This is a genomic window from Rhizobium sp. WSM4643, assembly GCF_025152745.1.
Lineage (GTDB): Bacteria > Pseudomonadota > Alphaproteobacteria > Rhizobiales > Rhizobiaceae > Rhizobium > Rhizobium leguminosarum_I.
This window is the reverse complement of sequence record NZ_CP104043.1, coordinates 344096-401766: the sequence shown is the minus strand read 5'-3', so window position 1 is coordinate 401766 and position 57671 is coordinate 344096. Positions and strand designations below refer to the sequence as shown.

Here is a 57671-nt window from a genome sequence, read left to right as displayed (position 1 = left end):
GATCCCTTTCTCTATGGCGTCGGCGCAACGCTCTCCCGCCATGTGGCGGCGGAAGAGATGCGCACCATCTCGGCGCCCTCGGCCTTCAGCCTTGCCGCATCCCGCCTTGGCTGGCCGCTGCAGGAGGTCGCAACGATCTCGCTGCATGGGCGGCCGATCGATCTGATCCGGCCGCAGCTGCACCGCGGACGGCGCATCATCGCGCTGACCTCGGACGAGAAGGGGCCTAGCGCTCTGGCTGCCCTGCTGACTGCTGCTGGCTTCGGTCAGTCGCGACTTACAGTGCTCGAGGCGCTTGGCGGCGCTCGGGAACGGCAAAGAAGTGTGGCGGCGGCGGATTTCGACCTCCTGGACATCGATCCCCTGAATGTCTGCGCACTTGATATCGCAGCAGGGGAGGGGGCACGCATTCTGCCTTTTGCCGCCGGGCTCGAGGATGAGTTGTTCGAGCATGATGGGCAGATCACCAAACGTGAAATCCGGGCGGTGACGCTTTCCGCACTCGCGCCGCGTCACGGCGAACTGCTCTGGGATATCGGCGCGGGATCGGGATCGATCGGAATCGAATGGATGCTTGCCGATCCCAGCCTCAAGGCAATCGCCGTCGAACAATCGCCGGAGCGGGCCGCACGTGTCGCCCGCAACGCAACCGCCTTCGGCGTGCCGCATCTTGCTGTCGTCGAAGGTGCGGCACCCCTCGCGCTGAAAGACCTGCCGGAGCCGGATGTGATCTTCCTCGGCGGCGGCGGTAGCGAACCGGGTGTTGTCGATACCGCGATTGCCGCGTTGAAGCGGGGAGGGCGGCTCGTTGCCAACGCCGTGACGCTGGAAATGGAAGCGGTGCTGCTCGCCGAACATGCAAAACGCGGCGGCTTCCTCACGCGGATCGAAATATCGCGCGCACAGCCTGTCGGCGGCATGAGCGGCTGGCGGCCGGCGATGCCGGTGACGCAGTGGCGCTGGACGAAAGGATAACGAGATGACGGTGCATTTCATCGGCGCGGGACCAGGTGCTGCAGATCTGATCACGGTGCGTGGCCGCGATCTCATCGCCCGATGCCCGGTCTGCCTTTATGCCGGCTCGATCGTCTCGCCCGAACTGCTGCAATATTGCCCGCCGGACGCACGCATCGTCGATACGGCGCCGATGTCGCTCGATGAGATCGAGGCGGAATATCTTCGCGCTGCCGCGGCCGGCCAGGATGTCGCCCGGCTGCATTCCGGCGATCTCTCGGTCTGGAGTGCGGTCGCCGAGCAGGTGCGCCGGCTGCAAAAACACGGCATCGACTATACGATGACGCCAGGCGTTCCGGCCTTTGCCGCCGCAGCGTCGGCGCTCGGCCGAGAGCTGACGATCCCGGCCGTGGCGCAGAGCCTGGTGCTGACCCGCGTTTCCGGCCGCGCGTCACCGATGCCGAACGACGAGACACTGGCGAAGTTCGGCGCGACGGGCGCCACGCTGGCGATCCATCTGGCCATCCACGCGCTGAAGCAAGTGGTCGAAGAGTTGACACCGCATTACGGCGCCGACTGCTCTGTCGCGATCGTCGTCAAGGCCTCTTGGCCGGACGAGCGGATCCTGCGCGGCACGCTTGCCGATATCGAGGCAAAGGTTGCCGCCGAACCGATCGAACGCACGGCGATCATCTTCGTCGGCCCCTCGCTCGCGGCCGAGGATTTCCGCGAAAGCTCACTCTATGATCCGGCCTATCAACGCCGGTTCAGAGGCAGGGAATAACGTTAGGCGATTGGCCGCGCCAGCGCGGCCAATCGTGACAAATCGTCCCCGCCCGGTCCCGACGCCGATGGCGCTATCAGGCGACGTTTCGCGCAGGTCTTAAACCCGCGCGCTGAGGTAATCCATGCTGGCACGAAGCGCACCGGCCGGGTCCTTGTCCGCATGAACTTCCGCTGCAAAGGGTTCAAAGGAGAACGGACCCTGATAGCCCGCCTGCAGCAGCGCCCTGATCTGCCCGGCATTGTCGAGCCGGTCGTCGCCGCCCACGAGCACGCGATGGGAATCGCGCATGTCGGCAACGGAAACGGAAGAATCGCTGACCCCGGAAATGTGGACGAGGCCGGCCAGCTCAGGGAAAATCGCCGCTTCGCCGGCAAGGTGATGGTGGAAGGTGTCGTGGACAAGCCTGAAGCTCGATTCCGCGCCGAGCTCCCTGATTGCCTCGGCCGCCTCGGTCTTCGAGCGCAGTGAGCAGATCTCGAAGCCGAGCGGCTCGACGAGACCGATGATGCCAGCTTCCTCCAGCATCGGCTTCAGCGCGGCCAGAGACTGGCGCAGGTTGGCCTGCCGCTCGCTATCAGCGCAGCCGGTGCCGTCGTTCTTCGGAACGAGGACGAGCGCCTTGGCGCCCGACGCGCCGGCATAATCGATCAGTTCCCGCGCTTCGGCGGCTCTCGTCGCGTTCCATCCATTGAAGCGCTGCAGGGCATTGATCGAGATGATCGTCAGGCCGTGCTCGGCGGCCGCCTCCTTGATCACCTCGGGATTGGTGCCGTCGAGGATGGCGTTGCCGGAAAGATCATTGCGGATCTCGACGGCATCGATGCCGAGCGATCGGGCCAGCGCGAAGAAATCGCCGATGGCCAGCGACGGCGCGGCCATATGGTTGAGCGCAAAACGGATCGACGTCATGATCGGTATCTCCTCCTGATCTCCGCGTCAGGGCGGAGCAGTCCTCGTGAATGGGTCGGCGAATCTCTATCGGAATTCGCGTCGCAATCCATCCGTCATCGCCGGCGTCCGCTTTCATTGCTGAGAGATTTTCGAACGAAATGATGGAATTCCATCATTGCTTAGATGTTCTCCGAAATATGAATTTCGAAAGGCAGGAAGAGTTGCCCGGGAACAGCCGTTTCACCGTTTTCGATGGCGCCTACCATCAGCACCATCAACTCCTTACAGAGAGCGGGCAGGGGGGTGCCGATCGCCATGGCGACGATATCGTCCGCAAGGCCGGCTTTGCTGTCGGGCGTCAGTTCGTTGACCACCAGGACGATCTTGCCGCCGACACCTTCTTCGCGGAATGCCGAAATTGCTCCCTCCATGCCGCCGCCGCAGACATAGAGGCCGACGAGATCGGGATGTTTTTGCAGCAGTGTCAACGTCGCTTCGTGGGTGATCTCGGCGGTCTCGAGATTGATCAGCGTGTCGACGACGTCGAAATCAGGCGCATTCTCGCGAAAATAGGAGCGGAAGCCGATTTCTCTGAGTTCATGGCCATGAAAGCGGTGACTGCCGACGAAACAGGCGACCTTGCCGGGCTTGTGCGCCGTACGCGCAATCGTCCAGGCGGCGGTGCGCCCGACCTTGCGGTTGTTGATGCCGACATAGGCGTCGCGCACGCCCGTGGCGAGGTCGGAGAGCAGCGAGAACACCGGAATGCCGCGCTCCTTCAACTCCTCGACCGCCGTCGTCACCGCCGGATAATCCGGGCCAACGAGAGCAACGGCCTGGTTGCGAGCACCGAGCGCCTTGATCTTTTCGACGATTGCTGCCGGAGTCGCGGCTGACGGAAAGTCGATTTGCGTCTGGATGCGCGCAGACGTCAACGCGCGCGCTGCGGTTTCGATCTCACGCACGAAGCTCTGATAGAAGGGCTGCATCGGCTTCTGCAGCAGGAATGCGAGCCTGTATTGCGGCAGATCTTCGAAGACGCGCTGCTTGATCAGGCCGACGGCGTGATAGCCGATCGACTGCGCTGCATCATAGACCCGTCGCGCCGTTTCCTCGCGCACGCGGTGGCGAGCGTTGAGAACGCGGTCGACGGTGGCGACACTGACGCCGGAGGCGCGGGCGAGATCGGAGATGGTGGGACGGCGCATCGGCGTTCCTGAGGGATTCAATCATGAATGCAAGCCATTCGTGATGGCTTTTGATAGATTATATCAAGCCTGCATTGAGCGCTTTCCAAAGTCAACCTATTCTCCCAGGCAAGGGCATAACGGGAGGCGGATCATGGCGACCCAGACGAAGAAACGTGACTACGACCTTCTCGGCGAAAGCGGCCGCACCGCCATCGAGACGGGGCTGGCGGCAGCCGAATGGTATCACACCGACATTCCGCGCAAGGAGATGAAGGCGCTGATGCAGCGCTCCGATGCGCCGGCGATCCGCGACACGATCATCTGGCTCGGCGCCATGGCAATCTTTGCCGGGCTCGGCATCTATTTCTGGGGCTCGTGGGTGGCCGTGCCCTTCTTCCTCGCCTATGGCGTGCTCTACGGCTCGGCCACCGACAGCCGCTGGCACGAATGCGGTCACGGCACCGCCTTCAAGACGCGCTGGATGAACGATGTCGTCTATCAGATCGCCTGCTTCATGATCATGCGCAACCCGGTGACATGGCGCTGGAGCCATGCGCGCCATCATACCGATACGGTGATCGTTGGCCGTGATCCCGAGATCGCCGTGATGCGGCCGCCGGATCTCTTCCGGGTGGTGCTTAATTTCTTCGGCATCCTCGATGCCTGGCACGCGATCGTCGATATGCTGCGCAATGCCTTCGGCGGCGTCAGCGCGGCGGAAAAGACCTTCATTCCCGAGATGGAGCAGCCGAAGGCGATCCGCATTGCCCGCATCTGGTTGGCGATCTATCTGGTGACGATCGCAACCGCAATCGCCATGGGCTCGATCCTGCCGCTGGTGCTCATCGGCCTGCCGCGCCTCTATGGCGCCTGGCACCATGTGCTAACCGGACTGCTGCAGCATGGCGGCCTTGCCGACAATGTCATCGATCATCGGTTGAACAGCCGTACGGTCTACATGAACCCGATCAGCCGCTTCATCTACTGGAACATGAACTACCACGTCGAACATCACATGTTTCCGATGGTGCCCTACCACGCGCTGCCCAAGCTGCACGCGATGATCAAACACGACCTGCCGGCGCCGAACCCGTCGATCTGGTCCGGCTATCGCGAGATGGTCCCGGCCTTCCTGCGCCAGCTGCGCAACGAGGATTATTTCCTGAAGCGCGACCTGCCGGCCACCGCGCGGCCCTATCGCGAGGAATTCCACAACGAGCTGGCCCCGGCCGCGCAATAAAGACAATCAAGGGAGGACAAGATGAGCGGAAACTGGATCCAGGTCTGCGACAAGGGCGAGATCGACGAAGAGGATGTCATCCGCTTCGATCACGACGGGCGCACCTTCGCGGTCTATCGCAGCCCGGACGACGAATTCTTCGCCACCGACGGGCTCTGCACGCATGAACATATCCATCTCGCCGACGGACTTGTCATGGATGAGATCATCGAATGTCCAAAGCATAACGGCCGCTTCAACTACAAGACGGGCGAAGCCAAGGGTGCACCGGTCTGCGTCAATCTCAAGATCTATCCGGTCAAGATCGAAGACGGTGCCGTCTTCATCTCGCTCTGAGGGAGGTTGGCGTGGTTCATTTCGTCATCCTGGGCGCCGGCGAATGCGGTGCGCGCGCCGCCTTCGCCTTGCGGGAAAAGGGCTTTGCCGGCGAGATAACGCTTGTTGGCGCCGAGCCGCTTCCGCCCTATGAACGGCCGCCGCTTTCGAAGGCCGGTCCCACCGATGCTAGCGATCCGAAATTCATCGCCGCGGCGGAAAAATACGCCGAAAACGGCATCCGGCTGCTCACTGGGCTGGAGGCCCGGGATTTCGATCCCGCATCCAGGATCGTCACGCTTTCGGACGGGACGGCGCGCTCCTACGACAAGCTCCTGCTTGCCACGGGTGCGGCCGCGCGTTCGCTCCCCGGTGCGCCGCATGGCAGCCGGCATATTCGCTCGCTGAGGACGCATCATGATGCGGAGGCGCTGCGCGATGCAATGAAGCCGGGCCGGCATATCGCCATCATCGGTGGCGGCTTCATCGGACTGGAGCTTGCGGCGACGGCGCGGCTGCTTGGCGCCGAGATCACCGTCATCGAGGGGCTGGAACGCGTGCTGAAGCGTGGCGTGCCGGAGGAGATCGCTCATCTGCTCACCGAACGCCATCGTGCCGAGGGCGTGGATATCCGCTGCGGCGTCTCCATCGAGGCGCTGACTGAGGAAAACGGCAAAGCCCTGATCCGATTGTCGACCGGCGAGGTGATCGAGGCCGATCTCGTGCTCGTCGGCATCGGCGCACGGCCGAATATCGAGATCGCCGAAAGAGCGGGCCTCGCAATCGACAATGGCATTGCCGTCGACACTTATCTCCAGACCTCCGCAGTTGATGTCTTTGCGGCCGGCGACTGCTGCTCCTTTCCACTGCCGATCTATGGCGGCCGGCGGGTGCGGCTGGAATCCTGGCGCAATGCCCAGGAGCAGGGCACATTGGCCGCGGCCAACATGCTCGGCCGTAACGAAGCCGTTTCATCAGTGCCGTGGTTCTGGTCGGATCAATACGACATGACGCTGCAGATATCAGGCCTTGCCGAAGGGGCAGCCATGCATCAGCGCCGCGATCTCGGCGCAGGCGCCTTCATTCTTTTCCATCTCGACGCCGACGGACGCTTGATTGCCGCAAGCGGCATCGGACCGGGCAATGCCGTGGCACGCGACATCAGGCTCGCCGAAATGCTGATCGCAGCGGGTGCCCATCCAAACCCGGCAGCACTCGCAGCCAGCGACATCAAGCTGAAATCCCTGCTGGCCGCCTGAGCTCTCCGATATTTTCAAAGGAATTGATGATGAAGAAACATAGACGCGCAACCGTCGCCGATCTGCTTGCGGAAAAAGGCAAGCGCCAGCTCACCATGCTGCGCGTCACCTCGCTGGAGGAGGCGGACGCCGCCGAAAAAGCGGGGATCGACATCGTCTCGGTACCGCCCTCGCTGCTCGGGCCAGTCTTTCGCGAAATCGCCCCCACTCTCTTTGCCATTCCGGGGCTCGAATATGGTGATCATGTCTCGGCCGAGGACTATCTGCGTGCGGCCTTCGCGGCGCTGAAGGCAGGAGGTGATGCGGTCTATTGTGCCGCAAGCCTGCAGACGATCCGGCGCATGCGCGATGAAGGAATCCCGGTCTGCGGCCATCTCGGATTGATCCCTTCAAAAGCGACCTGGACCGGCGGCTTCCGTGCCGTCGGCAAGACGGCGGCGAGTGCGGCCGAAATCTGGCGGCAGACCAAGGCCCTGGAAGAGGCCGGCGCCTTCGCCGCCGAAATCGAAGTCGTCCCGGGGGATATCGCTGCCGCCATCAGCAGCAACACCTCGATGCTGATGATCTCCATGGGGGCGGGCAGCGGCTGCGACGCCCAATATCTCTTCGCCAACGACGTGCTCGGCGCCAATCGCGACCACACTCCGCGCCACGCCAAGATCTATCGCGACTTTGCCGCCGAACACGATCGGCTGCAGCGCGAGCGCATCGCCGCCTTCACCGAATTTGCCGAGGATGTCAGGACCGGCGCCTATCCGGAAAAGCGCCATCTCGTCGGTATCGACGACGCGGAACTGGAAATCTTCCTGCAGCGGCTGAAAAGCGAGACGGGCAATAGTTGAGGGCGGCTTGCTCGACGCTTCCCCTTCTCCCCAGCGGGGAGAAGATGCCCGCCAGGGCAGATGAGGGGCGAGCGACGATAGGAGCGAGGCACTGAGCGTCAGCGAAGGGCAATCAACGCCATGCCGTGTAGAGCCCCCTTGTATCCGCCTGCCGGCACCTTCTCCCCGCTGGGGAGAAGGGGGAAGCCACCATTGGCTTCTGTGCCTGCCTGTGTCAGGAATTATCCGTTCGATTCATTCGGAACGGAGTATTCGGTCCCCTGTGACGATCGGCTTTGCGCATGCGGAATTGATTGCGGTGCTCGTCGCGGTGACGGGGGACGAACCGCGCGTCATGACCATCCGCTCCGGCAACGCGCTGCCATCTGGCCCTTTCGAGATGGGGCATCGCACCCTGCAATCGGGTCTGCGCGAATGGGTGCAGGAGCAGACGGAACATCCCGTCGGTTATCTCGAACAGCTCTATACCTTCGCCGATCGCGACCGGAACAACGACATCCCAGGCGGGCGGACGATCTCGATCAGCTATCTCGGCCTCGTCAACGAGCAGTCAGGTGCCGGCCGGCCGGGATGGCACGGCTGGTACGAATATTTCCCCTGGGAAGACCATCGGCAGGGACGGCCGGCCGTACTTGACGAGATCATGGCGCGTCTGGGGAGCTGGGCCGATGCCGATCCGGCAAGGCGCGACCATCGCCACCGCCGCGCGGATTTCACCTTCGGCCTCGACGGCGGCGGCTGGAACGAGGATCTGGCCCTGCAGCGTTACGAACTGCTTTACGAGGCGGGGCTCGTCTCGGAAGCCGGATGCGGGGCGGAGGCCAATCTCGGCCGGGCGATGTTTGCCGATCACCGCCGTATTCTCGCGACCGGCATCGCCCGGCTGCGCGCCAAGATCAAATACCGCCCTGTCGTCTTCGAGCTGATGCCGGAGAGTTTTACGCTGCTGAGGCTGCAGCGTACCATCGAGGCGCTCGCGGGGCTGACGCTGCACAAGCAGAACTTCCGCCGCCTCATCGAACAGCAGGAACTGGTCGAGGAAACCGGCGGCACCGAAAGCGAAACCGGCGGCAGGCCGGCCAAGCTTTTCCGCTTTCGCCACACCGTTCTCGAAGAACGGGCGCTGGCCGGAACGAAATTACCGCTCTCCCGCAATTGACATATACTCATCGTGAGAATATCTGTTTGCCTATGATATGCTCAAAGAGAGCATAATTAGGAGCCGGTCATGAATTATCCTGTTTCCGCATCCTCGCTCTACGAGCGCGTCAGCCGTGTCATTCCCAAAGCCGAATGGATGACGTTCGAAAATGACGTCGACGCGATCCTCGAGCTCAAGCGCCGCCGCAACGCCGTCATTCTCGCGCACAACTATCAGACACCGGAGATCTTCCACGGCGTGGCCGATATTGTCGGCGACAGCCTGGCACTTGCCCGCAAGGCGGTCGAGGTTGATGCCGATATCATCGTGCTTGCCGGCGTGCATTTCATGGCCGAGACCGCCAAGCTGCTGAACCCCGGGAAAACCGTGTTGATCCCGGATCTCGGCGCCGGCTGTTCGCTGGCGGATTCGATCACGCCCGAGGATATCGCGCTGCTGCGCCAGGCCCATCCAGGCGTGCCCATCGTCACCTATGTCAATACCTCGGCCGCAGTGAAGGCTGCCTCCGACATCTGCTGCACCTCGGGCAATGCCAAGCAGGTAGTAGAATCGCTCGGTGTGCCGAAGGTGTTGATGATCCCGGATGAATATCTCGCCCGCAACGTCGCCCGCGAGACTGACGTCGAGATCATCGCCTGGCATGGCCATTGCGAAGTGCATGAACTCTTCACCGCCGAGGACGTGCGCCAGCTGCGCGAAAACCATCCAGGCGTAACCGTGCTCGCCCATCCCGAATGCCCGCCCGAGGTGGTGGCCGAAGCTGATTTCGCCGGGTCTACCGCCGTCATGTCGGACTATGTCGGTAGGCAGAAGCCGGCGCGCGTCGTGCTGCTCACCGAATGCTCGATGAGCGACAATGTCGCCGTGCACCATCCCGATGTCGAGTTCATTCGCCCCTGCAATCTCTGCCCGCATATGAAGCGGATCACGCTCGCCAATATCCGCGCGGCCCTCGAGGAAAACCGCCACGAGGTCACCGTCGATCCGGCAATTGCGGTGGCCGCGCGCCGCGCCGTCGAGAGGATGCTGGCGATATGACCGAGATTCTCGAGCAGCTATCAGGACGCACGGTGATCGTCGGCAGCGGGCTTGCGGGGTTGATGACCGCGCTGACCCTGGCGCCTGAACCCTCGGTCATCGTCACCCGCGCGGCCCTTGGCGCGGAGACATCGAGCGCCTGGGCGCAGGGCGGCATCGCCGCCAGCATGGGCGCCGACGACAGCGCAGCGCTGCATCTTGCCGATACGCTTGCTGCCGGCGACGGGCTCTGCGATCCCACGATCGCCGCCGGTATCATCACCGAGGCCCCGGCGGCGATCGCCGCGCTGGAGCAAGCTGGCGTGCGTTTCGACCGGAATGCCGCCGGTGAATTTTCGCTCGGGCTGGAGGCGGCCCATAATCGCCGCCGTATCGTCCATGCCGAAGGCGACGGTTCGGGTGCTGCGATCATCGCCGCGCTGATCGAGGCGGTGATGAAAACGCCAGCTATAACAGTGCTCGAAGGTTTCGAGGCGCGGCGGATTCTGATGGACGGCGAAAAGGTCGCCGGCCTGCTCTGCGCGACCGCGAATGGCGCCGTCATGCTGCCGACATCGAAGGTTGTGCTTGCCACCGGCGGCATTGGCGGGCTTTACGATGCGACCACCAATCCGATGGGCAATTTCGGCCAGGGGATCGCGCTCGCGGCAAGGGCCGGTGCCGCGCTCGCCGATATGGAATTCGTCCAGTTCCATCCGACCGCGCTCGATTCACGCCGCCGGCCGCTGGCGCTGATCAGCGAAGCGGTGCGCGGGGAGGGGGCCTTGCTCGTCAACGAGCGCGGCGAACGGTTCATGGCCCGCATATCCGGTGCCGAGCTTGCGCCGCGCGACGTGGTGGCGCGGGCGATCAGCGCCGAAATCGCCCGCGGCGGCAGGGTCTTCCTAGACGCCCGCGCGGCTCTCGGCAGCCGCTTTGCCGCACGCTTTCCTGTCATCTCGAGCCTTTGCGGCGAGGCCGGCATCGATCCGGCGAAAGACGTCATTCCGGTGCGCCCGGCCGTTCACTATCACATGGGCGGCGTGGCCACGGATGCAAATGGCCGCAGCTCGGTTCCCGGCCTCTGGGTTGCGGGAGAGGCGGCCTCGACCGGCCTGCACGGCGCAAACCGGCTTGCCAGCAATTCGCTGCTGGAGGCGGCTGTCATGGGCATGCGGGCTGCACGCGACATTTCAGGCATGCCCGCAGGCGCCACCGGCACCATCTTCGCCGAGAGACTGCCAGTGGCTGCCGATGCATCGCTCGTCCGGCCGATCGTCTCGCGCCATCTCGGCGTGCTGCGCAATGCCGGCGCCATTCAGGGCGCGATCGCCGCACTGCTGCCGCTTGCCGAAGGCAACGGCCCTGCCGCCGATCCGGCCATCGTCGCGCTGCTGATCGCCGTCTTTTCCAGCCTGCGGATGGAATCGCGCGGCGCCCATGCCCGCACCGATTTTCCGCTGAAGCTCGCCAATGCCAACCGGCGCCGGATGTACCTTTCCGACGTTCTGGAGATCGCCCGCGCGACGCCACCCTATGCCCTTGCCCCGCTCTTTACTCTTGCAAGGAGTGCCTGAGATGAACCTCGTTCCCCTTTCGCGCCTGATCGTCGAGCCGCTGGTGCGGGCAGCCCTGCTCGAAGATCTCGGTCTTGCCGGCGACATCACCTCGGCCTCGGTGATCCCTAGGGATCATCGCTCGACGGTGGTGATGGCGGCCCGTCAGCCGGGCGTGATCGCCGGTCTCGATGCCGCCGAACTCGCTTTCGCTCTTGTCGACCCGGAGATCGCCATGCGCCGTCATCTTCAGGATGGCGATGCGGTCAAGCCCGGCGACGTGATCGCCACCATCGAAGGTCCCTCGCGTGGGCTGCTGAGCGGCGAGCGCACCGCGCTGAATTTCCTCGGCCATCTCTCCGGCATTGCGACCGTGACGGCTGAGATTGCCGCCGCCATCCGCGGCACGAGAGCCTCCGTCGCCTGTACGCGCAAGACGACGCCGGGCCTCAGGGCGCTGGAAAAATATGCCGTGCGGGCCGGCGGCGGCATGAACCACCGTTTCGCGCTTTATGACGCCGTGCTGATCAAGGATAATCACGTCGCCATCGCCGGCGGCGTCGCTGAAGCGATCCGCCGGGCAAGGGCCGGCGTCGGCCATATGGTGAAGATCGAGGTCGAGGTGGACACCCTCGATCAGCTGCGTGACGCGATGGAGACCGGCGTCGACGCCGTGCTGCTCGACAATATGACACCGGATCAGCTGCGCGAAGCCGTCGCCATCGTCGCCGGCCGAGCGATCACCGAGGCATCCGGCCGTGTCACGCCGATAACGGCCGCCGCAATCGCGGCTTCCGGTGTCGACCTCATTTCGGTCGGCTGGCTGACACACAGTGCGCCGGTGCTGGATATCGCGCTCGATTTCGTCGAGGCCGCGGTCGCAACGGAGAATAGCCTGAAACGGATTGCACAGGTTCTGTGATCCCTCAGGCCTGTTCACGCCGTAAATAGCCTTCCGCCGAACGAAAACCGCGCCCCAAGCAAGTGTTGGCAAAGCATCTCCTCCCCGTGTGGCGCGAGAATATGCAAATATTCGATGAAACTTCTTCTTTTTAAAGCAAAACCGCTATGCGCCGGCCTCTTATGGCTCTAACATGGTTTGGACTGGCCGGTGTGCTTGTGCGCCTTGGCTTTCAGGGGTGAGAATCGAGATGCGACGGACATCCGGCAGATGCTGACGAACAGGCTGTGCCTGCTCGGAAGACCGCGATTGCTGGCGGCGGGGAAGGAACTCCCCTTGCCGGAGAAGTCTTATTTTCTCCTCGCCATGCTCGCCGCCGAACCCAATTTCGAACTCGACCGCGAAACCGTCAGGCGGCAGCTCTGGCAATCGGAGCTGCCGGAAAAACGCGCCGGCAGCCTGCGCCAACTGCTGGCACGAATCGAGCAGAGCGTTCCCGCCGGCCTTCCACAGCTGCTTGCCGCGACCCGAACCCATATCGGCCTTGCCGATGGCTGGGAGGTCGACGTTCACATCCTCAAACAGAAAGGGCCGCTCGCACTCGAAGACGGCGGCCTGCTGAACGGCGAATTGCTCGAAGGCGTCAAATCGCCGACGCAGGGCGCCGAGGACTGGCTGACCTTTGAGCGCCAGCGCATCGACGAACTGCGCTCCGCCCATCTGACCCGGTTGGTCGAAATCGCCGAAGACAGATCGGACGAAGAGCAGATCACGCTTGCCAGGCGCCTGCTGGAACTCGATCCTGCCAGCGAGACGGCCTATCGCGCCTTGATGCGCACCTATGTCAGGATGAACGATCCGGCAGCGGCGCGTCAGGCCTATCTGAAGTGCAAGAGCCAGTTGAAGGACGACTTCGACACCGAGCCGGAAGAAAGCACCACCGCTCTTGCCCGCGAACTTAACCTGGCGCCGGCGGCACAGGCGACGTCGGGACATCCACAGTCGGCGCTTAATCTTTCCGTCAATCCGGTCGGCCAGCCGCGCATCATCATTCTGCCGCCGGAAAGTATCTTCACCGATCCGCTGATGGAGCGCGTCGGCAGGGCCCTTCTCGAAGACGTCACCATCGGCCTTAGCCAGCAGCGCGGCTTCAAGGTGATCGCGGCGCATACCAGCCTGGAGATCCTCAGCCGTTCGATCGATCCGTCGCGTGCCGTGCCCGGTCCGCTCGACCTCAGCTTCGACTATGCGGTCTACGTCACCATCCAGGGCCGCGACGAGGATGTCTTTGCGACCTGTCGGCTGACGCGGACGACGACATCGGAGGTAATCTGGGCCATCGAACTGCCGCTGGTCATGCAGAAGATCAGCGAATCCTTCGCGCATCTGACGCGGCGGATCGTCTCCTCGCTCGCCGACACGATCGAACGCCACGAACTGGCGATGCCGATCGGCGAGGCGCCGCCGTCCGCCTACCGTCTCTACCTGGAAGGCAAACGGCTGATTGCCCAGACCGATCTGCAGCATCTGCGCCAGGCGCGCAAATGGTTCAAATCCTCGCTCAATCGCTACGAACATTTCTCCGCCGCCCATGCCGGCATGTCGCGCGCGCTCGGCATGGAATGGCTGATCCGCGGCATGCGGGACAAGGAACTGCTCGACGAGGCGAACGGTGCTGCCCGGCAGGCCCAGCAGTCCGACCCGAACAGCGGCCGGGCCTACCGCGAGCTCGGCTTCGTGGCGCTTTATCGCCGCCGCTTCGACGAAAGCCTGGAATATTTCCAGCAGGCTCAGGATCTCAATCCCAACGATGCCGACATCCTCGCCGATTTCGCCGACGCGCTTTCCCATGATGGCGATTTCGATCGAGCACTGGAGCTCAGCCGCGCGGCCTTTAAACTCAATCCGCTGCCGCCGGACTATTATTACTGGAACCTCGGCGGCATCCACTTCATGCGCGAAGAATATGAAATGGCGATCGAGGCGCTGGAGCCGGTGAAGGCGAAGCAGGCAACAGCCCGTCTGCTCGCCGCCTCGCATGCCATGGCAGGCGATACGGGCAAAGCCAGGAATTACGCCAGGGTAGTGCTGGAAAACTTCCCCGATTTCCGCAGCGAGGACATCCGTCATTTCGTCCCCGATCGCGATCCCGCCTATACGGAACCGCTGATACAGGGCCTGCAACTTGCTGGTCTTCCCTGATTGCACGGCCTTTTAACGAAGCCTGTAACGCTTAAATGACGGAGGCAATGTTTCTTTCCGATGGTTAACGGCAGCAAGGCGCTGCCCAACCAATCGGAGATGGAACATGAAGACGAATGCTGAAACCACCGCAGCTCAGACACAGTCGCTGCGTTTTTCTGCTGCCGCCAGGGCAGCCCTGAAGCAGGACGAACTCAACGTTTCCGCCAATGCGCTCGAGAGCCTGACGCATGCGCTGAGGTTCCGCTAAGGAACAGATCGGTATGTCCGCTTTCACCGACCTTGAAACGCTTGCCGGTGACCTTAAACGATCATCGGCCGGTGTCAGCGATTATCATGACCGCGCCGTCACGCCGGCTCAGACCCTCGCGGCCATCAGGCCGCATCTGCGCGAATTCGGCATCACGCGCGTCGGTCTGCTGACAGCACTCGACGTCCTGAACATCCCCGTCGCCTTCGCGACGAGGCCGAACAGCCATACGCTCTCGGTGTTTCAGGGCAAGGGCATCGACAATGATGCCGCCATGACCTCGGCGGCGATGGAAGCGGTCGAGACGCGGATCGCCGAAATTGCCCCCGCCGACCTGACGCAGGCGACGATCGACAGCATGCGGGCGGAGCATGCGGCGATGATCGATCTCGAAAATGTCGCACGCTGCGCGCCCGATGAGATCGGCAGCAGTCCTATTCCCTGGTGCACGGGGCTCGACATCCTTTCCGGCAGCAGCGTCTTCGTGCCCTGGTGGCTCGTCGGACTCGACCATCGCGGCGAGAGGCCGGCGGGCTTCGAGCAGTCGAGCGATGGGCTCGCCTCCGGCAACACGCCGTCCGAAGCGGTCCTGCATGGGCTTTGTGAGCTGGTGGAGCGCGACGCCTGGGCCTTGACCCAGCTGAAATCGCCTGAGCGGCTGAAGGAGAGCCGCATCGACCCCGCCTCCTTCGGCGATGCGGTCATCGACGTCATGACCGACCGAATCACGCGCGCCGGCATGAAACTGCTGCTGCTCGACATGACGACGGATATCGGCGTTCCCGCCTTTCTGGCCGTCATCATGCCAGGCAATCTTTCCGACCGTGTCGACGCGCGCTGGTCGCATGTCTGCGGTGGCTGCGGCTGCCATCCCGACCCCGTGCGCGCCGCGCTGCGCGCCATCACCGAAGCGGCGCAGAGCCGGCTGACCGCGATTGCCGGCAGCCGCGACGATTTCTCGCCGCGCATCTATCAGCGTCTAGACCGGAGTGCGGCGATGCAGCAGGTGGTCGAACTCTGCGAGGGCGACGGCCGGATGCGCTCGTTCCAGGCCCGCCATCGCCGCCCGGCGACGATCCAGGAATCCATCGGCCATATTGCCGACCGGCTGACGGCGACCGGCATCGAGCAGATCGTCGTCGTGCCGTTTCCGCATCGAGCCCTGCCGATCTCGGTCGTCAGAGTGATCGTGCCGGGACTGGAAGTCGACATCTCGGGCCAATACATCCAACTCGGCATGCGCGCGGTCAACACCATAAGAGGAGCCGAATCATGAAGGTGCTATTCGTCGGCCCGAGTCTTGGCAGCGATCTTGCCGCGGCAAGAGCCATGTCTCCTTCCATCGATTTCCGGCCGCCGGCCGCCGCCGGCGACATCCTGAAGGCCGTTCGGGACGGCGCCACCGCGATCGGCCTCGTCGACGGCTATTTCGGCGATCTGCCTTCGGTCTGGCACAAGGAAATATTGTACGCACTCGAACATGATGTCGCCGTTGCCGGCGGGGCCAGCATGGGAGCGCTCAGGGCAGCCGAATGTGCCCCCTTCGGTATGATCGGGCTCGGCTCGATCTTCGAAGATTACGAGTCCGGACGGCTGCTCGACGATGAGGCCGTCGCACTGGTGCATGCACCGCAGGAGCTCGGCTGGCTGCCGCTTTCCGTTCCCTGGGTCGATTTCGAGCCGACGATCGATGCGCTTTACGCCAGCGGAGAGATTACGCCCGGCGAGCGCAAGAAGCTGCTGCTGGCCGGCCGGTTTCTGCATTTCTCCGAGCGCACCTATGCGAAGGTGGCCGACGAGTGCCATTTCCGCAAACCGCGCCGCGATCATATCCTCGCCGCTATCCGCGGCAGCCGCGTCGAGCGCAAGCTCAACGACGCGCGACTGGTATTGGACTGGCTGCGCCGGGATAAATTCCTCCCCGTCGACCGCGACTGGCGCTTTGCCGCGACCTCACATTGGGAGCTCTTGCACGCCGAAGTCACGCGCAATGCGGTTCCTGTAACGCTTGAATAACGGTCGCGGCGGAAAGATGCAGCACTGATGGAATCGTAGGGTTCTACGACCAAAGAGGCGGGAACGATGTTTGATCAACACAACGAGGGTACCGGCAGCGAATACGCAAGGATCTTCCGGCTGCTGTCGGCAGCCAAGGAGGAGGCTGAAAAGCTGCGGTTGCGCAATCTGATGCACCTGACGAACATGGCGCTGCTGCAAGTCGTCATCGATTGGGACGGCATAGATCCCGACAGGGAGCTTGACGTCAATCTCGAGAAACTGCTCGGCAGCAAAGCCAAGATCGCAATGAAGGATGCCAGCGAGAATCTAATCCTGATCGATCGCCATTGAGCGCGATCGATTGTTATTGATCCTCATGCCTCATGCGGTCCGTTGGGATCGCGTGAAGGACCCTATTCAGCCGCTTCAGAGTCCAACTGTTCAGTGTGGGCAATCGCCTGGACGAGCTTCAGGATCTTCTTGCGAAGCGCTTCGTTCTTGATCGAAAAGAACGCCGCATTGAGAAGCACGCCTTCGCGCGAAATAACGAATTCCTCGCTCGGAGCGGGGTTGTCGTTGGCCGTATCAGGGGTCGACATGTCGTCGAAAAATGTCCTGACGTCGACCTTCAGCGCGCCGGCGATTTCGACCAGCATGCTGGCGGAAACGCGGTTGGAACCCTTTTCGTATTTCTGGATCTGCTGGAACGTTACGCCGACGCGATCGCCCAGTTCCGTCTGAGAAACTTTCCTCAACAGACGCTGGATACGGATCGTCTTTCCGACGTGAACATCGACGGAATGCGGTGCTTCTTTCATCTCATTTTCCCTTCTGAAGGCAGCGGACAAGGGGGTATTCGCCATATCCGTGTCAACAACTTTTAGCCGAGATAAATAAGGCTAGCAATTGCTTGCATGCAGATAGCGTTAAGGCAGAATATCGCACCTTTTTTGTCCGTGAATGGTACAAAAAACATGCCGAAATGGCACGTCGACGAGATCCGTTGCTTCATTTTGTAACGTCAGAGCGACCAGAGGCGTTGTGCGTTGGCAAAAAGCAACTTGGAACGCTCAGCCTCGCTCACGCCGGAAAGCATCGCATGGGTCGCTGCGACCCAGGTAGAGAGGCCGCCACCGCGCGTGCAGACCGGCCAGTCGCTGCCCCAGACGACGCGGTCCCAGCCGAAACTGGCGATCACATGTTCGATATAGGGCCGCAGCGTTTGCGCCGCCCATGTCTTCGCATCGGCATAGGCGACGACGCCGGAGACCTTGCAGACGACGTTCGGCCGCTGGGCAATCTCTGATATGCCCGCCTTCCATGGCTGGAAGGCGTCCGAGCGGATATCCGGTACGCCGCAATGGTCGAGCACGAACTGCACGTCGGGCGCAAGATCGACGAGGGCGGTCACACGGCCCGCCTGATGCGGCAACGTGCAAAGGTCGAAGGTCAGGCCGCTGCCGCTGATGCGCCTGATATTTTCACGGAACAGGGCGCCTTCGGAGACATCATCAGGCACGACATGCAGCACGCGGCGGAACCCCTTGACGAAGGGATCGGCCTTTTGCCGCTCAAGATAGGCGGCAAAGCCTTCCTCTTCCGGCCGGCAGGAGACAATGGCGCCGGCAATCAGACTGCCTTCCTTCTTAGAGATAGTGACGACGTGGTCGGTCTCGGCCTGCATGGCGGCGGGATCGACGTCGACCTCCATGTGCAGCGCCGTGGTGATGCCGCAGCGCCGGGCTTCAGTCGCATAGCTTTCGTAAAGAAAATCATGATCGAGATCAGGCGCGCCGGAGAGCCAGGGATAGGGCAGGGCCGACCGGTCGATGATGTGCAGATGAGTGTCGATGAACACGCTCTTCTCCTCCCCAGAGTGGGTTTTGCGGCAACCTATCCCCGGTGAATGGATTGTTCAAATAGAAATTCCCAGGCCTCAGGCGGGGTTGACGACATTGACGCCGGCAAGCAGCGAAAGCTGGGCTGCGGTCTTCTGCACCAGTGTGATCGCCTGCGTAATGTCGGGAGCGGACGGCGCATTGACGAGCGCGATAAAGGGGCAGGTAAGAGCGGCGATGCAGCGGCGGTCCGGTCCAAGAACGGGAGCGGAAAGATTGTAGACGCCTGATGTCTGGGCGCTCGCCATCATCTCGTAACCGCGCTCGCGGATCTGGTCGAGACGGTCGTAGAATTCAGGCCCGAGTTCGATCTCCGCGCGGCTGCGCACATGTTCCGAAATCATCATCTCCCGCTCTTCCTCGCTGCGGAAGGCAAGCAGCACATGTCCCGAACCGGTGTCGAAGAGGCTGATATGGGCACCGACGCGGATCGAGAATCCCCAATAGTCCGGCGCCTCCTGCTGGGCGATGACGACGGCAGCACCGCGATCGAAGACGGCAAGATGGTTGGCCTGGCGCGTGCGCTGGGCGAGATCGCGCATCAACGGCGTGGCGTAGGAGGCGAGGCGGCGCACCGGCGCGTGCAGTTGGGCAAGGCCGAAGAGCTTCAGCGTCAGCGAGTAGCGGTCGCCGTCCAGCCGGGTGACGTAACCGCGACGCACCAAGCGATCGAGCATGCGATAGAATTCGTTGGGGCTGCGGTCGAGCCGTTTGGCGATTTCGGCCTGGGTGAGGCCGCTGTCGACGCTGGCGAGCAATTCCAGGATATCGAGGCCCTTGTCGAGGGCAGGAGCGCGGTAGCGGTCGGACTCGTCGGTCTCCATTCCTTCCTCCTGTGAATATCATTCTGCATATACGCAGAACCGCAGCCGGAAAAGGAAAACTTCGCACTTGACCCTTGGCCAATCGTCTGTTTGTCTATAAACAGACAACTCATCACTGAAAAGTCGATCGAAAACGAGCGGCTGAGGTATCGAAGGCGCCCGAGCGGCAGGATCATAAGCAAGCCGGGGACAGGGAGGAAGACCATGCAGCGCATGGGAATGGTCATCGGCCCTGCCGCCGGCGGAGATCGCCGAAAAAGCAGCCAATCGGCTGAATCTCCCGCTGATCTGCCTGTGCAACAGCGCCAACTCCTCCATTTAACGCAGAGAGCCGTGCACCTGCGGAAGCAGACCGGCGCGCTCCATCACGACCGAGCTTCGCCAAGACATCAGCCGCACTCCATCGTCCAGCGTAGACAATTCCAGAAAAGGCCCGTGACATGACAAATAGACTTTCCGGCAAGACCGTTCTCATCACTGCCTCCGGTCAGGGCATCGGCCGGGCGACGGCGGCAGCCTTTGCCGCGATCGGCGCCAAGGTTCACGCGACCGATATCAACACCGAGGCGTTGGCGACGCTTGCCGCCGAAACCGGGGTTTCCACCCACAAGCTGAACGTGCTCGAAGAGGATGCGGTCAAGGCCCTCGTCGCCGAGATCGGAGCCGTCGACGTACTGTTCAACTGCGCCGGCTTCGTTCATGCCGGCTCGATCCTCGAGATGAAGGATTCCGATCTCGAATTCGCCTTCGACCTCAACGTCAAGGCGATGATCCGCACCATCCGGGCCGTGCTGCCGGGCATGATCGAACGCAAGGACGGAGCGATCATCAACATGGCTTCCGTCGCCTCCAGCATCAAGGGCGTGCCGAACCGCTTCGCCTACGGCGTCACCAAGGCGGCGGTGATCGGGCTCACCAAAGCCGTCGCCGCAGATTATGTCGGCCAAGGCATCCGCTGCAACGCCATCTGCCCCGGCACGGTGGAAAGCCCGTCGCTGCAGGACCGCATGCGGGCGCAGGGCGATTACGATGCGGCCCGCGCCGCCTTCATCGCCCGCCAGCCGATGGGCCGGCTCGGCTCGCCGGAGGAGATCGCCGATCTCGCCGTCTATCTCGCCGGCGCGACCTACACGTCGGGCCAGGCGATCGCCATCGACGGCGGCTGGACGATCTGATTTCAGCTGATGCGGCCGCCCACTGCAATCGGCTCTATATAATCGGTCCATATCATCGGGAGGAACAACCATGATCCGCATCACCGACCTTCGTGTCTTCGATCTCCGCTTTCCCACCTCGCAAAGCCTGGACGGATCCGATGCGATGAATCCCGATCCGGATTATTCGGCGGCTTACGTCATTCTCGATACGGATGCGCCGGATCTTACCGGCCACGGCCTGACCTTCACCATCGGCCGCGGCAACGACATTTGCTGCATGGCGATCGAGGCTATGCGCCACCTCATCGTCGGCGCAGACCTTGCCGAGGTTCTCGCCCATCCCGGCACCTTCTGGCGGCATCTGACCAGCGATAGCCAGTTGCGCTGGATCGGCCCGGAAAAGGGCGCCATTCACCTGGCGACCGGCGCGGTCGTCAATGCCGTCTGGGATCTGCTCGCCAAGCAGGCCGGCAAGCCCGTCTGGCGGCTCGTCGCCGAGATGTCGCCGGAAGAGATCGCCGATATCGTCGATTACCGCTATCTCACCGACGTGCTGACGCGCGACGAGGCGGTCGAGATCCTGAAGCGCGCCGAGGCGGGCAAGGCGGAACGCATCGCCATCCTGGAAAAGGAGGGCTACGCCTGCTACACGACCTCGGCCGGCTGGCTCGGCTATGGCGACGAAAAGCTGCGCCGCCTTTGCCAGGAAGCGATCGACGCCGGTTTCAACCATATCAAGATGAAGGTCGGCCGCGATCTCGAAGACGATATCCGCCGTCTGAGGATCGCCCGCGAGGTGATCGGTCCCGATCGTTACCTGATGATCGACGCCAACCAGGTATGGGACGTCGGCCAGGCGATCGACTGGGTGAAGGCGCTCTCCTTCGCCAAGCCCTTCTTCATCGAGGAACCCACAAGCCCCGATGATGTCGCCGGCCACCGCAAGATCCGCCAGGCGATCGCCCCGGTGAAGGTCGCGACCGGCGAGATGTGCCAGAACCGCATCATGTTCAAGCAGTTCATCGCCGAGGGCGCAATCGACATCGTGCAGATCGATTCCTGCCGCATGGGCGGGCTGAACGAGGTCCTCTCCGTACTGCTGATCGCCGCCAAGTTCGGCCTGCCGGTCTGGCCGCATGCCGGCGGTGTCGGCCTCTGTGAATATGTGCAGCATCTGTCGATGATCGATTACGTCGCGGTGTCGGGGACCAAGGAAGGCCGCGTCATCGAATATGTCGATCATCTGCACGAACACTTCCTCGACCCCTGCCTGATCGAGAACGCCGCCTACATGCCGCCCACCCTGCCGGGCTTCTCCATCGAGATGAAACCGGCCTCGATCAGCACCTATACGTTTCGCGGCTAGGGCATCGACATTCAGCGCCCTCGAAGATCGTCCCGAGCGAGGCGCAGCCATTGATCGGACGTGAACTGCCGCCGATACCGCCAGCCTATTCATCCCGGCAGACCAGCGAGCCTCAAACCCTCGCGGAGCCGCAGCACATCATGCTCGTTATTGAGATATGAGACATCAACAAGCCAGTTAACATAGTCGGCGGGACCTGCCGTCGACGCTCCGCACCACCTTGTCCTAATTGCATCAAGGAATATTTTTCCGCATTTCTCAGCGTCATCGATCCGACCGAGGTGACCGTAGGACGCTGCGCGCCATGCCATGTCTCGCGGCTCTCTTTCGGGCGTGTCAAAAGTCCGCTGTTCCAGAAGAGTGGCGGCCTCACCGTATCTTTCCGCAAGGAACAGAAGACGGGATTTGTAATAGTTGTACCAACTGGGATGGAGCGGGTTCAGCCGGTAGGCGACCTCGGCGCCGGCCAAGCCTTTGACCGGCCGCCCCAACGCTCCTTGCATCCCAGCCCAGAGGATCAGAATAGTGGCATCATTGGGATTCATCGATTTTGCGAGGTCGAGATGATGCTCCGCCCTTTTGAAGTCTCGCCAGGTCAAACAAATGTAACCCAGAGTGCACTGTACCCGAGGATCGCTTGGGTCCAAGGCGAATGCCGTTTCGGCCGAGCGAAGCGCCTTGATCCGGTTATCATCGCGTTCCCTTGGGATACCAAGGCCTCCTTCCGAGGCGCGGTTAAGGTAGATATAGGCGAGACCTGTATAGGCGCGGGCGAAGGTTGGATCCGCCTTGGCAGCGCTTTCAAACAGTGCCTCGGCGCGCTCCTGTGCTCCCGGCCGGAAGTCGTCGGAGAGGCGGTTGCCCTGTAGGAACAGATCGTAGGCTCGCATGTCTTCCGGACGGCGTCTTCTAGAGGTGAGCTCGTTGTCGTCTATGACGCGTTGGGCGACCATGGCGACGATGCTGCGCGCTATCTCTTCCTGGGTGGAGAAGATATTCTCTATGGACGCGTCGTAACGCTCTGCCCAGCGATGAGTGCCGCCTTTTGTCTCGACAAGCTGAACCGCAAGCCGGATCCGATGGCCCGCTCGTCTGATGCTTCCCTCGACCACGTAATCCGCGCCGAGAATGTGTCCGATCTCGCGCAGGTCACCCGTGCGGCCGCCCAAAGCGAACGACGAGGTTCTTGCGATCACCATGAGTTCGGTGAACCTGGCCAGCTCGATGATGATGTCTTCGGTGATTCCATCGCTGAAATACGTCTGCTCAGGGTCACCGCCCATGTTTTCAAATGGAAGGACTGCGATAGTTGGTCCGGTCGATCTTGAGAGGTTGGAAACGGCAAACTTCGACCCGCTCAGCGGAAGATGGTACGCCTTGATCGGGCGCGTGATGTTCTTGAGGCGCTGCTCTCCCGCGTATTCGATCGTGGCGTCGATTTTCCCCGCAAGATGTTCATACGCTGCGCCTGAGATCAGAACGTCACCCGGCGGACACAGCTGCTCCAATCGCGCCGCCACATTAACTCCGTCCCCTAAGATGTCGTCACCGTCTACCACAACGTCGCCGAGATTGATTCCTACGCGAAAGACGATCTTGCTCTTCGGATCGACGAGGTGCTGTTGGCTCGCCACGGACTTCTGCATTGCGATCGCACAAGAAACAGCCTCGACCACCGAGGTGAACTCCGCGACCAGACCATCGCCCATCAGTTTGACGACACGTCCAGCATGAGCAGCGATAACCGGACGTAACGACGATGTCATCAAGCTGCCGAGAGCCGCAAGCGTTCCGTTCTCGTCCGCCTCGACCAAGCGAGAATAGCCGACGACGTCCGCGATTAGAATAGCTGCGAGCCTTCTCTGCAACGGTCCCCTCCGGTCCTCGCCCATGTATTCGGGCCCACGAATTCAACACCACCATGATACATCGGGCTAGCCGAGGATGGAAACTCCCTCATGACGGGAGCACGATGCGAGGATTGAAAGTGTTTCAGCATCCTCTTTGCTAAAGCATGCCTCGCTAAAATGTGCAGCTGTTTTGCGATAAAGATATTCGGAAACAAAGGTCTCTGCAGACTACTGTCGCCGGAATGCACCAAGCTGACAGACAAGAGGTTCCAAGAAAACGTCATCAGAATTGACGTATCTGCCCTCATCCGCATGTTTGTTCTCTGATTTCCATAGTCTTTCCCGCCAGAGACAGGCTTCCAATCTGCAAGAACTGCTCCAATTCTCTTGGAGGCGGCGCGGCTTGCTTTTTAGGGCGCCGAGGAATAGTTTTGAACTGTGAATGCGGAGGGGGCCAAGCACCAGCAGGCCAGCAAATTTTATTGAAGCTAGACAATAGAATGTTTGCGATCGAGCCATGCCCAAGTTTCACCACGTCAAGAGACTGTGCGCTTATCTGCTGATCATCGCAGCAATGCTGCTGTCGATCGGCACGGCATTTGCCGCCATCAAAGAAGAGAGCGGCCGCCGCGTCGCCCTGGTCATCGGCAACTCGGTCTATAAGACGCTGCCCTCGCTTCCCAATCCTGCCAATGACGTCGAAGAGGTCGCCAGCACGTTGCGTGCGGCCGGATTCGACGTGACGATCGGCGTCAATGTCGACCGCATCGGGCTCGAGGATACGGTGCGCCGTTTCCTGCGTTCGACCAGCAATGCCGAGGCCGGCCTGATCTATTATTCGGGCCACGGCATCCAGGTGGGCGGTCAGAATTTCCTTGTACCAGTCGATGCGACACTGGAGACGCCCTATGACGTCGAGACGCAGACGATGCCGCTCGACCTCATTCTGAACCATCTCAAGCAGAATTCGCGGGTGCAACTGATATTCCTCGACGCCTGCCGCAACAATCCCTTCAACGCCCAGAAATTCTGGATGGCGGAAAAACTGGAACCGGTCGGCGCCACACGCGGACTTGCGCGCATCGATAGCGATCTCGGCAGTCTGATCGCCTTTTCCACAGAACCCGGCCAGGTGGCGCTCGATGGCACCGGGGCGCTGAGCCCCTATTCCGAATCCTTCATCAAGCGGGCGAGCGAACCCAACAAGGAAATCCGCCAGGTCCTGACCGATGTGCGCCGTGATGTCATCGCCATGACTAACGGCAAGCAGGTCCCCTGGGAAAATTCCTCGCTGATGGACAGTTTCTATTTCATTCCGGCGCCGCCGCCGCCGAGCGTCGAATCGATGCAGCAGGTGAGCGTGCCGGAGGGTGCGGCCACGACCAAATTGCCGATCGCCCCGCCGCATGACGAGACCGGCTCGGCGCTGCTCGTCACTCTCAATCAGCTTCCCAAAACCGGCAAGCTCAGCTTCGACGGCAAGCCGATCGAGCAGGGCGCGAAGATGCCTGCCGCGGCACTGACGGCACTGAGCTATGATTCATCAGGTGTTGCCGCCGGAACCGTCGGCCTCATCGGCTATACCGTCAGCGACCCCTATGGCCAGGCGACGCAGGGTGTCGTCGCGATCACCGTCTCGGCGGATGCCGGCGCAAAGCTCGCCCAACTCGAGCAGGAAAAGCAGGTGCGGCTGGCCGATGCCGACGCCTATCTGAAGACGTTGCCGCGTGACGTGAGCACGACGATCGGGGTCGGCCCCGTAAAGGCCGGCCTGCCTGAAGTACCGGCATCGGCAGCGGAGATGACCTTCAAGGTCGCCGCCCTGCCCGACAAGGGCACGCTGCGCGCCGGAGACCGAGTGATCGGGCTGGGTCACGTGTTGGAGTCCGCGGATATTCCATTGCTCTCTTACGAACCGCAGATCGGCACCGAAAACCAGCCTTACGCTCTGACGCTGCAAGCCGCCAATGAGGATCTGCCGCCGGCGACCGTCACCTTCAAGCCGGCGCTTGACCCCTGCGACACAGCAGCCGCATCCCCCCTCGACCTGCAGGGCGTGACAGCAGGCAAGCTGCCGAACGAGATCGAACCGGACATAGCGCTGCCGGCCTGCACGGACGCGGTGAAGGCCTATCCTGAGGTGGCGCGTTTCGTCTATCAGCTCGGCCGCGCCCAGCTTGCCAACCGTGACGCGAAAACGGCTTTCACGACGATCAAGAAGGCGATGGATGCCGGGCATGTCCGGGCGATCTATGAACTGTCGAGCCTTTACGAGTTCGGCGCCTCCGTTCCGCGTGACGCCGCCAAGGCAAGCGAGATCGCCAAGGGTGGCGCGGCCAAGGGCGATCCCTTTGCCCTGCACAGCTACGGCAAGGCCCTCTACTACGGTCGCGGCACCAAGGGCGATCAGCAGCTGGGGTTGCGCTTGATGCTGCAGGCGGCCGATCTCGGTCATACCTACGCAATGAACGAACTCGGCTACATCTTCCTGAACGGCATCAACGTTCCGGCCGACCCGGAGCGCGCTATCCGCTTCTACGAAGCCGGTGTCCAGCGCAACGACATCTATTCGCTGAACAATCTTGCACTCGTCTACCGTTTCGGAAAAGGTGCTCCGCAGGATCTCCCGAAAGCGCTCGACCTTTTCACCCGGGCGGCAGAGGGCGGTCAGCCCTATGCCCCGACCAATCTCGGGCGCATGTACCGCGACGGTATCGGCGTTGCCGCGGATAAGGCCGAAGCGGTGAAGTGGCTGGAGATGGGCGCGGAACGCGGCGACTATTGGGGTGCGCTCGACCGCGCCGTGCTGGCGAAGGAAGAAGGCTCGGACGCTGACAGCCTTGCAACGGCGGCACGTTATTTCGCGCTGGCGACCGCCATCAACATGCCGGGCAGCGGCGATCCGAAGAACCAGGCAAAGGCGGCACTCAAGACCTTGCCTAGTGCTGCAAAGAAGATAGCGGAAAAAACCTTCGTTATCGAGTTGACCACTCAGGAGCAAAAGGCGCTTCCGAAGACCAAGTCGCTCGACGACAGGCTCGTTCAACTTGCCAAGGCGACATGGGTAAAGCGAAATCCGAGGTACGATCTCTTCTAAACGGCGGTCTGGGGGCGCCCTACATGAACAGCAAGCTCATCATCCGTATTCTCTTGTGCTCGACATTCATCGCAGGCTCAGGCGCAATCCTGCAGAGCTGCATCTTCGACCCAGGTGCCAGGACACTGTTCTCCACTGAAGAGCCGGCCACGCCTGCCAGGAAAACCACGCCCACCGTCAAAAGAGTCGCCGCAACGAGCAATCAACCGGCTTTCGCCCGTTCCGAGAATAGTTCCGGTGGGAATTCCAACTCTGGCGGCGGCATGGGCGGCGGCTCTGGCTCTAGCGGTTCTTCTGATTCGAGCAGTTCATCCAGCTCCAGCAGTTCATCCAGCTCCAGCGGGGGCTGGTCCGATCGCCGCTTGAAGACCGATATCCGTCGGCTCGGCACCTCGGCTCAGGGCATCCCGGTCTATGCCTTCCGCTACATCTGGGGCGGCCCGATGTTCGTTGGTACGATGGCGCAGGATCTGTTGGCGATCAGGCCCGAGGCAGTGATTAAAACCGCATCGGGCTACTACATGGTCGATTACGCCAAGCTCGATATTGCGATGATCTCGCTGCCTGAGGATGCGTCTTGCCTGATGGCTGAAGCTGCGATGGCGCTTGCGACGCGGGCGGCACGGGTACGTTCTCGGGGCTGCGTCCAGCCGGCAGCGTAATCGAGAAGGCCGAGCGCGTGCCGATACCGCAGGACAGGGATACCGTGACCGGGAGCGCTCTCGTCAGTCAGGCTGCGACCCTTGTTGGCGTTCTCGTCGGCGTTGCGCTCCCGACCTATCTGCGGCTTGAGCCCGGCAAGGCAATGGCGCTTGCGGTGTTCTGCCTTCTCCTCGCGTGGATCGTCGTCGACCGCGCGCTCACTGCTCGTTCGACCTGGGCATCGCGAAGGAGAAGAGACGAGGCTCCCGCCATCTTCTGGCGGCGTGTCGGGACAAAACTTGTCGGCCTCGCCGCGCTTTTTGGCGTAGTCGTCATCGCCTGCTCGGTCTTTCCGTTTTTTACGCAGTCCTCGGCGGTCCGGTGGATTATCGAGGCCGGCCACACGACCATCCCGATCTTCATCGCGCTTGCCGGCGCCACCATTCTCTACGTTGTGGTCACCGATCTGGTCGCCGAAGAGCCCGACGATTATCTCAATCAGGTTGGGCGCGTTGTGCTGATGCAGGATTTTCGCGAGGAGGACGTGCTGTTCGCATTGCGCCTGCTCGCAATCAAATGCTTCTTTCTCGTGTTGATGTTCTCGGGCGGCATGGCGGCACTTTCCGATCTTGCCGACAAACCGGCCTGGGCATTTCCTCCGCTCTCGGCCGCCTGGTTCGAGGGCCTGTTGCGGCTTGCCTTTCTTCTCGACACCGTGCTTGCCGCCGGCGGTTATATCGCCACCTTCAAGCTTTTCGGCTGGCATGTCAGGGCAACGGAGACAACAGCACTCGGCTGGCTCGTCTGCCTCATTTGTTATGAGCCGTTCTTCCCTGCGATCTCGCATGCCTTCGTACCCTATGGCGACGGGCCGGGCTGGGAGACGGTGATCCGGGAAGGGTCGGCCGTCTTCATCCTCTGGAGCGTCGCAACGCTGTTCTGCACCGTGATCTATGTCTGGGCGACCGTTGCCTTCGGGCCGCGATTTTCCAACCTCACCCATCGCGGCATCATCACGTCAGGCCCCTACCGCTTCATCAAACATCCGGCCTATGTCTCGAAGAACATTGCCTGGTGGCTGTTTGCGGCTCCCAGCTTCATCGCCAGCGGCCTTGCGGAAGGGCTTGCCCGGGCAGGGATGCTGGCGATCGTCAGTCTTATCTACGTCATGCGCGCCCGCGCCGAAGAACGCATGCTGAGCCGGGATCCCGCCTATCGGGACTATGCCGAGAGCGTCGCGGCACATGGGCTTTTGGCAATGGCGAAGCGGCGGTTGGCGCCGACCGCGCCGCGCGTCTGAAAAGACGCGTGGAGGACGCAGGCCAGGCGAGCTTGACGGAAACGCATCCCCAATCTCCGTCATCCGGGCCTTGAGCCACGCCTGCCCGGTTGGCTCCAATGGCTGCCCCTCACCCTAGCCCTCTCCCCGTAAAACGGGGAGAGGGGACGTGCCATACGAGAGGCCTGTGGGGACGGAGAGGTTGCGGCGTGTCCCCTTCGCCCCGTTTACGGGGAGAAGGTGCCGGCAGGCGGATGAGGGGCAGCCGGCGATCCTCCCGCCCTTCAACCATCCAGCCCCTTAAAACGCACCGGCTGGTAGCCGCGCATCAACAGGCTGCCGAGCGAATAGGTATTGCGGCAGACGCGGCCCTTGCAGGCATTCGGCGAGGCCTCCATCACTTCCACCTTGCGGTCGTCGGTGAAGCGCATGAACAACAGCACATGCGAGCCTGGCTTGTTCAGCGCGTCGCCCGGCCGCATCGACCAGGGATCGGAGAGGCGCCTGGTGATCCCGGGGATTGCGCGCGTCGAGACATGCATCTTCAGGCCCCAGGCGTCGCTGACGAAGCCGGAGCAGTCGACGCCGAGGATGTTGGATTGCGGCGCGCTCTTGGTGCAGACATTGCCGGCGGTCTGGCCCTTTTCGACGCCGCCGATGAAATTCTCGAGCGGCGTCTTGCAGCCCCAGCAATAGGGAACACCCTTGACCGTCTGCCCGCGCTTGCCGATCAGGTAGATCGGACGGCGCAGCCGGTTCATGTTGACGCAGCCAGGCCCCGGATCCCCGCCGTAGGCAGTCGGCGTCACCATCCAGTTCAGCGTCTCGAAGCCGATGGCCCGCTCGATGACGTCGCTGCGCGATTTCGGCACGATCGCCACCTTCGGCGTCTTGCCGGGCTTACCGGCATCCAATTGTTTTGCGGGCAGGGCGGCGGCAAGCTTGCGGCCGGGTTCCCGGCCGTCGAGCCGCAGCACCTGCGCCCGGCTTTCCTGCGATCTCAAATAGAGCACGTCGCCGCGCGGGCCGATCGCCACGAAGCGCCGGGAGAATACCGTCCCCGGGTCGATCGGCAGGTCGTAGACCCGGTCCATCGCCCCATTCGGCGTGAAGCGCACCACCAGCATGCCGGTGCGCTCGGGCCGGTCGGCGGGTACGAGCTCGACCAGCGCATAGGGCCTGCCTGTCGTGTCGATGTCGAGAAGTTCGACGGTGCCGATGCGGCCTTCCGAGGCGAGCTGCAGCGAGAGAAAGTTCTCCTCCGAGCTGCTGCGCCGCAGCAGGATTTCCGCCTTGTCGTTTGCAACAGCCGAGACCTCGGCAACGATATCGCCGAGCCCGCGGCTCGGCACATACTGAATGACCGGCGGGCGGGCCTCGGGCCGGCTGGTGCTGCGGCCGATCTCGTCGATGATGCTGTTCAGTGGACCCGGCGATATCGAGCCCATCGAGGCGAAGACCGAGCGGGTGTAGTCGTCGGCATCGCCGCCGTCGACGGCGCGCAGCGTCTGCGACCGGCCGTCGGCATCGGTGGAGCGCTCGAGCGGCACGACGCCGTCCGACCAGAGGTAGAGTTCGTTGTGGACGACGGCGAGATCCTCGGGCGCAGCATTTTCCGGCAGCGGCAGGATCTCAGGCTCTGCCTGCGAGCGTTCGGCATCGATGGCGAGCACGCGGCCATTGTTCTGGTCGAGGATGTAGATGGTGCCGTCGTCACCGATGGTGATCGCCGCCGGCCCGGATGCCTCGACTTCCTCGTTGGAAGAGATGATGCCGACCGAACGAGCGCCGTCGCCGCCACGAAGCTCGATCATCACAGTGTCTTTGGCGAAAACCGGCGAGGCGACCGCAAGTGCCGCGGCAAACAAAATATGCGACCCAAAACCACGCATTGCCTCGACCCCCAGAACAGGATGATTTTAGGCCGATCCGGCCTAAAATCTGAATCCTGTTCTCAATTAAAGCAAGAGCATGATGTCGTCCGAAAACCGCTCACACTTTTCGGCATCATGCTCTGTGACCGTCAAGTCTTTAAAATGGTAGGATAGTTGTGCCTCGTCAGCAAGCTATTGCTTTCCAAACGATTTGGAGATCTCCGCCGGCGATAGTACAAGAACATCGTCTCGAAGATTTGTCGGCAGGGAGTGCTTATGCTGGAATGGAACGGTGACGAACTGGCGCTCGATATAAGCTTGCTGGAGCAGGTTCGCGCGGCAAGGATCAACTTCTCCGATCGCGTCTGCGCGGCCTCGGCCAGCAAGGATGACAAGCATCTGGTGCAGCTGCGCTCGGAGCCGACCTATCTGATGGCCGAGTTCCTCTATTCGATGAAGGTCTTCGGCATCAGCACTGCCGAAGATATCGAACGCTTCGCCGATCTGCACAATGATTACGTGGTTTCGCTGACCCGCGATCCGGCCAAGCTGCAGCGCCTGGGGCTCTCGCAGGATCGGGCGCTCGCCTCGATGTTCACCGCCGACACCAAGCCGCGGCTGATCCAGAACTGGGCGGAGAAAGCCGGCGCGATCGACCAGTCCAACCTCGCCCGTTTCCTGGTCGCGGTGATGTCGAGCGAGACCTGCCGCAAGACGCTGATCGATTTCGAGACGGCGGGCTTCATGCAGCGCAAGCGCTCGCCCTACGGTACCATGGTCGTCTGGTCGACGGGCATGATCGAGGAGATCTTCGGCGAGATGCTACGCGACCTGCGCCTTAACCTGCAGCAATTGAAGATCCTCTGATGCATGTCGCCCGGGTTAACGACATTGCATAAAACACGGAGCGAAAGCGCAGCTGCCAGTCGATTTCAACCCTCCAAATCGATTGGCACTGAGCACCGTTGCCATCCTTCCGGCCTCTCCCTATTGTCGTGCTGCTTGCCCTATTGCGGCGCATCAGGTTGATAACGGATTTGACGACGATGACGAAATCCTGGCTCATAACCTTGTCGATCGGCCTTCTGCTGGCGCTGCAGATCCCCCAGCTTGCCTATTCCGGCCCGGCCGAAGACGCGCTTGCGGCGAGAAACCCGTCGCTGGCAGCGCTGCGCCAACATGACGAAAAGGCCTTTGCTGCGGCGACGGCGATCATCGCCAAACACGAAACCGCCAAGGGGCTGGCACCCGGCGAGGACAAGCTGCCCGACGCGAACTCGCCCGGCCGGGACATGGGTTCAGGCCCCGGCAAGGAATTCACGGTCGACAATCCGGATATTCTCTGGCTCTACAATTCCTCGCCCGAGGGAATGAGCGACCTGATCTCGATTTTGAAATCAGCCGGGCAGAAACCCAAGAACTAACCGCGACCTTGCAGTCGAGCGGACTATAAAACGCGCCGGATATTGCCCGGCGTGAGTCTTGCTCACGTCTTTGCCTTGGCGGCTTCTTGCAGGCTCCAAATAATTTGTAACCCTCCCTCAAGCAAGACAGGCAAAGCCATCCCAATTTCGCCGGTCAGTGCTATTCTCATCTTCAACACAGTGTGAGATTGTTCGAAGAGGAGGTTTTCCAATGCCGAACCGCAAAGCCATCCTAGCCGCAGCCACCTTTCTTTCGTTCTTTTCGGTGGTTCCCGCCGTCGAGGCGCAGAACGAACGCACATTGACAGAAGCGCCCGCACAAAGCGGGCCTGTCAGCATCACCTTCGATCGCGCTGAAGCCAAATACGCCGTCGGCGAAGTTGTCGGCCTCTTCATTCAGTCGACCGAGAACGCCTATGTCACGGTGCTGAATGTCTCTCCGAACGGTTCTGTGGTGAAGCTTTTCCCGAACAAGTACCAGACCGACGCCCTTGTCGGCGCCGGCAAGCGCGTGCAGGTGCCAGATCCCGCAAGCGGCGCCCGCCTGCAGGTTTCCGGCCCGGTCGGCCAGGAGCAGATCAAAGTCTTCTATTCCTCCAAGCCGCTGACGATCTTTGCCGATCTCGGCGGCAGCGGCGCCGGCATGTTCCGCTCCGTCGACGGCGGCATGGAAGCCGTCTCCCGTAGTCTCGAAGAGGCCCGCAGCCTCGGCACCAAGATCAGCAGCAAGACGCTGACGCTGACGACGGTCGACAGCTTGCCCGCGGTGCCGCCCGTCGCAGCCGCCCCTGCCGCGAAACCCGCACCGGTCGAGCAGGCTGCCAAGCCGCCCGTTGCGCCGAAACCCGCAGCCGCTCCGAAGCCGGTGACGACACAGGAAGTCGCCAAGAAGCCGGAAACGGTGGTGGAAAAGCCGAAGCCCGTTACCCCGAAAAAGCTCACGCCGAAGCCTGTCGAGCAGGCAACACAACAGCCGCCGAAGAAATACAAGATCGTCACCAATCTGGCGCCCGGCCAGGAGCTTGCCGCCGACGAACTGCAACTGATCGGTCCGGCCGGCACCACCTCATCCACCAACCCGACCGAATATAAACAGCCGACCACGCAGTATAAGCAGCCAACCCAGACGTCCCAGACGAAGATGCCCAAACTGCCGATGCCGCAGATCAAGATGCCGCAATTCAAGCTGCCCGGCGGTTTCAGTATCAAGATGCCGCAGCTGAACCTTGGCCGTTCGGCCGAACCTGGCCAAGCCGGCGAGGAGGTCGAGATGGCAAACGCCGATACGCCCGTTTGCACCGCCCTTCTCGACAAGCTGAACACGGCCGTTGCCGCCAAGGATATCACGGCTGCCGCCGCTGAAGCCGACACGATCGCCGTCAGTGCCGACTGCGGGCAGTTCCAGGTGAATGCCCAGCGCCGCGTCGCAGCGCTCAGGCTTTCCGCTGCCCAGGAGATGATGGCCGCCAACCAGCCGGTCGCCGATTACGAGCCGCTGCTTGTCGCCGCCGACAGTCCGCAGGTGCTCTGGCAGGCCTCCGCCACGCTCGGCGAGATCTATTTCTCCGCCCGCCGCTTTGCCGATGCCGCCGCCGACTACCAGCAGGCGATCGAGATCATCAAGAACGAGACCCGCACGCCGAAGGCGCCGCCGGCCGAGACGATCTCCGATCTCATCCAGCGCGCCGCCCAGGCCCGCATCCTTGCCGCCAACCCGACCAGCGACCATCCTGAAGGCAGCTTCGTGCCGGCCGAGAAGGATCACCGCAGCGGCGTGCTCGGCGGCATCTATTCCGAGAATGTGCGCGGCATCGTGCCGGTCTCCATTCCGGTTCCGATCACCTTCGATTTCAACAAGTCGAGCTTCACCTCGATCGGCACCGAAGCCGCTGAGGAATTGCTGGAGGCGCTGAAGGAGCAGAAGCCCGGACGCGTCATCCTTATCGGCCATACCGACCATCGCGGCGGTGACGACTACAATCAGAAACTTTCCGAACGCCGCGCCCAGGCCGTCGCCGACTTCCTGAAGAGCAAAGGCATCGACGCGACGATCGACGCCGAGGGCCGCGGAGCCTCCGAGCCGGTGGACGTGACCGCAACCGCAAACCTCACCGAAGACGACGTCGATGCGCTGAACCGCCGCGTCGAATGGCGCCGCGAATAGCTGGGGCGAGGGGAGTTTGGCCATGTCCGCATCCGTTTCCATGGCCGCAGCACTTGCCCTCCTCACCATGGCGGCCACCGATAGCCTGGCAAGGGTGATCGAAGCGCCGGAGCGCGGCGCGGTCAGGGCCGTGCTGATCGGCATCGACCTCTACCGCAACGTTCCGCCGTTGCATGGCGCTGTCGCCGATGCCGAAGACCTTTCCCTTTCGCTGCGCTCGGTCGGCGTCGAAGATATGACGCTGCTGAAGAATGGTGCGGCCGACCGCGAGGGCATCTTCCACGCGATCGAGGCCGTCACGGAACGGGCAGGGCCCGGTGACCTCGTCGTACTCGGCATCGCCGGCCACGGGTCGAGTGAGCCGGAGCGCGTCAAGGGCTCGAAACCGAGCGGCCGCGACGAGGTCTATGTGCTCGCCGGCTTCGACACCCGTCTTCCCGGATCACGGGAACGCATCTTCGGCGACGAATTCAAGGCGCTGATCCGCAATCTGGAGACCAAGGGCGCCGATGTCGTCTTCATCGCCGATACCTGCCATGCCGGCGGCATGACCCGCGACGTCGATCCGCGCGGCGCCGAGATCACATGGCGTCAAGCGCCGTCCTATACGATCGAGGAGGACGACCTCGCGCCGATTTCGACGACGGCGGATGCGCTGTCCACCGTCTTCGATTTCAAGCGGTTGACCTTTCTAGCCGCCGTCGACGAGAACACCAAGTCGCCCGAGATATCAATTCCAGGCATTCCGCAAAAACGCGGCGCGCTGAGCTATGCCACCGCTCGCGCTTTCGAAGGGGCGGCCGACCGCAACGGCGACGGCGCCGTCAGCCGCCGCGAGCTCTTCGAATATGTGCGCCAGGCGGTTTACCAGTTCACCGATCAGCGGCAGAACATCTTTACCGAAAGTCCGCCCGGAACCGATCTCGATCGTGCCGTCGTCTATAATTACCAAGGGGCGGGGGCGCAGGCGGCGACGGAGAAACCAAACGCTCCGCTGCCCGCCGAGCCCGCACCGATCAGCGTTGCCGCCCTCGGCTCCGAGCCGGTGCTGCAGGGGATTGCATCAGCCGTCACGCCGTTCAAGCTAACGCAGGGTGCTAATGCCGAACTCGTCTTCGATCCCGAAAAACGCGAGGCGATCGCCGGCGGCGATGTCGTCGCCTCCGCCATCGGCGCCGGCGACATGCCCTTCGTCGTCGACCGGATGGCCGCGCTCGATACCCTCAAGCGGCTGTCCGAGACAAACCCGCAGACCGTACGCGTGACGCCTTCCGACACCCTCCATCGTGAAGGCGAGCGGGTCGGCGTCACAGTTTCGGATTTATCAGGCCGCAAGCTCGTGCTCTTCGACGTCACCGGCGATGGAACCGTGCAGTTCCTCTATCCCAATGAGAAGGAGGTCGATGCTGCGATGTCTCAGACCTTCGATCTCGATCTTTCCGTCGTCGCACCTTTCGGCACGGACCTGCTCGTCGCCGTCACCTCTGAAACCCCGATGCCCGAACTTGTGGAATTCCTGAAGCAGAACGACAGGCGTCGCACCGCCGGCAATATCGCCAAACGCCTCGGCGAATTCCTGCCCGAGGGCGCACGTGTCGGATTTACGGTCCTCTATACCTCCGCCGGAGCCAAGCTATGAGCACGTCGATCAGCAGGGTCCTCACTATTGCGTCGGTCATGCTGCTTCTGGCTACTCCCGTGCTGGCGCAGCAGGACACCGATTTTGCCGGCGAGGATGGCGGACGTGTCATCGGCGGCCAGGCGGCCAAGAAGGGCGAATGGCCCTGGCAGGTGAAGATCCTGGCGCCCGATCCCGAACAGCGCGGCCGCTTCGGCGGCCATTGCGGCGGTTCGCTGATCGCACCGCGGTGGATATTGACGGCCGCCCATTGCGTCACCAGCGGCCGCTCCGGCAAGCAGGATCTCTTCGCCCGCGACCTGCTGATCGTCGAGGGCAAGTCGAAGATCGACAAGGTGATCGCGGTCGACGGGCCGGACAAGCCGGGGCTTGCCGTGGAAGACGTGATCATTCACGAAGATTTCGACCGCAAGGTCTTCGCCAATGACATCGCCCTGATCAAGCTGAGCGAGCCCGCCAAATCGAAGCCGGCGATCCTTGCCTCGGCCTCGGACGACGAGGTGGAGGCCGCCGGCCACCCGGCCGTCGTCACCGGCTGGGGTTACACCAAGGCCGATCACGGCTGGGACGACAAATATCTGCCGACCGAGCTGCAGGAAGTGGAACTGCCGATCGTCCCGCGCGAGGACTGCCGCGCCGCCTATCGCGACAGCTCGATGCGGATGAACCCGATCGATGAGCGCAATGTCTGCGCCGGTTACGCCGAAGGCGGCAAGGATGCCTGCCAGGGCGACAGCGGCGGGCCGCTCGTCGCCCAGCGTCCCGACAAGCGCTGGATCCAGCTCGGCATCGTCAGCTGGGGCGCCGGCTGCGCCGAGGCCGAGCATTACGGCGTCTATACCCGTGTGGCCGCCTTCCGCGACTGGATCGCCGCAAAGACCGACGGCGACGTGCCTGACGTTGAAGGGCCCGCTGCCGACGATCAGGTCGCGTCCACCACGACCAGTGGCGGCACGCAGCAGAGGCAGTCCGGACAGGAAGAAGCCAATCTCGCCATCACCACTCCGCCGGCTGGCGATACCGCGCCAGCCGCGACGACCGAAACGCCTGCTGCCGACACGCCCGCCAGCGATACCTTGCCGGCTGACAAGCCCGTCACCGACGAACCCGCCGTGCAGCCGCCGGTCGCCCAGATGCCGGTGATCGAAAGCTCGCCCGGCGATCGCGCACTGCTGATCGGCATCGACGAGTACGAGATGCGCGAGGCCAAACTGACCGGCTCCGCGACCGATGTGAAGGCGATGCAGGTCTTCCTCGTCAAGACGCTCGCCTATCGCCCGGAGCAGATTCATACGCTGACCAACCGCAAGGCGACCCGCGAAGCGATCCTGGCCGAGATCGACGACTGGCTGGTGCGCCAGTCGACACCCGGAAGCCGTGTCTTCCTCTATTTCAGCGGCCAGGGCTCGGAAGAAATGGGCGCCGATGAAACGACGAGCCCGACGCTGGTTGCAGTCGATGCCAAGCTGGTGCGCGAGGGCGGCAAGGTGACGGTCACCAACCAGATTCGCGAAACCGAGATCGCCGCACGGCTGAACAGCCTCAAGGACCGCCGTGTGACGCTGCTGATCGATGCCTGCCATGTCGGGCCCGGCAGCCGCAGCGCTGTGGCCGCACCCTCCGGCACCGTGCGTTGCCTCGGCCCGGCGCTGGCAGCGCTCGAACCGCCGAACAAATCAGGCAAGGAAGCAAAATTCTCCTTCGGCGGCGAAAGTGCGATGGTCTGGTCGGCAGTCAACGCAGGGCAGTGGGCGCTCGTCGACCGCGAGGCCAAGCCGCCGGTCGGCGTCTTCACCCGCCGCTTCATCGAAGGCGTGCAGGATGGCGTGGCACGCGCCGCCGACAAGCCGAATGTCAGCAATGCCGCCCTTCTCGATTATGTCCGGCGCAAATCGGACGAATATTGCCGGACGCATGCGGAGGATTGCCGCTTCACGCCGGTGCCGCAATTTTATGGCCAGCCGGATGCGCTCGGCCGGGATGTGATCACCGGTGAGGAGGCGAAGACGCCGGTCGCCGCCGTCGAAAACACGCTGAAGAGCGACAATGAGGCCGGCGTCGCCGTCGACGTGCTGCCCGGCACCGCGGTCAGCATCGGCGACAAGGTGGCGATGCGCGTCTCGACCAAAACGTCCGGTTACTTGATCCTGGTCGATATCGACGCCTCCGGCAAGCTGACGCAGCTTTACCCGAACAAGCGCTCGATGGGGCTGAAACCATCAGCCAAAAGCGGCGACAACCGGCTCGATCCGGCCCGGCCGGTCGTCGTGCCCGATGCGCGCAATCCCTATACCGGCTTCGAATATGTGGTGGAGGGGCCGGCTGGCGTCGGCATGGTCGTTGCCATCCTCAGCGACAAGCCGATCGAAGTGCTCGACCTGCCCGATGTGCCAACGCCGCTCGTCGGCCAGCGCGCCGCCTTCAACTATGTCTACGATCTCGCCCGAAGCCTCAGGATCGTCGGCGACGACGAAACCGGCGCCCAAGGCAAATGGTCGTTCGATTCCAAATTCTATCGCGTCCGCTGAACAGGAGCGAACCATGCCGAAATCCACTCTGCTGGCGGGTCTTGCCGCTTCCCTGATGGCGCTTGCCCCGGCCGCCCCTGCCGGCAACTCCGGCGACAGCAAGGCGATGCTTGCCGCGCAAACCGGGCTTGCCGCCGAACTGATCGACCGCAGCCTGGCAAAGGAGGGTGCTGCCAATATCATGGTGTCGCCGGCAAGCCTTGCCGCAGCACTCGGCCTTGCAAGCCTCGGCGCCTCCGATGCGGCCAAGGCCTCGATCGCCAAGGGCCTCGGCTTCGGCGGCGAGGTGAAGGGACCGGAAACGGCGTTCGAGGCGATGTCCCCGGAAAAGCCGGCAGCGGCGGATGCGCCTTTGGCGATGGCGGTCGCGATCGTCTTCGACGACAAGCTGGTGCTTGTTCCCGATGCGCTCTCGATGCTCGCCGGCCACCACATCAAACCCTCGATCGAGGATCTCGACGGACCGAAATCGGTCGAGCACATCAACGGTTGGGTCAAGGACGCCACCAGGGGCGCCATTCCGTCAATTCTCGACGCACCGCCCGGCGGCGGCTTCGTCAGCCTCGGCGCGCTCTCCTTCAAGGCGCGCTGGAAGACGTCGTTCGAGAAGGAGAGCCCGGCAAGCCCCTTTCAGCGGCCGGATGGCTCGACAATTTCGGTACCGATGATGCATCTTGCCGGCGATGGCCAAAAATTCCGCTCCGACGAGAAATTCACCGCCGTCGACCTTGCCTATGCCGGCGAGGGCTACAGCATGGTCGTGGTGGCGGCGCGCTCCGGCAAGGGTGTCGGCGGGGCGGACCTGAAGGCGCTCGCTTCCTGGCTGCAAGGGGAAAAATTTGAGGCCGCCAGGGGCGAAATCTTCCTGCCACGCTTTTCCCTGAACGACGGGCGTGATTTGATGCCGGTACTCAATGCGATGGGAGTGGCGCCCGAGAAGGCCAAGGATGCGGGGTTCCCGGGGTTCACCAAGGAAAACATCCGCTTGTCGCGCGTCCTGCAGAAGACGATGATCAAGGTTGACGAAAACGGTACGGAGGCGGCAGCGGCCACGGCTGTGGTCACGGAACGCAGCATCGATCCGAAGCTTGTTCGCGTGGTCGCCGATGCCCGTTTTGCCTTCGCGCTTCGCGACACAAAGACCGGCCTGCTGCTGGCCGCAGGCCTGATCGGTGATCCGCTTCTGGCGGGCGAATAGAATTCGGTTTCATGAATGCAATGAATGCAGGGGGACACGTGCATGAGAAGTGATCTGATCGCCCGCTACACGATCGGCGAACCGATCTATGAAAACGAATTCATCGTCTATCCCGCTCAGGACAAGCGGATGGACCATGCGGTCTTCATCGTCACGCCCGATGTGGCGTTGAAACTGGACAAGGCTCGTTTCGAGCGGGTCTGGACCTCAATCAACGAGGCCAAATCTCTGACGGCGCGGCGCTTCGTCGAAATCGAGGATCTCATTCCGCCGTCGCCGGAAGACGACAATTTCTATATCGTCGAGAAGCGGCCGTCGAAAACGCTGCACCAATATCTCGACGAAACGGAGATGGTGGCTTACGAGCGCGCCGTCGAGATCGGCCGCCACATCCTCGAAGGCCTGGCGACATTGCACGGCGCCGGTTACGCCCACAATGCCCTGACGGACCAATGCATCTATGTGTCGGAGGATTATTCCGGCCTGTCGGTCCGGATCGGCAACCTGCACCTGATCTCGAAGATCGGCGAGCACATCATCCCGCCCTATGTGCCGGAATTCGGCGCGCCGGAAATCTATGCGAGCGGCAGCTTCTCCGCCTCATCCGCGCTCGACATCTACGCCATGGGCATGATCGCCTATAAGCTTTTCCTGCCGCGGCAGACCTATGCCAGCGTCTTCGACAGCGTCATGGTCTGGGAGGACGAACACCAGCGCGAGCAGAGCTGGAAGAACATCCATCTCGACCCTTCCAACGTCTTTCCCCGCCTGGACGTGCTGGTTCCGGGTTTTCCCGAGGGGCTTGCAAGCCTTGTCGAAAGGATGCTGAGCCGCGACCCGGCCCAGCGACCGCGCATGGGCGCCGATGCGCTGGGCGAATTCGCGCGCGTCACGACCGGCATCCAGCCGATGTCGTGGGATCCGCGCGGCGGCATGCAACAGCAGCAGGAGGCGCCGAAACCGATAAAGTGGACGCTTGCCAAACTGTCGATGATCGGCGCGCTGCTCCTGATCTGCATCGGCGTCGGTGTCGTCACCATCCCGAAGCTGCTCCGCCCGGACCCAAAACTTGTCGCCGACGTCGGCACATGGAAGAAGGAGGCCGAAAGCCGCAAGCAGAAGGCGATCGCCGCCAAGGCGCCGGAGCGCGCTTCCGGTGATCAGGCAAAGCTCGCCTATGACACGGGCGCTGCGGCGCTGACATCGGCCGATGCGCTGCTCAAGGACGAAGACTATGAAAAGGCGCTTCCGGGCTTCCAGACGGCCGCCATCAATCTCGGCAACGCGCTGATCGGCATCTCCAAGGAGAATGCCGAGAAGGCGAAAGCTGCTGCTTCAGCCGCCGGCGGCGACAAGGCCCCAGGTTTTGCCGAGGCAGACACCAAGATGAAGACCGCCGCCGACGCGGCCACCGCCAAGCAGATGCATGCTGCGGTCGACGCCTACGACGCATCGAAAACAACATTCGACGATCTCGCCAAGGCGCTCACCGCGCTGGCGGCGGCCGAAAAGGACGCCGCGGCAAAGCGCGAAACGGTCGATCGCATCGGCGCCGGCGATAGCCCCGACGTCAAAAAGGCGAGCGGGCTGATGACCGAGGCCAAGACCAAGGCCGAGCAATGGCAGATGCCGGCCGCAACGTCAGGCTATGGCGACGCCGCCAAACTGTTCGACGCCGTCATCGCCGATGTCATGGCGGCAAAGGACGAGGCGACGGCGCTGAAGCAGAAAGTCGCCGATCTCAACGCCTCGATCGCCACCCGCGCCGGTGCGGCCGATCCGACGCTTGCGGCCCTCGCCCCGAAGATCGGCGAAGCCGACGGCCGCTACGCCGCGGAAGCCTATAAGCTCGCGGTCGTTGCCTACCAGCCGATCCTTGCCGATCTCGAGGCGCTGTCGGCACGCGGCTTCTGCCCGGTTTCGCAGACCCTTGCCTTCGAAACCGTCCCGGCCGGAAGCTATTCACTGGAGAACGTCCGGCTGATGACCTCCTCGATGAAGGAGCTCGGCGGCATGCTCGGCGTTGCCAATGGCGCCGTGAAGATCGACAAGTCCTTCTGCATGCAGACGAAGGCGGTCACCCGTGCCGAGATGGCGGAATATTACACCGCCAATTCCGACCCCGCCGCAGCAAAGGCCTATGCCGACAATCCGCAGCAGCCGGCCGACGACGTGCCGCTTGCCGTGGCGCAGAATTATACCGCCTGGCTGTCGAAGCAGCTGAACGACCCCGTCCACCTGCCGTCGGCGACGGAATGGATGGCAAGTGCGGCGAAGATCACTCCGGAAAAACTGCCCGACAATGGCGATATCATCCTGCAGTGGAGCGCCACCCCCTGCGAAGCCGGCGGCAACGTCGCCTTCATGGCGCAGGAGGGCTCGACCTTCGTCGTCTGCTCCGACGCGTCAGCCGGCGGCATCTTCCGGGTTACTGCAGAATTGCGGTGAGCGCGGCGAAAAATGGGACCGAATAGGGAAGTTTTGCGCGCCGTTTCTGCTTCATTTGGCAGCTCGCGTTCAAGCCGCATCATTCGACAAATTTCAATTCCAAATTTCAAAATACGCGCGTATATTGAACTGGGGACTGCAGTATCCGTGCCTTGAGGGGTCGAGGACAATGTGCTGGAACACATCATCAGCATTCACGCCGGTTGGGTTTGCCTTGCGAGGCCCGGCATCTCGCAAGATCGTATGGACGCTGGGCGACGCGGCGCGTCTCCTGATCAACGACTGGCCTTGCGATGACGGCGAGGAATATGTGGCTGCCGTCAAAGCCTGCGTCGACGCATTGAGCGGGAAGATTGCCCCGGAACAATTCCGGGAAGCGCTTCTGCGTGCGGCCGACGAGGCCGGTATCGCTACTCTATCGCTCGTCCGGCAGGGAATTGGAGAGCGACGACCGGACCTTCCCCCAATGATGCCAACATAGGCCTTGTTCCCAGGGTACCCGCCTATCGACGTTACATTTGCGCCAGGAGCAGTCTTGGGCTCGGCGTGAAGGAACGACGGCCCTTACTTGACCGTGATGGCAATGCCGCTGAGATCGGCGTTGACTTGCAGGCCTACCTGCTTGCCTGAGAGCTCGAGTTGGGCGCCCTTGTCATTGGTCATGACAATTACCTGTGCCCCTTTGCCGACCGCGCCGCCACCGCCCGCCGCACCGTAGACCCCCGTCACATCCCGGGCGCGGCGAATGTGGCGAACGGCACCATGAAAATAGGTCTTAGAAGCCCCGAAAGCGAGGCCGCCCGAAATGCCGCCGACAGAGATGGGATAGTGGCGACCATGGAAGGTCAGCGTGCCCTCGCCTCCAGAACCACCCACAAAGAAGGCAGCCTTGTAGACTGAGAAGTTGATCGTGCCGCTGTCGGCATGCGCGGAGCCGGCAAAGCTGATTGCTGCTGCAGCGATAACCGCAGCCGCGACTGAACGAAATCCGGATGAAATCTTCATGATGCGAGTCTCCTCAAAATCGAGGCTTACCCAGCCAGGAGGGAACGTAAGCGCCATGCCAAAGTCACTGCTGAAACAGTCTCGCTCGTCATTAGTTCCAAACACGCGGCCAGAATCCGGCTGCGAAAAGGCCGTCACAAAGCGAGGCGGATGGCAAACATAGTCTCGGTGGCAGGGCCGGTGGCAGCTAAGGCTTCGCTGACACAGGATTGCCTGCACGAACCCACAACCTTTGACCGCGTTGAGCATTCTTGAACAAGTACCTCTCCAAATGAAGCGCGCCAGCATCAAGCTCGTCTGCCCCTTCTGGCAACAGCATTCATTCTATGCAAAAAGGGAGGCACCAGTTGCATCTGAGTCTGGAGTTATTTGTCGAGAGCCCTGAAAAATCGCTTGATTTCTATCGGCGGGTTCTGGGCTTTGAAGTCCAGGGCTCGCCAGGCACCGAATACACGATGTTGAAAAACGGTGACGCGGTGATCGCGATCAATTCGCGTAGCGTCCTTTCGACCGATCATCCGCTACGGATCGATACCGGCCAGAGAGCTGGCCTCGGCGTCGAGATCGTCTTGAAGGTCGCTGACGTTGAGGGTGTCTATCGCACGGCAAAAGAGAGCGGCTGGCCGGTCTCCGATCTTGCTCTACAGCCTTGGGGGCTGCATGATTTTCGTCTTGTCGATCCTGACGGCTATTATGTCAGAGTGACCAGTCGTCATCCGAGCTGATGTCCAGGCGTTTGAACAGTGGTTCATCCATCGGCGGCTCCAATTTTCTTCGACAGTCTAGACACACGGTTGGCTCCGACCTTGCGATAAGGGTCATCGCGCAGCGGTGGCAGGACTGGCAATCACCGTCTAGCGACCGGCTTCACCGCAGCCCGCCGCTGCAGCGCGAAGCGCGCCGCCGAGCAGTTGATGTCGGGGACGAGATCGTAGGTCTGCTGGTAGAGGCTCTGCGCCAGCGTGTTGTTGCCGCGGTTTTCCGAGGCAAGGGCTGCAAGGGCGGTGCGTTTGTAAGCCTCGACGATCGGCTGGGCGGCCTTTGCCAGCGCGGCGTCGTCAGACGGTTCGGCTGCCAGCGAAAGGGCGGCATAGGTTGCCTCGCCGTCCCTACCGACGCGGCCGCCGACGGCCCCGTTGAAACTTTGCTCGGAAACCTCACGCATGCGGCGGGCATTCTTGATGCATGTCGGAATGCGGGCCGCTTCGGCATTGATGCGCTCGGCCGTCGGGCCAGTTTCCGCGCTGCTGCCGCCGGACAGGATCACGTAGCCGATGATGCCGACGATGGCGAGATAGACGACCCCCATGCCGGCCAGGAAGGCCGGCTGTTTGAGGAGCGATTTTTTCGGCCTGCCATCACTTGCCTTGGAGGTCTGCTTCTTCGGTGCTTCCTTGGCGGCGGCCTTGACGACGAATTGGAATTCGACGTCCTTGCCGAGACGGAAGCTGTCGCCTGATTTCAGCGAGGCCGTCTGCAACAGCGCTTCGCCGCGCAGCATGATCGGGTTCAGCCCCATGCGGCGAATGATGAAGCCGCCATCGCTCTGCCGCTCGATACGCGCATGGATCGGCCCCAGAAACGGATCGTCGACGACGATATCGGCATTAGCCGCCCGGCCGATCGACATTTCCGGCCGGTCGAGCACATGGCTGCGGCTCTGGCCGCCGGGACCGGTCTGCAGAAGGCTTGGTTTGTTTCCGCGAAAGAAGGAAAAAAAGGCCATGATCAGAACATCCCACTCGACATCATCTCGACAATTGCAGGCGCCAGCACCAGAAGCAGGATCGACACGACGATCATCATCGCCGGCATGACGATCTTGGCCTTCAGCTTTTCACTGGCCCTGTCGGCCTTTTCCCAGCGGCGGAAGCGCAGGTCGCGCGCATGTTCGCGCAACAGCTCGACACGGTTGCTGCCCTCGACTTCGCCCTGGATCACGGCGCGGATGACGCGGATGACCTCCTCGGCGGTCATGCGGCGCTCCAGCCGCTGCAACGCCTCGATCATGCCGGTGCCGAGCGCCACGTCCTTCAGCGTCTGTTCGATTTCCTCGCTCATGACGGTGCCGGGTGCGGCCTCGGCATAGAGCCTCAGGCTTTCTGGCAAGGTCGCCTGCGCCTGCTGCGTCATGACGACGAGATCGAGGAAGTAGGGGAATTCGCGCGAAATGCGTTCCTTGCGGTCCTGCGCCTTGTCGTCGGCGACGACCCAGAAATAGATGGCGGGGATCAGGCCGAGGATCAGCCCGGCCACCAGCCCGCCGATCACGCTGCCGCTGGCGATGCCGAACAGCAGGCCGAGCACGACGAAACCGAAGAGGCTTAAGACCACGAGAAGCGCGATATATTCCCGCCCCGTGACGCCGCCGAACGGCCGACCGGCATAGATCAGCTTCTGCTCGAGTTGCGCGCCGTAATCGGCCAGGAGCGGCTCGAAATGCGTCAGCACGAATTCGACCGGGGTGCGCATGCCGATGCTGTCGACGATATTGGGTGGCGGGCCATCGCCGCCGGCGGACCGGCGCACCACGTGAATGCTGCCGAGCAGATCGCCGATCCACCAGACGAACAGCGCAGCGGTGATCCCGGCAAAGACGACGGCAATCGGGGCGAGGGGTATCTGAGATATCATACCGACACCTTCATCATCGAGCGCATCCAGAAGAAACCGGTGGCATAGAGAATGGCGCCGACGATCGCGATGACGATGCCGATGGCGTTGCCGAACACCTTGTCGATCAGTTCAGGCTGGCCGAAGAAGATCATCAGGATCATGAACAGCGCACCGCCGTTGACGACGCGGAAATTCATCCGCGCCTGCGACGACGAGGTCGTGATCTTCTGATCGAGCTTCCAGATTTCCTTGAATGATTTCGACATTTCGGTCAGCGGTTCGGAAATGTCGCCGCCTTGGCGGGCAAAGAGGCCGAGGGCCGCATCGACCATCTTGAAATGCAGGCTCGGCACGTTGCGGCCGTGGCGGTCGAGCGCCTCGACCAGGCCGATGCCGAGCTTCTGTTCGCGGGCGATCCGCTCGAACTCGCGCGAGGCCGGCATCTGGCCGGTATCGGCCACCGCATTGACGGCGATGGCGAGCGGCTTGCCGGTGCGCACCGCCGAGACGATCTGGTCGACGGCGTAGGGAAGCTGCGATTCGATCTGCAGCCAGCGACGCTGCAGAAAATATCGGATCACGCCCTTGGGGAGGAAGATCGCGACGGGAATTGCGACGATGAAACCGAAGATCGGCCCGAAGATCAGTGAGATCACCACGAAGACGACGATCGCCGTGATGCCGTAGGCGAGGATCATCGTATAGGGCGGAACGGCATCGCGCCCGAAGACCTGTGCTGCCTCGCTGGCGAGCGCAATGTCACGTTCGGTGGCGCGCAGCAACGGCGCCGGCCAGCGCACCGGCGCGCCCCAGACGAGCAGTCCCACTGTGACCGCGCCGAGGGCGACCGTAAAAATCTGCAGAATGCTGATATCCATGGCTTCCCCCTCAGAGCAATTCCAGGAAAAGTGCGAAGCGGTTTCCGTCCTGAATTGCGTAAAAACAAAAGCCTAGAGCGGTTCTGGAACCGCACTAGACGAACATGTCCAGTTTTTCGATCTCGCCGTCGTCGTTGAACTCGACGAGCTCGGCGACGAAGCTCGGCAGGTAGCCGGTGAAGGCATGCACGGCTTGGCCGCCGGCGCGGCCGACGAGATTGAAGATCGGCTCGACAATGATGAGGCCGGTATCCGGATCGATGCCGATTACCTCCGATATCTCGGTGACGGCGCGCCGGCCGTTCGCCAGGCGGTTGAGCTGCACGACGAGCTCGACGGCGGCAACGATCTGCTGGCGGATCGCCATGACAGGCAGCGAGCTCTGCCCCTGCAGCACCATCACTTCCAGGCGGGTCATCATGTCCTGCGGTGTGTTGGCATGCGCCGTTGTCATCGAGCCGGCATGGCCGGTGTTCATCGCCTGCAGCATGTCGATCGCCTCCGCACCACGGCACTCGCCGACGATGATGCGGTCGGGACGCATGCGCAGCGCGTTTCGCACGAGGTCGCGGATGGTGACGCTGGTCTCGGACTCCGCCGTCTTCGGCCGCGATTGCAGATAGACGACGTGGATCCCATCGAGCTGCAGTTCCGACGTGTCCTCGACGGCAACGACGCGCTCGCCGACCGGGATGAACTGAGACAGGCTGTTCAAGAGCGTCGTCTTGCCGGAGCCTGTGCCGCCTGAGACGACGATGTTCTTGCGCGAGCGGACGGCTGCCTCGAGGAAGGCACGCATCGGCTCGCTGAGCGCGCCGGCGGTCACCAGCTTGCTGATATCGAGCCGCGACTTGCCGCCGAACTTGCGGATGGTCAGGCAAGCGCCCTTGACCGCCAGCGGCGGAATGACGGCGTTGACGCGCGAGCCGTCCGGCATGCGGAAGTCGGCCATCGCCTCGCTTTCGTTGATCGAGCGGTTGGAATCGACGGCGATGCGCTCGATCACCTTCATCAACTGCCGCTCGTTGGCGAAGGCGAAGGGGTAGCGCTCCAGCAGGCCGAATTTCTCGACGTAGATCTCGTCGTAGCGCGTCACCATGATTTCCGAGATGACATCGAGATCCATCAGTTCGGAGATCGTCCCCCAGCGATACATCAGCTCCTCGATATTGGAGCGCAGGTGCATATGGGCGATCTCGTAGCGGTCGCCGGCGTTGAATAGAGCCTGCCGGGACTGGAAAGCGGCGCTGAACCGCGTGTCGAGCTGGGCGAAGTCCGAGCGGGTGGATTCGAAGTTCAGCTTGAGCTGCAGGGCCGAAATCAGCGCCTTGCCGACATCGAACAGGCGGCGATTGTCCTGCTCCTCACGCGAGAGGCTTGCGGCATTCGACGAGGCGTCACGCCGCCCCGTCCGGGCGATGCGTTTTGCCAGCCACCGATAGACGGCGTTCTTGATGACGAGGATGACGAGATCCTGCGGCGCGCCGTCGAGCGCCTCCTTGATGAACATGTCGAGACGCTCACGGATACGGGTGCGCGTCTCCTCGCGGCCGAAATCGGAGGATTTTACCAGCCGGTCATACTGCGTGTCCTTCAGCAGGCGCTCGTGAATTTCCATCTGCAAGGCGAGCACGCGTTCCTGATCGGGAAACTGCGTGACCGCTACGGGGGCGGCGGCCGGCTCGACGAGCTCGATCGTGACGTTCGGCACCCAGATCGACATGCCGGCCGAAACCGCAACCGGCGTGCCGGCTCGAAGCGGCTGATCGTCGACGCGCGTCGGGTTGCGGCCGTGATGCTGCACCGACCAGCCCTGGCCCGATTTCCGCAGCACGAATTGCGGCGAAGAGACATGGCTGCCGCGCAGCCGCACGACGCCCGCGCCAGCGGGCAACGTCAGCGTGCTGCTTTCGCCGACGAAATAGGTCTCGTTCGCCGAGAGCGGGATCACCTCCCGGCCGCTGCCGTCCTCATAGGAAATCTTCAACAGCATGGCTCATTCCCCCGCGACGGTCACATCCGCGTCCAGTTGATGCTCGGCAGGTCCTCGACGGTATTGTCGGCCGGATTGCGCAGCACGAGATTGAGGCTGCCGTTCGACTGGCCCATCGCAAAGATCAGCATTTCGGCTTCCGACGGCGTCACTTCGACGGTCACATTGTTGTAAGTGCTGTTGGCCTTGGTGACTGCACCCTCCGCCGTCGTCGCCGCGCCGACGGCCAGCACTTTGACATTCTGCAGGAAGGTGCGGGTGACGACGCGGGTGCGCGAGCTGATGCCGAGTTTATAGTCCTGCGCCTGTTTGCGGTAAGCGTTGACATCGTTCTCGTCGGCGCCCGGATACTGGGTGAGATAGTTCTTCAGCATCTGCTCGACCGGTGACTGCGGCTGGGCTGGAGCCTGCGGCTGTCCGGCTACGGCCGGCGCCTGGCCAGGAACGGTGGGCTGACCTGGCACGGGAGCGGGCTGGCCAGGGGCTCCCGGCTGGGCTGCTGCGGCCGGCGCCACGGGCTCGACCGGTTCGTCGACCGTGCCGAGGATATCGACATAGCTGCCCGGCTCGACGAAATGGCCGACTGCCGAGGCGGCGTTGACGGGAAGGGTCAGTGCCCGCTTGCCGGGTGCGATCATCGTCGTCAGGCGTCCGCCGTCGTTATCGTCGAAATACTGGAAGAGCAGCACCGAGCCGGCCGGAATGTCGGCGGCGGCCGTCCTGTCCTTCAACCATTCCTGATAGGCGCTGGCCGCGGGAACCGCGAGCTTGGCGAGCGCCCCGAAGCTTTCCGGCAGCATCACCGGTTCGGCGAGCATGTCGGGCGTGATCGCCTGACCTCGCGTCACCTTCCTGTCGGGCTGGAGCCGCATGAAGGCATAGGCCACCTGCTCGTTCTTGACGCTCTCGGTCCAGAAGTAGAGCAGAACGCCGGTGATGAGCCCGACGATGACGGCCGCGATGAGCTTCCAGTTCATGGTGTTGTTCCTTCGACGAAGGGTTGCCTGATTTGGATGACTTCGACGGTCCGGCCGTCGGTTTTACTGCGGGTGTACAAGACATTGGCCTCGACGCTGCCGCGCCGGCCATAAAGTGCTGTGACCCCGCCGTGCTGCGCCGGCGGCGTCTCGATGGTGAAGCCGTCGCGGGCGAGAAGATCGGCGCGCTGATCCGACCAGCGGGTGGCCGACAACGTGCCTTTAGACACGACCGTACGCGACGTGTGGCCCGTGTCGCGATCGCCGATATCGCTCAGCACCTCGACACCGGCCGGCGGACGCAGCGACATCGGCAGCTTGCTGACATCGGCCGCAGCCGCGAAGGCCGGCAGCGTCGCCGCGACATCCTCGAAGCGGCTCATCAGCACCTCGGTCCTCGGCGCGTCGGCGGGACGGCGGATCATGATCGAGACGCCGGGGATCGGCGCCCTTGCCGAGGGATTGGCCGGATCCTGGCGTCTGAGATAGTCGAGGGCCGCCTCGCCGTCGCCGTCGAAGAACCGCACCACCACGGCAAGATCGTCGCGGATGCGGCTCATCTTCGGGACGATCAGCATGTTGGCGGCGATGACGTCAGTCAGTTCTTGCCTGTCATTGCTTTTCGGCATGGCGGGCCTTGTATTGACGGCCAGCACCCGCAGCCATTCGTCGGTGATATCGGAAATGCTGCGATCGCTCTGATAGGGCGTGAATTCAAGCGGCTGGCCGTTGATGACGAGATCGCGCGGCGCCCGTTCCGGCGCGCCGACAATTCCGGCCAGCATCGAATTCAGCGTCACCCTCAAATCCTTGTAGATCTCGGCGCGGCCTGGTGTGGCCATGGCGGCGGCGAGCCCGATGACGAGCGCCAAACCGGTGAGATGGCCGAGGGGATGATGGGAGATGCGCGAGCCCTGTCTCATCTTATTTCGCTCCCGGAAAGACGCCGTCGAACAGATCGCCGGAATCGTCGGCGACATCGCGGATTTCGCGGCGGAGCGTCGGATCGTAGCCGTGGCTCGTGGTGTCATTGTTGTGCGAGGCAAACAGCGTCGAATCGTCCACCGTGAACGCATCCTTCCAGCGGAGGCTCCTGATCGTATCGAGATCGTCGGAATCCCTGAACTTGTAGACGCGGTCGGCTGTCGCGGTGACCAGTTGCGGCTTCTCATTGGCGAGGTCACCGACCATGTCGCCGAAGTCGCGGCCGTCGCTCTTCAAGGTATTTTGAACATCGTCCCAGACAAAGGTGCGCTGCGGGTCGCCATCGCCTTCATGCGATGGTGTGCGCGAGCAGTTGATGGCGTCGCCCCCGGGCACTGCCGGCAGAGCCGGGATCGGGACGACATTCGAGAAATCCGACGTGCAGTCCAGCCCATTTGCCTCGGCGAAGGCGGCGTTGCGCATCGCAAGCATGGTTCCGACCTTCTTGGTGGAAATCTTGTTCGCGTGGATGACGAAAATCACGATCAGCAAGATAACAGGCGCGGCGAGCACAAATTCGATCGAGGCCAGACCGCGCCTGTCGCGGTGCAGCCGCATCAGCAGCCCGCGGCCAGCAGGACCGCCCATAGGCTCAGTGTGTGTTGACGGCAGCCCAGGCATTGGCTCCTCCTCGATCGAAGACGCGGGTCAAGCCGGTAAAGCTGTCAGCCGCCGGGCTCTGCTTGATGGTGTTGGAAACCTCACCGATATCGTCGGCAAGCGTGGCGGGCGCAAGCGATGCCAGCCAGTCCTGAGTGTAGAGATCGAAGGCCGTGTAATTGTGGACCCAGCTCTGCGCGAGCGCGTAGGCGGACGGTGTCTTGTCCTTGAAGATGCGGATCTGCAGCCTGGCGCGCGGGGCGCGGGAAACGATCGCCAGCGTCTGGTAGTCGTCGAGCTGCTCGCCTCCAAAAGGCGTGAAGTTGAAGGGGATGCGTCCTTTCAGCCAGTAAGGCTTCGGGAAGGAGATGACGGGCAGGGGAGCACCCGCCACGGAAATCGCGCCACCGGCTGGGCCGCAGACCTGGTTCCAGATCATGTCGAACTTGCGGGTGAAATCGTTCTCGTCCTTCGTCTGGGCATCGGAATAGCGCGGCGGCACGTCGATCGGTAGCTGGAAGGGGTTGGTGATGCCGAAGCCAACGCCGAAGACCTTGTCCGCCAGCCAGAAGCTGACATCGAGCGCTGCTTCCTCCAGCCAGCTCAGATCGCCGGCATATTGCTCGACGATCGCCTTGAACGGAACCTTGCTGAGATAGGCCGGGCCGAAGGCTTCGTAGAAGATGTAGAACTCCACCAGCGCATCGTCGACGCCGCTTTCGTGGTTGACCCAGTCTCGGATATGGCTGCCATCAACTCCGCCTGCCGTTAGCGGGCCCTTGCCGTTGGGGAACCCACGATTGGCAAACTCGCCGCGCATCAGAAACGGGTCCTGTCCCTGGGTGCCGTTGGCCATCGCAAGGCACATTTCAGCATAGGCCGAGGCGGGATTGATGCCGTCACGATCGACCGGCAGGTTACCGCCGGCGCCCTCTCCGGCGTCGTTGCAGGACTCACACGGCGGATGAAAGACGACGTGATCCGACTTGTTCAAGCGCACCAGATGCAGGGCTTCGTTGCTGACGCGCTGCGGAAAGCTTTCGACGAGGTAGTCGTTCAGTTCGTTCATCGCATCGATGATGTCGCTGGACTTCTCGATGAGGCCCAAAGGATTGTATTTGACTTGCGCCGCCACCGTATATCCGATCGCCTTGGCCGCTTCCAACGCCCGGAACCCCTGGAACGCCAGGCAAGCCCCATAGATGATGCCACCGACGATCGGGACTTTTTGCCAGCCGGGGCAATATGGCATTGGCGGAAGCGGAGGCAGCAGGGACGCTGGCCCGAAGCCTTCCGTGAACGAATATTCGGCGAGTTTCGCCAGAATGACACCCGAGCGCAGGGCAAGTTCCGCCGTCGTCAGCTGAAAGGCGACCGACGTCGCCATGACAACGGTTGCCTGCGACGAGGCAACATTGTTCATCGCCATGATGTTGAGATAGCGCGCCTCCCAGTCGGCATGGACGAGAGCGGCGGCATCGGCCGTGTCCTGGGTGCGCTGCTTGTCGTAGATCATCTGTCCCGTATTCAGGATCCAGACGATCATCAGGGCAAGCGCGATCGTCATATAGAGGATGATCGGCGACAGGAAGCCGCGTTCGTCGCGGTGCAGGCGTTTGATGAGGGCCGGTGTCATAGCAGGTTCACCTCCGCCGTCGAGATCGTATAGTAGCGGCCGTCCTTCCTCTGACCGCGGGCAAAAACCCAGCCGGCATATTCGAGCAGCAGGAAGCGCGCTTCCACCTTGGCGGTGACCGGCACATGCGGCGAGCGGTTGATGGCGGCATAGAGCGCCATCGGCGCGCGGTCGACGGTCACCGTGACGTTCTGCGGATCGAACATGTAGCGGGCCTGGTTGCGCATCGCCCGCCAGTTCTTCGAAAGACCCGAGGCATCGGCAAGGCTTTTCAGCGCCTCTTCCGGCGGCTGGCAGGCGCCGACGCATTTCAGCTGGTCGTAGGGTGCGGCCGGGATCAGCGCCAGGCGGGCGGCAAGATCGGCCTTGCCGGCGGCGGCATCGTTATCGCAGGTCTTGACGTCGATGATGCTCCGGATGGTGATCGGCAGGGGCGGGCAGAAATAGACGCGGGCGCTGCGCGCCGCCGCATAGGCGGCATAGTGGGTGAAGAGGTGGTTCTTGGCCAGGATCGTGAACTGGAAGACCACGAACATGAAGAAGACGAAGACCGGTGTCACAAGAACGAAATCCATCATCGTCGTGCTGCCGGAGGTATCGCCGTGCAGCTCCGATATCCGGCGCCGGCGGGCGGAAAGCCGCGGCAGCAGCAGCATCGAGGCAAGCAGCATCATGGCGATCGCAAAGGTACCGAAGAGCGCGCCGTGATCCTCTGGGATCCAGAAGGTCCGTGAGTGCAGGATCGAACTCCAGAAGGCGCCGTCGAAGATGGGGCGTTCGAGTTCCGCGCGCATTGCCGTTACCTCACGAGTGAAAGAGGGGTGAAATCAGGCATGAAAAGGCACCAGAGAAGTCCGAGAGCAGCGGCAACGCCGAAGCGCACGGTATGATGTGTCTCGCGCGGCTTCAGCACGGAAGCGGCGTCGCGGAAACCGGCGGGCAGGAGAAGCGCAAACAGTCCGACCGTTCGCGCCAGCACGCTCCACTGAACACGCCGCGCCATGGAGAAAACGGCAATCACGCCGCCGACCATGAGCGATGCAAGGGTGACGTCGATGGCGGGCCAGAGGCCGAGAATGGCGCCGAGCGCCGCCATCAGCTTGACGTCGCCGCCGCCGCAGCTTCCGGCTGCGAAGGCGATGAGAAAGATCAGGCCGGCTGCAAGGAGGCCTGCGAAGGCAAGCCCTGTTCCTGCGAGACCGCCGCTGACTGCCGCCAACATGAACCCGGCAAGCAGGCAGGGATAGGTGACGGCGTTCGGGATATGACCGTGGCGATGGTCGAGCACCGCCGCGGTCATGGTGCAGGCGACGGCAAGAGCCGCCGCCGCAGGCATCAGGGTCAGATCATAGGTCGTATCCATGATCCCGACCCGCTTATTGACCCGGCTCAGGAATTCTCTCGGCATCCGAGAGCGCCGTGTTCTTTTCATTGAACCATTCGCCGATCTGCTTACCGAATGCGAGCAGAAGCAGCATCAGCGGAATGACGATCAGGGCGACGGCCAGGACGATCTGGGCCATGTCGCCACGCTCGTCCTTGTGAAGTGCAATTGCGAGAGTCTTGAGTTTACCAAACATGTGATTACTCCTCATTCCCAGGTTTGTTTCGGTTCGAAGCCCTGATGAAGATGAACCAAGCATACGCCATCGATCCGAACGAGCATGTTGCTCGATCCAACGATATTTTCTGCTTCAGCTTATCTTCCCCGGCTGCCAACGTTTGTTGAACAACACCATTAAGACCCAAGAGTGCGCCCAAGGCCAGCCCTCCGTCAAGCAAACGAAACGAAGGGTTCCAATTGTCTTGGAGGCATCGCCGGCACAATCGCAGTTGACGTCATATTTTTTCAACTAACCGCTTGAACGGGCTAAGATTTTAGCTGCGTGGCCGAAGTTTTTGCCAACCTGGCGAGGCCTCGTCTACTGCTCCATAATTGGTCAATTCTTTCAAAGCGATAGAAGAAACAGCATATGGCGATCATAATGACTGCCTCCGCGGGGCCCGGCCATGGCGTTGTTTGGCGATCTGGATTAAGCTTTCGGAAAATGGCGGATGTCGCCCGCCAGTCGATCCGGAGAGAGAACGATGGAAACGATGAGCAGCATCTTAATACTTGGATTGGTCCTCATTCCACTGATGATGTTCTTTCCGACCGCGGTCCAGATGATGGCGACACTGTTCGGCATGAGCACGGTCCTGGTCGGGATGCCGCTCTGATGAAGGCCGTTTCCGACGACGCTGCCGAACAGGCAACCTTCCAGGTCCTGACCCGGGCGCTGGACAAGCTGCTCGGGCCGATCCGTTTTCTCCTCGACGATCCGAGCGTGTCCGAAATCCTGATCAACGGGACATCCGACATCTTCGTCGAAAGGCGAGGCAAGCTCGAACGCGCCGATACGCGTTTTGCCAGTCGCGAAGATCTGGAATCGGCCGCGCGCAGCATCGCGCAATTCTCAGGCAAGCGACTGACCCCCGAGGAGCCGAGCATCGAGGCGCGCCTGCCGGATGGTTCGCGCGTGCAGATGATCCAGCCGCCGGCCGCCCGCACCGGGCTCTGCATCTCCATTCGCCGCTTCCTGAAAGAACATCGCAGCATCCGCGACCTCGTCACCCAGGGCAGCCTGACGGAGGAATCGCTGTCGCTGCTGCAGGCGGCCGTCGGGCTGCAGAAGAACGTCATCATCTCCGGCGGCACCGGCACCGGCAAGACGACGATGCTGAACGCGCTGTCGGAAGCCTTTGCCGACCACGAGCGCGTCATCGTCATCGAGGACACGTCCGAACTGCAGATCCGCAAGGAACACGTGGTCTATCTCGAAGTGACCAAGCCCGACCGTTTCGGTCGCGGCGGCGCCAGCATCCGCGACCTGTTCCGCTCGTCGCTGCGCATGCGGCCCGACCGGATCATCGTCGGCGAGTGCCGCGGCGGCGAGGCGCTTGATATGATCCAGGCGATGACCTCAGGCCACAGCGGCAGCCTTTCGACGGTGCACGCGAACACACCCTATGACTCCCTGCACCGGCTGGAAACGCTGGCGCTGATGTCGGATATCGACATGCCGCTTCGGCCGCTGCGCGCCCAGATCGCCTCGGCGGTCGACGTCGTCGTGCAGATCGCCCGCTTCAAGCGCACCGGCCGGCGTCGGGTGATCGAGATCTCCGAGATCAAGGGCCTGAACAATGACGGCCAGTATATCGTCGAAAGCATCTACAAGCTCGAGGGCGACGGTCATTCCAATCCCGACGGCGCACTGCTCTGGACCGGTGTCGTGCCGAGCTTTGCCGCCGATGCAGTGGAAGAGCTGCAAGGCGCGGATCGCCCCGAATGGGTCGGTGCCGCCGCGCTGCAAATGGCTTAATAACGATCCCAGACCCTCCTCTGTTAGACGCCATCCTTTTCGGCGCTCGCCGCCATATGCGCGAGATCGTCCCAGAGGCTTTCGGCAAAGCTGCGCAGGACCGTCAGTTCGAAGCTGTCATCGCCGGTGCGGACGATCTGCACGGAGAGATGACCGACCATCGTCATGGCCGAATGGCCTTCCGGAAAGACGGAAGGATCGAGATCGACGGCTGTGCCTCGTGACAGAAGTGCGCGCGAACAACGGCCGGAAACGCCGATGCGCACGCGCCCGTGGCTCTGGTCCATGACGAAGGCCTTTCCCGCAAGCGCTGCCGCGAGAGCATCGAGGCTGGCGGGCATGAGCGGCTCATCGCCGGCGACGAACCATTGCCGGAAACCCGCCTTGCGGATCGAACTTTTCGCAAAGCCTGCTTTCACCAATTCCGCGGCGAGCGCGGATGGCTCGATGGCGCCGAGCACATGCAGGAGATGGCCCTCCGGCGAGGCTTCAAGCTGGACGCCCGCCTCTGAGGTGCTTTTGTATGCCGTTCCGGCCAGAACCGGTTTGTGTTGCGGAAGATCACGCATGGAGCTTCTCGTTTTCGGGATCGATGAAGACGGGATGGCAGAGCACCGCATCGGTAAATTCGTTGCGCAGGCCGTTCCAGACCGTCACCCTTTCACCGATGCGTTCCGGCCCACGCTTGACAAGCGCCAAGCCGATCGTATGGCCGAGCCCCGGCGAAAAGGCGCTTGATGTGACGTAGCCCTGGTCATTTTCGAGCGTCGCCGCAACGCCGTCGGCAAGAATATGCGAGCCGGTGCGGAAGCCGCTTGCCGGATTAAGCGGCTTGACGCCGACGAGGCGCGGCCGCTCGGGATCCTGCAGCCCTTGGCGCGCCAGCATTGCCTTTCCGATGAAATCCGGCTTGGTTGATGAGACCATGCGGCCGAAACCGAGATCGCCAGGCGTCACCGTACCGTTGATCTCTGCATGGGTGACATGGCCCTTCTCGATGCGCATGACGCCGAGCGCTTCGGCGCCATAGGCGCAGATGCCGTGCTTCTCCCCTGATACCATGATCGCATCGGCAACGCCTTCGCCGTAACCGGCCGGTACTGCCAGCTCGTAGGCGAGTTCGCCGGAGAAGGAGATCCGGAAGAGCCGGCCTTCGAGGCGGCCGCCGAAGAGGGTGACCTTGCGGGCACTCATGAAGGGGAAAGCCGCATCCGACAGGTCCTCGTCGACGATCTCCTGAAGAATGGGGCGCGACTTCGGCCCGGCAACGGCCATTTGCGCCCATTGATCGGTCGAGGAGGCGAAGCAGACGTCGAGATCGGGCCAGAGCGTCTGGGCGCAGAATTCGAGATGGGTCAAAACGCCGGCGGCCAGCGCCGTCGTCGTCGTCATGAAGAAATGCTCGTCACTGAACCGGCTGGTGGTGCCGTCATCATAGATGAAGCCGTCCTCGCGCAGCATGATGCCGTAACGCGCCCTGCCCAAAGCAAGCTTGGCGAAGCCGTTGCAATAGATGCGATCGAGGAAGGCCGCGGCATCCTTGCCAAAGATTTCGATCTTGCCGAGGGTCGAGACGTCGCAGAGGCCGGCGTTCATCCTGATGTTCAGCACCTCGCGGTCGACGCTTTGGCGCCATGTCGTCTCGCCGGCGCGCGGGAACCAGGACGA

Annotated in this window: 52 protein-coding genes (2 of these 52 running past the window's edge); 31 read left to right on the top strand and 21 right to left on the bottom strand. The window is 62.4% G+C overall.

Features of this window, described 5'->3' with window-relative positions:
- Positions 1–975, top strand: partial view of a precorrin-6y C5,15-methyltransferase (decarboxylating) subunit CbiE gene (gene cbiE / locus N1937_RS31360; RefSeq protein WP_260060342.1) — the 3' portion only. It extends 258 nt beyond the left edge of the window; 975 of the gene's 1233 nt are visible here — the last part of the coding sequence; its start codon lies beyond the left edge, outside the window; its stop codon occupies positions 973–975.
- A 4-nt stretch (positions 976–979) separates the two neighbouring features.
- Positions 980–1738: a precorrin-4 C(11)-methyltransferase gene (cobM, locus tag N1937_RS31355; protein WP_260060341.1), complete on the top strand. Its 759-nt coding sequence runs from the start codon at positions 980–982 to the stop codon at positions 1736–1738.
- Between the two features lie 99 nt (positions 1739–1837).
- Here cobM and N1937_RS31350 read toward each other — a convergent pair whose 3' ends face one another.
- Positions 1838–2650: a TIM barrel protein gene (locus tag N1937_RS31350; RefSeq protein ID WP_260060340.1), complete on the bottom strand. Its 813-nt coding sequence runs from the start codon at positions 2648–2650 to the stop codon at positions 1838–1840.
- 161 nt (positions 2651–2811) lie between these two features.
- A complete protein-coding gene (locus tag N1937_RS31345) occupies positions 2812–3840 on the bottom strand; it encodes a LacI family DNA-binding transcriptional regulator (RefSeq protein WP_260060339.1) in 1029 nt (342 codons plus the stop codon).
- A gap of 133 nt (positions 3841–3973) precedes the next feature.
- On the opposite strand from N1937_RS31345, the gene N1937_RS31340 reads away from it, so the two are divergent.
- From N1937_RS31340 to N1937_RS31280, 13 genes are all read left to right on the top strand, one after another.
- Positions 3974–5062, top strand: a complete 1089-nt coding sequence (locus N1937_RS31340; RefSeq protein WP_260060338.1) for a fatty acid desaturase family protein — start codon at positions 3974–3976, stop codon at positions 5060–5062.
- Between the two features lie 21 nt (positions 5063–5083).
- Positions 5084–5398 carry a MocE family 2Fe-2S type ferredoxin gene (locus N1937_RS31335; RefSeq protein WP_260060337.1) on the top strand — a complete coding sequence of 105 codons (315 nt, stop codon included), beginning with the start codon at positions 5084–5086 and terminating at the stop codon, positions 5396–5398.
- An 11-nt stretch (positions 5399–5409) separates the two neighbouring features.
- Complete coding sequence (locus N1937_RS31330) at positions 5410–6636, top strand: NAD(P)/FAD-dependent oxidoreductase (protein WP_260060336.1); 1227 nt, start codon at positions 5410–5412, stop codon at positions 6634–6636.
- Between the two features lie 26 nt (positions 6637–6662).
- Complete coding sequence (locus N1937_RS31325; protein ID WP_260060335.1) at positions 6663–7478, top strand: 3-methyl-2-oxobutanoate hydroxymethyltransferase; 816 nt, start codon at positions 6663–6665, stop codon at positions 7476–7478.
- A 262-nt stretch (positions 7479–7740) separates the two neighbouring features.
- Positions 7741–8637, top strand: a complete 897-nt coding sequence (locus N1937_RS31320) for an NUDIX hydrolase (RefSeq protein WP_130774781.1) — start codon at positions 7741–7743, stop codon at positions 8635–8637.
- 69 nt (positions 8638–8706) lie between these two features.
- Positions 8707–9678 (top strand): quinolinate synthase NadA, encoded by a 972-nt coding sequence (nadA, locus tag N1937_RS31315; protein ID WP_170279434.1) that lies wholly within the window; start codon positions 8707–8709, stop codon positions 9676–9678.
- The gene (locus N1937_RS31310) at positions 9675–11234 is read left to right on the top strand and encodes an L-aspartate oxidase (RefSeq protein ID WP_260060334.1); all 1560 of its coding nucleotides are present in this window, start codon (positions 9675–9677) and stop codon (positions 11232–11234) included. Before nadA ends, N1937_RS31310 begins: the two co-directional genes overlap by 4 nt.
- A gap of 1 nt (position 11235) precedes the next feature.
- Positions 11236–12135, top strand: a complete 900-nt coding sequence (gene nadC / locus N1937_RS31305; RefSeq protein ID WP_260060333.1) for a carboxylating nicotinate-nucleotide diphosphorylase — start codon at positions 11236–11238, stop codon at positions 12133–12135.
- A 189-nt stretch (positions 12136–12324) separates the two neighbouring features.
- A complete protein-coding gene (locus N1937_RS31300) occupies positions 12325–14316 on the top strand; it encodes a BTAD domain-containing putative transcriptional regulator (RefSeq protein WP_260060332.1) in 1992 nt (663 codons plus the stop codon).
- Positions 14317–14422: 106 nt separating this feature from the next.
- Entirely contained in the window at positions 14423–14566 is a 144-nt protein-coding gene (locus tag N1937_RS31295; protein ID WP_003553391.1) for a hypothetical protein, read from the top strand.
- Positions 14567–14579: 13 nt separating this feature from the next.
- Positions 14580–15842, top strand: coding sequence for a YcaO-like family protein (locus N1937_RS31290; RefSeq protein WP_260060331.1), 1263 nt, complete (start codon positions 14580–14582; stop codon positions 15840–15842).
- Complete coding sequence (locus N1937_RS31285; protein ID WP_260060330.1) at positions 15839–16582, top strand: TfuA-like protein; 744 nt, start codon at positions 15839–15841, stop codon at positions 16580–16582. The genes N1937_RS31290 and N1937_RS31285 overlap by 4 nt, the downstream gene beginning before the upstream one ends.
- A 66-nt stretch (positions 16583–16648) precedes the next feature.
- Positions 16649–16915 (top strand): hypothetical protein, encoded by a 267-nt coding sequence (locus tag N1937_RS31280; RefSeq protein WP_017968524.1) that lies wholly within the window; start codon positions 16649–16651, stop codon positions 16913–16915.
- Positions 16916–16977: 62 nt separating this feature from the next.
- Here the strand turns inward: N1937_RS31280 and N1937_RS31275 are convergent, their stop codons facing one another.
- The 3 genes from N1937_RS31275 to N1937_RS31265 form a co-directional block, all read right to left on the bottom strand.
- Positions 16978–17382, bottom strand: a complete 405-nt coding sequence (locus N1937_RS31275; RefSeq protein ID WP_018071616.1) for a helix-turn-helix domain-containing protein — start codon at positions 17380–17382, stop codon at positions 16978–16980.
- A gap of 203 nt (positions 17383–17585) precedes the next feature.
- The gene (locus N1937_RS31270; RefSeq protein ID WP_260060329.1) at positions 17586–18422 is read right to left on the bottom strand and encodes an amidohydrolase family protein; all 837 of its coding nucleotides are present in this window, start codon (positions 18420–18422) and stop codon (positions 17586–17588) included.
- Between the two features lie 78 nt (positions 18423–18500).
- Positions 18501–19286: an IclR family transcriptional regulator gene (locus tag N1937_RS31265; protein WP_170261516.1), complete on the bottom strand. Its 786-nt coding sequence runs from the start codon at positions 19284–19286 to the stop codon at positions 18501–18503.
- Positions 19287–19726: 440 nt separating this feature from the next.
- Between N1937_RS31265 and N1937_RS31260 the strand changes: the two genes are divergently transcribed.
- The gene (locus N1937_RS31260; RefSeq protein ID WP_170261517.1) at positions 19727–20461 is read left to right on the top strand and encodes an SDR family oxidoreductase; all 735 of its coding nucleotides are present in this window, start codon (positions 19727–19729) and stop codon (positions 20459–20461) included.
- 70 nt (positions 20462–20531) lie between these two features.
- Positions 20532–21809 carry an L-fuconate dehydratase gene (locus N1937_RS31255; protein WP_260060328.1) on the top strand — a complete coding sequence of 426 codons (1278 nt, stop codon included), beginning with the start codon at positions 20532–20534 and terminating at the stop codon, positions 21807–21809.
- 89 nt (positions 21810–21898) lie between these two features.
- Here the strand turns inward: N1937_RS31255 and N1937_RS31250 are convergent, their stop codons facing one another.
- Positions 21899–23677, bottom strand: coding sequence for an adenylate/guanylate cyclase domain-containing protein (locus tag N1937_RS31250; RefSeq protein WP_311202861.1), 1779 nt, complete (start codon positions 23675–23677; stop codon positions 21899–21901).
- 499 nt (positions 23678–24176) lie between these two features.
- Between N1937_RS31250 and N1937_RS31245 the strand changes: the two genes are divergently transcribed.
- From N1937_RS31245 to N1937_RS31235, 3 genes are read left to right on the top strand one after another with little or no spacing between them, the layout of a single operon-like run.
- On the top strand, positions 24177–26756 hold the full coding sequence (locus N1937_RS31245; protein WP_260060326.1) for a caspase family protein: 2580 nt from the start codon (positions 24177–24179) through the stop codon (positions 26754–26756).
- A 23-nt stretch (positions 26757–26779) separates the two neighbouring features.
- Positions 26780–27418, top strand: coding sequence for a tail fiber domain-containing protein (locus N1937_RS31240; protein WP_260060325.1), 639 nt, complete (start codon positions 26780–26782; stop codon positions 27416–27418).
- A 17-nt stretch (positions 27419–27435) separates the two neighbouring features.
- Complete coding sequence (locus N1937_RS31235; RefSeq protein WP_260060324.1) at positions 27436–28698, top strand: methyltransferase family protein; 1263 nt, start codon at positions 27436–27438, stop codon at positions 28696–28698.
- Positions 28699–28961: 263 nt separating this feature from the next.
- Here the strand turns inward: N1937_RS31235 and N1937_RS31230 are convergent, their stop codons facing one another.
- Positions 28962–30569, bottom strand: coding sequence for a hypothetical protein (locus N1937_RS31230; protein ID WP_260060323.1), 1608 nt, complete (start codon positions 30567–30569; stop codon positions 28962–28964).
- A gap of 258 nt (positions 30570–30827) precedes the next feature.
- Here N1937_RS31230 and N1937_RS31225 point away from each other — a divergent pair, with 258 nt between their 5' ends.
- From N1937_RS31225 to N1937_RS31190, 8 genes are all read left to right on the top strand, one after another.
- Complete coding sequence (locus N1937_RS31225; protein ID WP_017968513.1) at positions 30828–31418, top strand: hypothetical protein; 591 nt, start codon at positions 30828–30830, stop codon at positions 31416–31418.
- A gap of 179 nt (positions 31419–31597) precedes the next feature.
- On the top strand, positions 31598–31975 hold the full coding sequence (locus N1937_RS31220) for a hypothetical protein (RefSeq protein ID WP_162115132.1): 378 nt from the start codon (positions 31598–31600) through the stop codon (positions 31973–31975).
- A 211-nt stretch (positions 31976–32186) separates the two neighbouring features.
- The gene (locus tag N1937_RS31215; RefSeq protein ID WP_260060322.1) at positions 32187–34139 is read left to right on the top strand and encodes a DUF4384 domain-containing protein; all 1953 of its coding nucleotides are present in this window, start codon (positions 32187–32189) and stop codon (positions 34137–34139) included.
- 22 nt (positions 34140–34161) lie between these two features.
- Entirely contained in the window at positions 34162–35778 is a 1617-nt protein-coding gene (locus tag N1937_RS31210; protein WP_170277566.1) for a caspase family protein, read from the top strand.
- Positions 35775–38306: a trypsin-like serine protease gene (locus tag N1937_RS31205; RefSeq protein WP_260060321.1), complete on the top strand. Its 2532-nt coding sequence runs from the start codon at positions 35775–35777 to the stop codon at positions 38304–38306. Before N1937_RS31210 ends, N1937_RS31205 begins: the two co-directional genes overlap by 4 nt.
- A 13-nt stretch (positions 38307–38319) precedes the next feature.
- On the top strand, positions 38320–39504 hold the full coding sequence (locus tag N1937_RS31200) for a serpin family protein (RefSeq protein ID WP_260060320.1): 1185 nt from the start codon (positions 38320–38322) through the stop codon (positions 39502–39504).
- Between the two features lie 42 nt (positions 39505–39546).
- Positions 39547–41952, top strand: coding sequence for a protein kinase domain-containing protein (locus N1937_RS31195; protein WP_260060319.1), 2406 nt, complete (start codon positions 39547–39549; stop codon positions 41950–41952).
- A gap of 169 nt (positions 41953–42121) precedes the next feature.
- Complete coding sequence (locus N1937_RS31190; RefSeq protein WP_260060318.1) at positions 42122–42433, top strand: DUF982 domain-containing protein; 312 nt, start codon at positions 42122–42124, stop codon at positions 42431–42433.
- Between the two features lie 83 nt (positions 42434–42516).
- On the opposite strand, the gene N1937_RS31185 is transcribed toward N1937_RS31190, so the two are convergent.
- The gene (locus N1937_RS31185) at positions 42517–42957 is read right to left on the bottom strand and encodes a hypothetical protein (RefSeq protein WP_260060317.1); all 441 of its coding nucleotides are present in this window, start codon (positions 42955–42957) and stop codon (positions 42517–42519) included.
- 347 nt (positions 42958–43304) lie between these two features.
- On the opposite strand from N1937_RS31185, the gene N1937_RS31180 reads away from it, so the two are divergent.
- Positions 43305–43682: a VOC family protein gene (locus N1937_RS31180; RefSeq protein ID WP_260060316.1), complete on the top strand. Its 378-nt coding sequence runs from the start codon at positions 43305–43307 to the stop codon at positions 43680–43682.
- 122 nt (positions 43683–43804) lie between these two features.
- On the opposite strand, the gene N1937_RS31175 is transcribed toward N1937_RS31180, so the two are convergent.
- The 11 genes from N1937_RS31175 to N1937_RS31125 form a co-directional block, all read right to left on the bottom strand.
- Positions 43805–44683, bottom strand: coding sequence for an FHA domain-containing protein (locus N1937_RS31175; RefSeq protein WP_260060315.1), 879 nt, complete (start codon positions 44681–44683; stop codon positions 43805–43807).
- A 2-nt stretch (positions 44684–44685) separates the two neighbouring features.
- Complete coding sequence (locus N1937_RS31170; RefSeq protein ID WP_170261532.1) at positions 44686–45591, bottom strand: type II secretion system F family protein; 906 nt, start codon at positions 45589–45591, stop codon at positions 44686–44688.
- Positions 45588–46451 (bottom strand): type II secretion system F family protein, encoded by an 864-nt coding sequence (locus tag N1937_RS31165; protein ID WP_170261533.1) that lies wholly within the window; start codon positions 46449–46451, stop codon positions 45588–45590. The genes N1937_RS31170 and N1937_RS31165 overlap by 4 nt, the downstream gene beginning before the upstream one ends.
- A gap of 94 nt (positions 46452–46545) precedes the next feature.
- The gene (locus N1937_RS31160; protein WP_222280322.1) at positions 46546–48444 is read right to left on the bottom strand and encodes an ATPase, T2SS/T4P/T4SS family; all 1899 of its coding nucleotides are present in this window, start codon (positions 48442–48444) and stop codon (positions 46546–46548) included.
- A 20-nt stretch (positions 48445–48464) separates the two neighbouring features.
- On the bottom strand, positions 48465–49421 hold the full coding sequence (cpaB, locus tag N1937_RS31155; protein ID WP_260060314.1) for a Flp pilus assembly protein CpaB: 957 nt from the start codon (positions 49419–49421) through the stop codon (positions 48465–48467).
- Positions 49418–50344, bottom strand: coding sequence for a hypothetical protein (locus N1937_RS31150; protein ID WP_260060313.1), 927 nt, complete (start codon positions 50342–50344; stop codon positions 49418–49420). Before N1937_RS31150 ends, cpaB begins: the two co-directional genes overlap by 4 nt.
- 1 nt (position 50345) lies before the next feature.
- Positions 50346–51026 (bottom strand): TadE/TadG family type IV pilus assembly protein, encoded by a 681-nt coding sequence (locus N1937_RS31145; RefSeq protein WP_162115119.1) that lies wholly within the window; start codon positions 51024–51026, stop codon positions 50346–50348.
- The gene (locus N1937_RS31140; protein WP_260060312.1) at positions 50998–52641 is read right to left on the bottom strand and encodes a TadE/TadG family type IV pilus assembly protein; all 1644 of its coding nucleotides are present in this window, start codon (positions 52639–52641) and stop codon (positions 50998–51000) included. The genes N1937_RS31145 and N1937_RS31140 overlap by 29 nt, the downstream gene beginning before the upstream one ends.
- Positions 52638–53435 carry a TadE/TadG family type IV pilus assembly protein gene (locus N1937_RS31135; RefSeq protein WP_162115117.1) on the bottom strand — a complete coding sequence of 266 codons (798 nt, stop codon included), beginning with the start codon at positions 53433–53435 and terminating at the stop codon, positions 52638–52640. The genes N1937_RS31140 and N1937_RS31135 overlap by 4 nt, the downstream gene beginning before the upstream one ends.
- A gap of 5 nt (positions 53436–53440) precedes the next feature.
- Positions 53441–54004: an A24 family peptidase gene (locus N1937_RS31130; protein WP_260060311.1), complete on the bottom strand. Its 564-nt coding sequence runs from the start codon at positions 54002–54004 to the stop codon at positions 53441–53443.
- A gap of 13 nt (positions 54005–54017) precedes the next feature.
- Positions 54018–54221, bottom strand: a complete 204-nt coding sequence (locus N1937_RS31125) for a hypothetical protein (RefSeq protein WP_018246152.1) — start codon at positions 54219–54221, stop codon at positions 54018–54020.
- 517 nt (positions 54222–54738) lie between these two features.
- On the opposite strand from N1937_RS31125, the gene N1937_RS31120 reads away from it, so the two are divergent.
- Positions 54739–54861: a hypothetical protein gene (locus N1937_RS31120; RefSeq protein ID WP_260060310.1), complete on the top strand. Its 123-nt coding sequence runs from the start codon at positions 54739–54741 to the stop codon at positions 54859–54861.
- Entirely contained in the window at positions 54861–56003 is a 1143-nt protein-coding gene (locus N1937_RS31115; RefSeq protein ID WP_260060309.1) for a CpaF family protein, read from the top strand. Before N1937_RS31120 ends, N1937_RS31115 begins: the two co-directional genes overlap by 1 nt.
- A gap of 23 nt (positions 56004–56026) precedes the next feature.
- Here the strand turns inward: N1937_RS31115 and N1937_RS31110 are convergent, their stop codons facing one another.
- Both N1937_RS31110 and N1937_RS31105 read right to left on the bottom strand, forming a co-directional pair.
- On the bottom strand, positions 56027–56572 hold the full coding sequence (locus N1937_RS31110) for a sarcosine oxidase subunit gamma (RefSeq protein WP_260060308.1): 546 nt from the start codon (positions 56570–56572) through the stop codon (positions 56027–56029).
- A protein-coding gene (locus N1937_RS31105; RefSeq protein ID WP_260060307.1) for a sarcosine oxidase subunit alpha family protein crosses the window boundary here: on the bottom strand, positions 56565–57671 show its final stretch. The gene runs 1851 nt beyond the window's last position; the window shows 1107 of its 2958 coding nt (coding positions 1852–2958); its start codon lies beyond the right edge, outside the window — the gene reads right to left on this strand; the stop codon is at positions 56565–56567. Before N1937_RS31105 ends, N1937_RS31110 begins: the two co-directional genes overlap by 8 nt.

Bases quoted from the DNA above. Each gene is read 5' to 3' on its own strand.
- cobM (WP_260060341.1), top strand. From the start codon at position 980: ATGACGGTGCATTTCATCGGCGCGGGACCAGGTGCTGCAGATCTGATC.
- N1937_RS31350 (WP_260060340.1), bottom strand. From the start codon at position 2,650: ATGACGTCGATCCGTTTTGCGCTCAACCATATGGCCGCGCCGTCGCTG.
- N1937_RS31345 (WP_260060339.1), bottom strand. From the start codon at position 3,840: ATGCGCCGTCCCACCATCTCCGATCTCGCCCGCGCCTCCGGCGTCAGT.
- N1937_RS31340 (WP_260060338.1), top strand. From the start codon at position 3,974: ATGGCGACCCAGACGAAGAAACGTGACTACGACCTTCTCGGCGAAAGC.
- N1937_RS31335 (WP_260060337.1), top strand. From the start codon at position 5,084: ATGAGCGGAAACTGGATCCAGGTCTGCGACAAGGGCGAGATCGACGAA.
- N1937_RS31325 (WP_260060335.1), top strand. From the start codon at position 6,663: ATGATGAAGAAACATAGACGCGCAACCGTCGCCGATCTGCTTGCGGAA.
- nadA (WP_170279434.1), top strand. From the start codon at position 8,707: ATGAATTATCCTGTTTCCGCATCCTCGCTCTACGAGCGCGTCAGCCGT.
- N1937_RS31310 (WP_260060334.1), top strand. From the start codon at position 9,675: ATGACCGAGATTCTCGAGCAGCTATCAGGACGCACGGTGATCGTCGGC.
- nadC (WP_260060333.1), top strand. From the start codon at position 11,236: ATGAACCTCGTTCCCCTTTCGCGCCTGATCGTCGAGCCGCTGGTGCGG.
- N1937_RS31295 (WP_003553391.1), top strand. From the start codon at position 14,423: ATGAAGACGAATGCTGAAACCACCGCAGCTCAGACACAGTCGCTGCGT.
- N1937_RS31290 (WP_260060331.1), top strand. From the start codon at position 14,580: ATGTCCGCTTTCACCGACCTTGAAACGCTTGCCGGTGACCTTAAACGA.
- N1937_RS31285 (WP_260060330.1), top strand. From the start codon at position 15,839: ATGAAGGTGCTATTCGTCGGCCCGAGTCTTGGCAGCGATCTTGCCGCG.
- N1937_RS31280 (WP_017968524.1), top strand. From the start codon at position 16,649: ATGTTTGATCAACACAACGAGGGTACCGGCAGCGAATACGCAAGGATC.
- N1937_RS31275 (WP_018071616.1), bottom strand. From the start codon at position 17,382: ATGAAAGAAGCACCGCATTCCGTCGATGTTCACGTCGGAAAGACGATC.
- N1937_RS31265 (WP_170261516.1), bottom strand. From the start codon at position 19,286: ATGGAGACCGACGAGTCCGACCGCTACCGCGCTCCTGCCCTCGACAAG.
- N1937_RS31260 (WP_170261517.1), top strand. From the start codon at position 19,727: ATGACAAATAGACTTTCCGGCAAGACCGTTCTCATCACTGCCTCCGGT.
- N1937_RS31255 (WP_260060328.1), top strand. From the start codon at position 20,532: ATGATCCGCATCACCGACCTTCGTGTCTTCGATCTCCGCTTTCCCACC.
- N1937_RS31245 (WP_260060326.1), top strand. From the start codon at position 24,177: ATGCCCAAGTTTCACCACGTCAAGAGACTGTGCGCTTATCTGCTGATC.
- N1937_RS31240 (WP_260060325.1), top strand. From the start codon at position 26,780: ATGAACAGCAAGCTCATCATCCGTATTCTCTTGTGCTCGACATTCATC.
- N1937_RS31230 (WP_260060323.1), bottom strand. From the start codon at position 30,569: ATGCGTGGTTTTGGGTCGCATATTTTGTTTGCCGCGGCACTTGCGGTC.
- N1937_RS31225 (WP_017968513.1), top strand. From the start codon at position 30,828: ATGCTGGAATGGAACGGTGACGAACTGGCGCTCGATATAAGCTTGCTG.
- N1937_RS31220 (WP_162115132.1), top strand. From the start codon at position 31,598: ATGACGAAATCCTGGCTCATAACCTTGTCGATCGGCCTTCTGCTGGCG.
- N1937_RS31215 (WP_260060322.1), top strand. From the start codon at position 32,187: ATGCCGAACCGCAAAGCCATCCTAGCCGCAGCCACCTTTCTTTCGTTC.
- N1937_RS31210 (WP_170277566.1), top strand. From the start codon at position 34,162: ATGTCCGCATCCGTTTCCATGGCCGCAGCACTTGCCCTCCTCACCATG.
- N1937_RS31205 (WP_260060321.1), top strand. From the start codon at position 35,775: ATGAGCACGTCGATCAGCAGGGTCCTCACTATTGCGTCGGTCATGCTG.
- N1937_RS31200 (WP_260060320.1), top strand. From the start codon at position 38,320: ATGCCGAAATCCACTCTGCTGGCGGGTCTTGCCGCTTCCCTGATGGCG.
- N1937_RS31195 (WP_260060319.1), top strand. From the start codon at position 39,547: ATGAGAAGTGATCTGATCGCCCGCTACACGATCGGCGAACCGATCTAT.
- N1937_RS31190 (WP_260060318.1), top strand. From the start codon at position 42,122: ATGTGCTGGAACACATCATCAGCATTCACGCCGGTTGGGTTTGCCTTG.
- N1937_RS31185 (WP_260060317.1), bottom strand. From the start codon at position 42,957: ATGAAGATTTCATCCGGATTTCGTTCAGTCGCGGCTGCGGTTATCGCT.
- N1937_RS31175 (WP_260060315.1), bottom strand. From the start codon at position 44,683: ATGGCCTTTTTTTCCTTCTTTCGCGGAAACAAACCAAGCCTTCTGCAG.
- N1937_RS31170 (WP_170261532.1), bottom strand. From the start codon at position 45,591: ATGATATCTCAGATACCCCTCGCCCCGATTGCCGTCGTCTTTGCCGGG.
- N1937_RS31165 (WP_170261533.1), bottom strand. From the start codon at position 46,451: ATGGATATCAGCATTCTGCAGATTTTTACGGTCGCCCTCGGCGCGGTC.
- N1937_RS31160 (WP_222280322.1), bottom strand. From the start codon at position 48,444: ATGCTGTTGAAGATTTCCTATGAGGACGGCAGCGGCCGGGAGGTGATC.
- cpaB (WP_260060314.1), bottom strand. From the start codon at position 49,421: ATGAACTGGAAGCTCATCGCGGCCGTCATCGTCGGGCTCATCACCGGC.
- N1937_RS31150 (WP_260060313.1), bottom strand. From the start codon at position 50,344: ATGAGACAGGGCTCGCGCATCTCCCATCATCCCCTCGGCCATCTCACC.
- N1937_RS31145 (WP_162115119.1), bottom strand. From the start codon at position 51,026: ATGCCTGGGCTGCCGTCAACACACACTGAGCCTATGGGCGGTCCTGCT.
- N1937_RS31140 (WP_260060312.1), bottom strand. From the start codon at position 52,641: ATGACACCGGCCCTCATCAAACGCCTGCACCGCGACGAACGCGGCTTC.
- N1937_RS31135 (WP_162115117.1), bottom strand. From the start codon at position 53,435: ATGCGCGCGGAACTCGAACGCCCCATCTTCGACGGCGCCTTCTGGAGT.
- N1937_RS31130 (WP_260060311.1), bottom strand. From the start codon at position 54,004: ATGGATACGACCTATGATCTGACCCTGATGCCTGCGGCGGCGGCTCTT.
- N1937_RS31125 (WP_018246152.1), bottom strand. From the start codon at position 54,221: ATGTTTGGTAAACTCAAGACTCTCGCAATTGCACTTCACAAGGACGAG.
- N1937_RS31120 (WP_260060310.1), top strand. From the start codon at position 54,739: ATGAGCAGCATCTTAATACTTGGATTGGTCCTCATTCCACTGATGATG.
- N1937_RS31115 (WP_260060309.1), top strand. From the start codon at position 54,861: ATGAAGGCCGTTTCCGACGACGCTGCCGAACAGGCAACCTTCCAGGTC.
- N1937_RS31110 (WP_260060308.1), bottom strand. From the start codon at position 56,572: ATGCGTGATCTTCCGCAACACAAACCGGTTCTGGCCGGAACGGCATAC.